Here is a 55,349-nt window from a genome sequence, read left to right on the forward strand (position 1 = left end):
ATTGAGTGGCTGACCGACAACGGCCCGGCCTACACAGCCCATGAGACGCGCGAATTTGGGAGCAGCCTGGGCCTGCTCATCCGCACCACGCCGGCCTACTCCCCCGAGAGCAATGGCATGGCGGAGTCCTTCGTGAAGAGCTTCAAGCGCGACTACGTGTACCTGGCCCGACTGGACAGCGCCGAGGCAGTCCTCCAGCAGCTCCCCGCCTGGTTTCACGACTACAACACCGTGCACCCTCACAAGGCGCTGAAGATGCGCTCCCCGAGAGAGTTTCGACTCGCCGCTTCACCCCTCTGACCATGTCCGATTTGACGGGGGCAACTCCACTTCCGCTACTACATGCCTACGGGCGAGGTGGAGATTCGCTACGGCACCACTGGCTCAGGGGCTCTGCTCTTCAGTGCGGCGTCGCAGAACACGTGGATTGCCAATCTGGCCATGGTGCCTGGTGACTTCAACGGGGATGGGTACACGGACATCTTCCGGTACAACACGTCCACTGGCGAGGTGGAGACCCGCTTCGGTGTTGCCGGCATGGGGCCGCTGCATTTCAGTGCTTCGACCTTGGAGACGTGGGTTGCGAATCTGAAGTTCGCGCCTGGTGACTTCAACGGCGACGGTCGCACGGACCTCTTCCGCTACTACACCCCGACCGGTGAGGCTGAGATTCGCTACGGCAGCCCAGGCACGGCGCCCTTTGTCTTCAGCGCGGCGTCCCAGAACCTCTGGATTCCCGGTTTGGAGACCATCAGCGGCTACGTGCCCAGCCACTGATTCTGGGCGAGTCGTCCTCCGCGTGCGCGGATGACGGAGCGCGGGCTGGAGCGGCGCACCACCGCTTCAGCCCGCGTCGTTGATTGGCTTGGCGGACGTGGCGCTCCCACCTCAATCCGGCGTCATCGCCACGACCGCCACCCCGACAATCCCTCACGGCACGTCGTTGGTCGGACGGTTATCACACGCGGATGGGAGGCTCGATGAGTACGGGCGCGGTGGCCTTCGGGTCATCCGGGTCGAACGCGGGCGCGTAGGGACCGGCGTGGGTCTCCTTCCACTTGCGGGGCACGCGCTCGATGCCCACGGGAAAGACGGTGAGCCGTCCGTCTTCACCGATGCGCATGCGGAGGAAGTTCTTCCAGTCCGGAAGCGCCAGCGAGATGAAGGCCTCGTTGGAGTGCGCGCCGAAGCGATTCACGCTCAGCCACAGGTACAAGCCCATGACGAAGGGCCCCACCAGGAAGCCGCCCAGGAAGGTGAAGCCCGAGGACAGCAGGAACTTGCCCGCCAGGTGCCACCAGCCCGCCTCGCAGTGGATGCCGTCCGCGGCGAGCTCGGGGCACACGCCCAGGCCGCTCACCGTGAAGTAGGTGGCGCCCCAGGCCACGAAGAAGGCCGCGGCGATGTGTCCAAGCCCGTGGAGCGTGCCCGCCAGCGTGCGCCACTTGCCGAAGGCCGAGTCCGCCAGCCCGATGAGCCCGCCGATGGTGGCCATGCCCAGCACCAGCGTCCACGGCCGGGCCACCATGCTGTTGGCCACCGCCAGGATGACGTCCGAAAGCTGCGATATTCCGAACGAGCCCACCTCCGCGTAGGCCGCCAGCGCCAGCAGCAGGTACAGCATGCCGGTCATCAACCCGAACAGCGGACTGTGGCGGATGAGGAGCAGGTTCTGCCGCGCCAGCTTCCGAGACGTCCATTCGTCCGGGAAGCTCTTCTGCAGCGTGTAGCCGTCCCGCAGGACAGGGGCGGAGGGCGCGTGCGTGGGGTGGAGGAAGGCCCCGCCACCGCCCGCGGTGATTTTCTGCCGCCCGCCGGCGTCCTCGTGCCGCCGGTAGTGGTGCAGGTCCCCGGCGAGGAAGACGTTGATGCGCCGGCCGAACACCTTCTCCTGGAGGTACTCCAGGTTGTTCTCCAGGTAGCTGCCCTTGCGCCGCTCGGTGGCGGCCAGAATCCACGCGGGCTCCGCGTTGCAGAGGATGATGCGGTCGTCGGGGCCCATGTGGCTGGCCACTTCGCGGAAGTACTCCACCTGTGGCACGTCGATGTCGCTGTTGAGCTGCACGTCCGTGCCGATGAGCCACCAGCGCTGGGGCAGCTTCAGCGCGAAGTAGCTGCGGCTCTGCCGCGTGCGCCGGCCAGCAATCCACCGGTTCGCGCAGAACAGCCGCAGGAAGGCGCCGAGCCCGTCGTACCAGTCATGGTTGCCCGGAATCACGAACAGGTCCGGGCTGGGCGCATGCGAGCGCCGCATGGCCGCCTCATAGGGCTGGACGAGCCGCTCGTCGTACACCTCTCGGCTGGCGCCGGGGTACACGCCGTCACCGCCATGGACGAGCAGCCGTCCTCGCTGTGTGGCATGGGACTCCGCGTGGGGCTGGCCCTGCACGGACAGCGTCAGCTCCGGCAGCGCCAGCAGCCGCGCCACCGCGTAGGTGGAGTTCCAGCCATCGCCGGTGTCCGACACATAGTCCAGCCAGAAGCCGCCCTCCGGCATCGGCTCCTGCGAGTAGTCGAAATAGGGCACCTGCGGCCGCACCACCGCTTCGATGAGCCGCTGGTCCGCGCGCGCGCCGAAGACGGCCGCCACCACCGCGTCCAAGCCCGTGCGCAGCAGTTGTGTGGGATGAAGCCAGCGCACCATGTCCGCCCGCTTCCGGGGATGCGCCGCCATGCTCTGGTCCGACACCGGCAGGCCCTCGCGCGGAGACAAAGCGTAGGGACGCAGGTCCTCGGTAGGGATGTCCTCACGTGGCGGCTTCAGCGGCTCCAGCGGCTCGCGCTCAGCGGCCATGTGCGGGCTGCTCCAGGAAGAGGCCGGAAAGGACGGTGAAGCCGAGCCCGGGGGCCGCGGGCGAGGACGTGTGGAATCGTGAACGCATGGCTGTCCTGGATTACCACGGCGATGGCCCTCGCCTGGAGGCCAGGCGGGCGCGGTTCACGGTTCCCTGGGACCGCCGGGTGGGGCACCCTGGGGACATGCCGGACTCGCCGCTCAAGGATTTCCCGGTGGTCGTCTCCTTCCCTCTCCACTGGGGGGAGATGGACGCCTTCGGCCACGCCAACAACACGCGCACGTTCACCTGGTTCGAGACCGCCCGCATCCACTACTTCGCGCGCATCGGTCTGACGGGGCCGTCTGGCGCGGGGGACGAGCGGACGAACCGCGACGGCGTGGGGCCCATCCTGAAGGCCACCAACGCGGAGTACCTGCGTCCCGTCCTCTTCCCCACGCGCCTGGTGGCCGGTTGCCGCGCCACCCGCATCGGAACGTCGTCCATAACCCTGGAGCACGCGGTGGCCGGAGAGGACGACGGCGTCCTCTACACCCGGGGGAGCTGCGTCATCGTCACCCTGCGCTACGCCACCCACGAGAAGGTCCCCGTGCCGGCGGAGCTCCGCGCGGCCATCGAGGCGCTCGAAGGGCGCTCCTTCAGCTCGTGAGTGAACAGCGGTTTCTGGGCATCGCGCCGTCCACGAGCGACCTGGCGCTGGGGTTCTACGAGGGCATGGCGGAGGAGTACCACCTGCTCTTCGCCAACTGGCCGCAGGTGGTGGAGCGGCAGGGCGCCATGCTGGACGCGCTGCTGCGCCGCTGCGAGGCGCCGCCGCCCCGGCGGGTGCTGGACTGCGCGTGTGGCATTGGCACCCAGGCGCTGGGACTGGCGGGCCGTGGCTACACCGTCCACGCCACCGATTTGAGCCCGGCCGCCGTGGCACGTGCCGAGCGCGAGGCTCGCGCGATGAACGTGCACCTCACCACGGGCGTGGCGGACATGCGCACGCTGGACGCGCAGGTGGAGGGCACCTTCCCGGTGGTGCTGGCGCTGGACAACGCGGTGACGCACCTGCTGACGGACGAGGACCTGGACGCGGCGGCGCGCGCCATGGCGTCGAAGCTGGCTCCCGGTGGGCTGGTGGTGTTGAGCGTGCGCGACGCCGACGCGCTGGTGCAGAGCCAGCCCCGCTTCACCTCGGAGCGGCTCTTGGATGCACCCGAGGGCCGCCGCATCCTCTTTCAAATCTGGGACTGGGCCGCGGACGGACGGACGTACACGGTGCACCAGTTCATCCTCCGCCCCGAGGGCAAGGGCTGGCACACCACCGAGCACACGGGCGTGTACCGCGCGCTTCAGCGCGTGGACCTGGAGCGGGCGCTCACGCGCGCGGGGCTGATGGATACGCGCTGGCACACGCCGGAGGAGACGGGCTTCCATCAGCCCATCCTCACGGCGCGGCGGGCCTGAGGTGCGCGGGATGGCGGGCCGCTACTCGATGCGGCACGCCTCGCTGAAGTCCAGGCGCGGGTTGCGCGGGAAGAGCTTCTCCGCGTCGCCGTAGCCGAGGTTGATGAGGAAGTTGGACTTCCACTTCCCCTCCGGGAAGAACGCCGCGTCCACCTTCGCGTTGTCGAAGCCCGCCATGGGGCCGCAGTCCAGGCCCAGCGCCCGCGCGGCGAGGATGAAGTAGCCCCCCTGCAGCGAGCTGTTCATGTAGGCCGTCTTCTCGCGGGCCTCCGCGGGCATGGCGAGGAAGCCCGCCTTCATGTCGCGCGCGGGGAAGAGCTGGGGAAACTTTTCGTAGAACGCGGTGTCGTACGCGATGATGGCCGTCACCGGCGCGTTCATCGTCTTGTCCACGTTGCCAGGGGACAGGGTGGGCTTGAGCCGCTCCTTCGCCTCGCGGCTCTTCACGAAGACGATGCGCACCGGCTGCGAGTTGGCCGCCGTGGGCGCCATCCGGGTGAGCGCGTAGAGCTGCTGGAGGACGTCGTCCGCCACCGGCTTGTCGAGCCACGCGTTGTGGGTGCGGGCGTCGAGAAAGAGCTGGTTGAGGGCGTTGGCGTCGAGGCCGGCCTGCTGCGTTGCCATGGGCGAGTCCCTTCCTGGAGTGATCCGGCGCGTGACCTTCATGAGCCACCGCCACGGTTCTTCAGGTAATGGGTTCACTTTTGATTCGCAAGTAGCTTCCAAAAAGTAAGTAGCTTGGGACTTCCGTGCCGGTGGCAGGGCGGCTCGCTATATTCGGGGGAGGAGGCGCCAATGGAGCATCCGCTGACACGGTGTGCGCGGTACGAGAAGGCCAGCGAGCTGATGGGGAAGCGCTGGACGGGCCTCATCCTGCGCATCCTGCTCGCGGGGCCCCGGCGCTTCGGCGAGCTGACGGCCGAGATTGGCAGCATCAGCGAGCGCGTCCTGTCGGAGCGGCTCAAGGAGCTGGAGGCGGAGGGCGTGGTGTCGCGTCACGTGGACGCGGGGCCTCCCATCCGCGTGGCGTACCAGCTCACGGAGAAGGGACAGGCGCTGTGGAAGGTCGTGGATGAGCTGGGGCGGTGGGCGGAGCGCTGGGTGGACGTGAAGCCCGCCTCTGCCGCTCGCAAGCGCAAGTCCGCGTGAGGTTCAGGCGCCGCCGCGCTTCGCGTCCGCTGGGGCGTTGGGGTGGCGGGCCAGCAGCATGCGCAGCTGGGGCTGACGCCGCACCGCTTCCTGCTTCAGCAAGTGCGCGATGAGGGCCGGCGGGGCCGCGCTCCAGCGGGCGATGTTCTGGATGAGCATGGGCGAGCGGTAGGTGCGTCCGCACAGCAGCGACGCCGTCTTCCCATCCACCGGCAGGCCGATGAGCGCCGCCAGCGCGCGGCCTTCCGTGTTGAGGATGAGCTCCACCTTCTCCTCCGCGGGGCCGCTGGCGAAGCGCTGGCGGAGCACCTCGCGCGCTGCGCGCCGTGTGGATTCCGGCACGTCGCGGTCATTGCCCACCTTGTGCAGCTCCATGAGCCGGCGTGCACTCCACAGTCGCCGGAAGAGGCTGGCGGGGAGCTGCGGGTTGCGCACGAGCCAGCGCCGCACCCCGGTGTCCGCCGCGAAGGCCGCCCGGGCGCACAGGGCCTCCAGGCCGACGGGGTTGCGGTGGTAGCGCGCCACGAGTCGCGCATGGGGCAGACCCGTGCGCGCGTTTTCGAACACGGCCTTGATGACGGCGGGCACCGGGTCGAAGCACAGCGCGGAGAGGATGGGGTCCTCCGCCGCGTGGGCATGGGCGATGCGCTGGTCCTCGGGGAGCGGGTGCAGCCGCAGTTCAAAGAGCTGGCGGTAGTTGCCCAGGGCGGCTTCGGGCTCGTCTTCGGAGGTCGGCTCGGTGTCCGGTGCGGTGTCAGGGGCGGGCGCGGCCTCCAGCGGTGTCAGTTCGAGCACGGGGAGGTCTGCTTCGGGCGCGGCATCCAGCGGCGTCAGGTCGAGCACGGGGAGGTCTGCTTCGGGCTCGGGGGCCGCGGGGGACGTCTGTCGCTGGGGCTCGAAGGCCACAGGTGGAGCGGCGACAGGTGCCGCCGGGCTCGCGGCGGGCGTGGGCAGCAGCGCGCCCTGGGTGACGAGCCGGGAGAGGATGGTCCGCAGCCGCTCGGGGGGCAGGCCCGTCAGCGCGGGCAGGTTCCGGGCCAGGGTGGCGCCGTCCAGGCGGGAGAGCACGAAGCCCTCTTCTGGGCTGAGGGCCAGCGTCCGCAGGTCGACTGCGGGGTTCGGCTTGGGCATCCACTCCGTCATGGCTCCAGAGTCTTTCATGACCTGGAGGCGTCCGGCAGGCCCGGGCCAAGGCGGGCGGCACCGGACTGGAAAACATGACGGATGCTGGACGGCCTGCCCGGCTGGTGGGCGTGCGGGGAGTACCCTTGCCTGTCCATGCCTACACGCTCTGCGTCGAGCCGGGTTGACGGGAGGGCGCCCTGGGGCCCTAACTTCCCACCATGTCCGACCGCATCGAGACCTATGCCGAGTTCTGGCCGTTCTACCTGCGGGAGCACGCGCTGCCGTCCACGCGCTGGCTTCACTTCACGGGCACCTCCCTGGGACTGGGGCTGGGCGTGACGGCCGTCGCGACGGGCCGCGCCGCGCTGGTGCCGGCCGCGCTCGTCGCCGCCTACGGCTTCGCGTGGTTCAGCCACTTCGTCATCGAGCGGAACAAGCCGGCGTCGTTCAAGTACCCGCTCTGGTCGTTCATCTCCGACTTCCGCATGGCGGGGCTGATGGCCATTGGACGGCTGGCCCCGCACCTGGAACGTGCTCGGGCGGGCGGTGTGGGCTCGGGTGAAGTGGCCCGCGCGGTGCCCGCGACGCAGCAGGTCCGCTAGCGAGCAGGCTCGCTGGCACGGAGGGAAGGAGGCTTCAGGCCGCATTGACGCATCCGGGGCCCTCTCCCAGAATCCCCACTCGTTTCGGGCATCCGCCCGGGGGATCTCCGTGAACCTGCTGACCCGCGTGAAGAAGAGTGTCCGGCACCGCGCCGCCTACAAGGCGTCGGAGCCGTTGTCGAAGCTGCTCAGCCTGACGGGCTTCGGCCGTTATGGCCCGGGTCCTCAGCTCAAGCAGCCCGAGCCGCTGCGCCAGGCCGGCATCCCCGTCGAAACCTATCGCTTCGATGTGGCGGAGCTGGAGCGCTTCTGGGACGAACTCCAGGCGCAGAACGCCGTGATCCGGCACTTCTGCGGCTTCCAACCGTATTGGGAGAAGCGGCCGCAGTACCACTTCACCTGGAAGCAGATTGAACCGTTGGTGGCGCGCGAGGACGCCGTCTACGTGGACATCGCCTCCACCCCGAGCAGCCCGTACCTGGACGTGGTCCGGATGCTGGGGCGGACGCGGAACATCTACGCGCAGGACCTGGTCTTCCCGCCGGGCATCCACGGCCACCAGATTGGCGGCTCCGCGGCGGAGCTTCCGCTCGAGGACGGCTCCGTGGACGCGATGACGCTGCACTGCTCCTTCGAGCACTTCGAGGGGACCGCGGACACGGGCTTCATCCGGGAGGCGGGGCGCGTGCTCCGGCCCGGCGGCAAGGTCTGCATCGTCCCGCTGTACCTGGGCGAGTACGCCTTCACCATGTGTGACCCCGCATGGGGTTACGACATCCGCCGCGACGCGGAGCCCATCATCCACCTCTTCCCCCGCTGGGGAGAGCGGCACGGCCGCTTCTACGACGCCGTCACCCTGAAGGAGCGCGTCCTGGCGCCCGCGCATGCGGCGGGACTTCAGTCTCGCGTCTTCCACTTCGAGAACATCATGGACCTGCACCCGACCTGCTACACGCACTTCGGGCTCGTCCTGGAGAAGCCCGCGAAGGTGTGACGCGCGGGGCGCTGGGGGGGACAGGCCGGCGACCGTGCGGCCTGTCCTGGTCAACATCCGCGCTCCGGGGGGCTACAGGGAGTAGCCACGCGGAATGCGGCCGACCTATACATCCCTCCCATGGGACGCATTTTCGAGACACGCAAGGCCACGATGATGGCCCGCTGGAACAAGATGGCGAAGGTGTTCACGCGGATCAGCAAGGACATCGCCATCGCGGTGAAGGCGGGTGGGCCCAATCCCGATTCGAACTCCACGCTGCGCCGGGTGCTCCAGAACGCCCGCGCCGCGAACATGCCGAAGGACAAGGTCGACGCGGCCATCAAGCGCGCGAGCGGCCAGTCGGCGACCGACTACGAAATCGTGCTCTATGAGGGCTACGCGCCCCACGGCATCGCGCTGCTGGTGGAGACGGCGACGGACAACGTCGTGCGCACCGTGGCCAACGTGCGCATGCACTTCAACAAGCACAGCGGGAACCTGGGCACCACGGGCAGCGTGGCCTTCATGTTCCAGCGCATGGGCGTGTTCCGGTTGAACCCGGAGGGGTTGGACCTGGACTCGCTGGAGCTGGAGCTCATCGACCATGGCCTCCAGGAGATGGGCGAGGGCGTGGGAGAGAAGGGCGAGAAGCAGATCATCATCCGCTCCGCCTTCGCCGACTTCGGCCAGCTCCAGGCCGCCATCGAGGCCAAGGGCCTGGTGCCTGTCTCGGCGGACTCCGAGTACGTGGCGCTGAACCCCATCGAGCTGCCCGAGGACAAGGCCACCGAGGTGCTGGAGCTCGTGGACGCGCTGGAGCAGGACGACGACGTCCAGCGCGTGTTCCACAACCTGGCGTGAGGCAGGAGGCCGGGCCGGCCCTCGAGTCAGGGCCGGTCCAGCCGGGGTCTCAGGCGGGCGTCAGCCGAGCCTGGCGCGGAAGCCAGTCGAGGTTGGTGTGTTTGTCTTTGTTTGCGTCCAACGCCGGTGTCTGGTTTCAGGCGTTGACGCCCACGCCCACCGGGCAGCTCACGCCGGTGCCGCCCAGCCCGCAGTAGCCGCCTGGGTTCTTCTCCAGGTACTGCTGGTGGTAGTCCTCGGCGAAATAGAAGGGCGGGGCGGGGAGCAACTCGGTGGTGATGGCATCGAAGCCCCGGGCCGCCAGCGCCTTCTGGTACGCGTCACGGCTCGCCACGGCGGCGCGCTGCTGGGCTTCGCTGGTGAAGTAGATGCCGGAGCGGTACTGCGTGCCCACGTCGTTGCCCTGGCGCATGCCCTGCGTCGGGTCATGGCTCTCCCAGAAGATGCGCAGGAGCTGCTCGAAGGATACCTTCTTCGGGTCGAAGACGACGCGGACGACCTCGTTGTGTCCGGTGAGACCGCTGCACACCTCGCGGTAGGTGGGGTTGGGCGTCAGGCCCCCGGCGTATCCCACCGCCGTGCTGTACACGCCAGGCGTCTGGTAGAACTTCCGCTCCGCGCCCCAGAAACACCCCAGGCCGAAGTAGACCTCCTCCAAACCTTCCGGCACGGGGCCCTTGATGGGCGTGCCCAGCACCTCGTGCTTCTCCGGGACGGGCATCACGTCCGAGCGGCCCGGCAGTGCTTCTTCCGGGGTCGGAATCCTCAGCTTCTTGGTCGGATTGAAGAACATGCCCCAGGCATAGCGGCCTGGCGTTCGCGATTCACCCCCAGAAGGGGCTGGCGTGCGGGCAGCGGGTGGCCGGCCGTCCCGCCTGCCGCGCTGCTTCACGCGCCCCCGAGCGTCGTGAGGGTGCGGGGCCAGTGGACGGTGAAGGTGGTGCCCTGGTCCCGGTTGGAGCGGACCTCCACGCGGCCCCCGTGTGCGCCGACAATCTGGCTGACGATGTAGAGGCCCAGGCCCAGGCTGCGTTTCTTCCTCGCGACGTCCTGCGGTGGCGCCGTTGCGGGCATGTTCTTGAACGGGTCGAACAGGCGCGGCATCAGCTCGGGCGCAATCGGCTCGCCGGTGTTGTGGACCTTCAGCACCACCTCATCCGCCTCTCCGCGCACCGTGACACACACCGGTCTGTCTTCCTGGCCATGCTGGAGGGCGTTGGCCACCAGGTTGCCCAGCACCTGTGACACGCGGTCCGGGTCCCAGTTCCCTCGGGTGTCTCCGCTCGCCTCGAACACCAGCGAGCGCTCCGGGGCGCTGACCCGGAGCTCTTCCAGCGTCGCCTGGCATACCTCCGCGAAGTCCATGGGCTGGCGGGCCACCGGAAGCCCCCCGCCCAGGCGGGTGCGGGCGAAGTCGAGGATGTCCGTAATCATGCGCCCCATGCGCGCGGTGGCCTTGCGGATGCGGTCCACGGCGCGACGCTCGGGGGGAGTCAGGTCCTCGGACCGCGTCAGCTGGAAGGCCGAGGCGTTGATGGCGTTGAGCGGGTTGCGCAGGTCGTGTCCCAACACCGCCATGAGTTGTTCCCGGAAGTCCACCGCCCGCTGGAGCACGGCCTCGGCCCGCTTGTGGTGGGAGACATCCACCACCGTGCAGCTCAAGCCCAGCACCCCTTGGTCGGGCGTGCGGACCGGGTGGAAGCTGGCCTGGAAGGTCCGGGCATCTCCAGGGATGGTGAACTCGACGGCGTCCACGGGTTCACCTGTCTCAATCGTGCGGCGGAACAGGGGCTCGAACGTGCCCACGGCCGTCACGGGAGCCATCTCCCGGAAGCGGCGGCCCAGGTGGGCTTCCGGCGAGTGGCCATCGATGTCCGCCATGGCCTGGTTGATGCGCACGAAGCGCAACTCCCGGTCCAGCTGGGCGATGCCCAGAGGTGTGGAGGCCAGCAGCGCGTCCAGCTGCGCCAGCGAGCGCTGGGCGTCCGCGTGGGCCTGGCGCTCGCGGGCCCGGAGCCGGGCCTGCACCAGGTGCGCGGTGGCTCGCTGCGCCATGGTCCGGAACAAGAGGGCGTCCGGCTCGGAGAAGACGAAGGCGGTGCGCGAGCACATGTACGCCATGCCCAGGAGTTGGTCGCCATCCAGCAGGGGCACGCCGTACACGGCGCGCAGCCCTTCCTGCTTCAGCGTGGGCAGCACCACGCGAGGGTCCGTGGACGCTGAGCGCAGCGTCAGGGGCTGACGCTGGCGGAGCACCTCGCCCACGAATCCTTCCTCCCGCTCCAGCGACACGCCGAGCGCCTCGTCCGCGCCCAGGCCCACCGCGGCGCGCACCACCAGCGCGTCGCCTTCCACCAGCACGAACGCCGCCGAGTCGACCGAGAGCGCGGACTCCACCAGGACGGTGAGCAGCCGCGAGGGGAGGCTGGCCATGGAAGGGCTGTCCAGCGCGGCCTGCGTCATCCGGTCCAGGGCCTGGAGGATGCGCTGCCGCCCCTGGGAGAAGGACGTCACCGTCCGGGTGACAATCCGGTCCAGCGCGTCCTCCATCCGCTCCAACTCGCCCGGCGCGGGGCAGGCCGCTTCGGCTTCCATCCTGTGGAGGATGCACTTGCGCAGGAGCGCGTACTCGGACGCCACTTGGCCCAGGTCGAAGCCGGCGTCCAGCCGGGACATCGCGTGCTCGTCCGGCACCGTGGTGAGGATTTCGTCCGGGCCGTGGTCGATGATGTCCGCGAGCATGTTGAGCAACTGGGGCATGTGGTCCAGCAGCCACGAAGGCTGCGCCGCGTGTCCCACGTGAAACGCTCGCATGGCCCGCTGCCAGTCCTCCAGCACCTCCTCCTGGTGAGCGCGCAGGAACGCCGCCGCCTTGAGCGTCCGAGCCCCGGAGGCCTCCTTGTCACCCGCTGTGCGTGACTCTGTCTCCAGCATCACCGGCCTCCCGAGGCCCTGGGGCCGCCCACCCCGCCGTTCACTTCCATTCTGGGGATGATGGCGCCTGCGTGCCTCGTCCCACCGTCGCTGGAGGCGGGCCCGGTGGATGCCACCCCGGGCGGCACGGCGGCGCACTGTCCGCTCGGACGTCCAACTTCGGGCGCTTGCCACCGTGGCCGTGTGCTGGGAGCTGTGGGCCCGCACGGGCTCGGTTAGGGTGTCTGCAAGATGCGCACGCTCCTGCTGACCCGCTCCGACGTCTCCCGCAACCTGCAGGCTCCTCTCTTGCTGGAGGACATGCGAGAGGCCTTCCGCACCGACGCCCTGGCACGCACCGTGGCACCGCAGCGCGCTCGGGCCCCCCTCCATGCCGAGGGCACCGCCCTGGTGCTGTTCCCTGGCAGCCTGCCATCCATCCCCGCCTACTCCGTGAAGGTGCACGCGAAGTTCCCCGGCCAGTCGCCGGCGATTCGAGGCGTGATGCACCTGCACGACGTTGCTACCGGCCAGGTGATGGCGGTGATGGACGCCGGCCACCTGACGGCGGTGCGTACGGGCGTGGTGGGCGCGCTGTCGGCGGACGTGCTGGCGCGGCCGGACGCGGGCCGGGTGGCGCTCATCGGCGCGGGCCGGCAGGCGGTGTTGCAGCTCAAGTCGTTGCGGCTGGTGCGCTCGCTGACGCACGTGCGGGTGTTCGACACGGCGCCGGAGCGCTCGCTCGCCTTCGCCACGCGCATGTACCAGGAGTTGAACCTGCCGGTGCGGATGGCGGAGTCCATGGAGGAGGCCGTCTCCGACGCGGACATCATCGTGACGGCGACGTGGAGCCGTCACCCCTTCCTGCACCCCGGCATGGTGCGGCCAGGCACGCACATCATCGCGCTGGGCGCGGACGAGCCGGGCAAGGCCGAGCTGTCCGCGGAGCTGCTCCGTCAGTCGCGGTTCGTCGTCGACCACCGGGGCCTGTCGGTGTCCACCGGCGCCGCGGGCGCGGTGGGGCTGGGTGAGGAGGCCATCCACGCGGAGCTGGGTGAGGTGCTGGCTGGCCTGAAGCCCGGGCGCACGTCCGAGGACGACGTCACCGTCTTCGCGGCGGTGGGGCTGCCCTTCCAGGACCTGGCGGCGGCCTGGCACGTCTACCAGTCGGCCCAGGGCGACGACGCCGTGAGCGGGGTGGACTTCGACGCATGAGGCGCAGGGTGCTGGGGCTCCTGTCGCGCATCGGCCTGACGCGGCCCGCGCTGCGTGCGTGGGCGATGTACGACTGGGCGAACTCGGCCTTCATCACCACCGTCGTCACGGTGGTGTTCCCGCTCTACTACGCCTCCGTGGCGGCGGAGGGACTTCCGCGCGAGGTGGCCACCAGTCGCTTCGCCACCGCCACCGCGGTGGCGCTGAGCGTGGTGGCGGTGTTGTCACCGGTCCTGGGCGCGCTGAGCGACCGGGCCGGACGCATCAAGCACATGCTGGGCATCTTCGCGGGCCTGGGCATCGTGTCCACGCTGGCGCTGGCCACGGTGGGCCCGGGTGATTGGGAATGGGGCCTGCTGCTCTTCGGCCTGGGCAACGTGGGCGTGACGGGCAGCATCGTGTTCGCGGACGCGCTCTTGCGGCACATCGCCCGGGACGACGAACTGGACCGTGTGTCCACCGCGGGCTACGCGCTGGGCTACCTGGGCGGCGGTCTGCTGCTGGCCGCGCAGTTGGTGCTGCTGATGAGGCCCCATTGGTTCGGACTGGCGGACGCGGGGGCCGCCTCGCGCGTGGCCTTCGCCTCCGTGGCGGTGTGGTGGGCCCTCTTCTCGGTGCCCCTCTTCCGGCGCATCCCCGAGCCGAAACCGGACGTGTCCATCCAACGTCCTCCGCTGTCCCTGCGCGGCATCTTCACGCAGCTGGCGGGCACGCTGGGCGGGCTGCGCCAGCACCGTCAGGCCTTCCTGCTGCTGGTGGCCTATCTGCTCTACAGCGACGGCATCGGCACCATCATCCGCTTGTCCACGCTGTACGGGACGGAGCTGGGCATTGGCCGGGGCGCGCTGATTGGTGCGTTGCTGCTGACGCAGGTGGTGGGTGTGCCGTGCGCGGTGCTGTTCGGCCGGGCCGCGGGGCGGGTGGGGGTGAAGCGCGCGCTGATGTTCGCCCTGTCGGTGTACGTGGGGGTGACGTTCCTGGGCTACTTCATGCGCACGCCGGTGCACTTCTTCGCGCTCGCGTTGCTGGTGGGCATGGTGCAGGGCGGCAGTCAGGCCTTGAGCCGTTCGCTCTTCGCGCAGATGGTGCCCCGGGACAGGGCGGCGGAGTTCTTCGGCCTCTTCAGCGTCTTCGAGAAAGTCACAGCGGTGGCGGGCCCGCTGGTGTTCGCGGCCACGGTGGAGCTGACGGGCTCCAGCCGGCAGGCGGTGCTGTCCCTGCTCTTCTTCTTCGTGTCGGGCGCGGCGGTGCTGTCCCGGGTGGACGTGGCCGCGGGGCGACGCGCGGCCCGCGAGGCGGAGGCGCGTGCCGGATGGCGCGGCGACGGTGCACCGGAGGCCACCGCTGCCCCGGAGGGCGCGCCGGACGCGAGCCGCGGCGTCTGAGTCGTCAGTGCTTCGTGGGCGGGACTTCCCGGGGCGCGGAGAAGAGGCTGTCCCGCCCGTGATTGAGCACGACTTCTCCGCCCACGACTTCACGCACGTCCGCCAGGGCCACCGCGAAGTCATGCCGGCGGATGAGGCCCTTCTCCACGATGAGCTCATCCCCCTTCATCTCGATGATGCGTCCGAGAACGTGCCCGTCGTTGCCGCGCACCTTCATCCCCTTGTGGATTTCCGAACGACTGAACATGGTTGCCTCCCCCAGGGCGGTCCGTGGAGCCCCGTGCGCGAAAGCTGGCTTTCACCCCGCAAGCTGGCAGCGGACAGGCGGGGCGCCGCACCGGCGAAGCCCGCGTGAGATGCACGGCGAGCAGGCGCCCGGTCAGGGCGCCCGTGGGTGCCTGCCTGGCTGCCCGGCGTTCCACCCGTGCGGGGCTCTGGCCCGGGTGGCCGCCCGCCAGGACGTGGCCATCTTCGCCCCTGGGAGGTGCACATGGTCGTTGGTTTCTTGGCGTCGCGGCCGGGGCGGTGGCTCCGCATCGTGACGGGCGCTGGGATGGTGGTGGGCGGTCTGGCGGCAGGGACGTCGCGAGGCGCGGCGGTGGCGCTCGTGGGCCTGGGGCCCCTGGTGGCCGCGGCCCTGGACTGGGTGCCCACGGCGGCGCTCTTCGGTCTGCCCATGGACGGCCCGACGCTGCGGCGCGAGCTGGGGGTGTCCGACGAGGCGTCGTTGTTGGAGGGCTTCCCTCGCGCGTCCATGCGGGACGTCTCGCCGACGCTTCACTGAAGGACGGCCCGCCGCGCCGGGCCTTGGGGGCTCATGGGGAGACGGGCTCCGCGGCGGCATGGGGCCACGCGGGAGAAGTCAGGGCGCTCCAGTCCTGTCCGCGCGCCCAGTCCTCGAAGGTGTGCCAGCGGACCTCCGGGAAGCGGTGCCGCAGCGTGAGGACGTCCGCCTGGTAGCCCTTGCGGTCCAGCCACTCGTACATGGCGGCCAGGTCCTCGCTGCGCTCGCGGATGTAGTCCAGGGGAAGCTGCTCGTAGTGGATGCGGTGGCCGCTCACCATGGACAGCAGCCCGGCGGCCTGCTGGCCCGTCACCTCGTCGGAGGCCACCTCGATGCGTTGTTCCTCGAAGCGCTCCGGCTCCTCCATGACGCGGACGGAGAAGGCCGCGAGGTCCTCCAGGGCCACCATCTGCAGGCCGCGCGTGGGCCACAGGCCCATGGCGAGCACGCCCGCCTTCAGCCCCTCTTCGAACATGCCGCTGGTGAAGTTCTCCATGAAGAAGGTGGGGCCGAGGATGGTGTAGGGCAGGCCGCTGCCGCGCACGTGCATCTCGATGCGGTGCTTGCTGTCGAAGTGGGGGATGCCCGTCAGGCGGTCCGCTCCGGCCACCGACGAGTAGACGTAGTGCTGTACGCGCGCGAGCCGGGCCGCGTCCGCCAGGTTCTTCCCGTGGCGGACCTCCGCCTGCACGCCGCCCGGGCCAAAGGGCGTGGCGGTGGCGAACATGGTGTCCATGTCCTGGGCCGCTTGGGCGATGGCGTCCAGGTCGTCGTAGTCCCCGACGACCAGCTCGGCGCCGAGCGACTCGAGCTCGCGGGCGGTGGGGGAGTCCGCGTGGTGGATGAAGGCGGTGACGCGGTGGCCGCGCTGCAAGAGCTTCCGTGCGACGGCACCCCCCTGCTGGCCAGTGGCGCCGGTAACGAGCACGGAGCGTGAGAAACCCATGGGCATGTGTGCACCTCGTGACGTCAGATGTCCGGAAGTTGGGGATGACGGACGCCGCTGGCGAGCACACCGTGGGCGCATCGAGCCTCACGGCCAGGGGTTGCCGGGCGGCCGGGCCAGCAGGCGACCTGGGGCGCCTGCTTCCTTCGCGCGCTACCACGTCGTTCCGAAGACGCTTGGGGGCGCTCGGTGCTTGCTTGGGTGCGGCGTCTTCTCTTGGGAAATGCCATGGTCCCGACCACGATGAGCAAGCGTGACAAGCTTCAGGACTCCGAGCTGGTGGTTGCCGCCCGGGCACTCGACGCGGAGTTGGCGCGCTTTGAGTCCCAGGCCGAGCAGCTCGAGAAGGCGCCACTTCAATCCGAGAAGCACCTGGAGCGCGCGTCGGCGATGCTGCAGGGGCTGGCGGACCTGGACGAGCAGCTCCGGGGGCGGGTGACGGCGCTGGTGGGGGCCATCTCGAAGGTGAGAGATCGGCAGCAGGCGCAGGCCGAGGCCATCCACCTGCGTGCGCAGGAGCTCCAGCGGCGCACCGAGGTCTTCAAGGACCTGCTCGTGCGCTACGGCGCCCTGGGACAGAACGCGGGCGAGCTGAACGTGCAGATGCAGCAGTTCGCGCAGCAGCGGCAGGCGGCGAAGACGCCGGAGGAGAACGCCGCGCTGGCGGGGACCTTCCAGGCGCTCCAGGAGCGGATGTCCCTGGTGGCGGACGAGGCCCATTCGCTGGCACAGGCCGCGGAGGAGCAGGCGTTCCTCGACGTGGCGCGGCAGGCGGACTCCCTGCGTCAGCAGCTGTTGTCGGCGCGGAACAAGATGTCGCTGTTGCAGAAGAGCTTCGGCGGCGGGGCGGCTAGCTGAGGTACGTGGGGGCGAAGTCGTCCGGGCTTTCGATGGGACGCCGTCCCGCGAAACCTTCGAGCAGGGCGTGCCAGTGGGAGACGGCGGGGTCTCCGAAGCGCCAGCACAGGTAGACCTGCTCTCCGCCCCGGTTCGCGCGGAAGTCCACGAGGCCGTCCGCGCCCTTGATTTCCAGGCCCATCTCCTGGAGCTGGAGGAGCTCGCCGCGGATGCGCTCGAGGAGGGTGTCACGCTCGTCGCGCAGGGAGGCCAGGCTGGGGTCGTTGGGCCTGGGCGCGGCGCCCAGCTCGTCCGCGAGCTGCTGGGCACGCTCCACCCATGGGCGGACCCGCTCGAAGGTGCGCGTCAACAGCGGCACCAGCCGGTTGGCTTCTTCCACGCTGAAGTAACGCATTCCCCGAGCATGCATCGGCAAGGCCCATCGCCGCTACTGTTCCGGCGCACGGGGGGGGGACGTCAGCCTGTCGCCCATTCAGCGCTGGGCTGTGTCACGCGGGGACAGGCCTGCGCTATCTATGGGCGTCATATGTGTATGGGAATGCGGTCGAGGTTCATAGGGTCGCAGATTGAATGTTGGCTATTCGTTCCGCTCTGCTTGGCGTTGCTTCCAGGCTGTGCGTTGTTTCGGCCCGCGCCTCGGCCCGTGAAGATGCCGCCTGAAGAAGCCGCGCGGTACCGATTTCCCGTTGTGCTTCCCACCGATGGGCAGCACGTCCTGCCAGGCGCGATTGCCGCTGCCATCGCATTCGCAATGGAGGACTTTCTTCCGTTGGGGGCGAAGCCGCGTCGAGGCGCTACGCCCACGGAGGTTTGTGCCTCCCAGCGCCAGACCTACGACGTGACGGCTGTTCCTGGGGCGAATGCCGTGGTCTTCGTCAGCTTCTTGGCCCGGCCGGACGCATGCCGCGACATGGAAGGGCCATCTCTCTCGGACGTTCCCGTCGTGTACGCCGTGGATACGGCTACGTGGGTCATTCTCTCCGTGCAGAAGTAGCGCGGCCCGTGCCAGCCGCCTCCTCGCTATCGGCCGCGCAGCAGGGAGGCGTGATTGTCGCCCAGCCAGCGCTGGGCTGTGTCACGCAGCGGGAACAGGGCTTCGCGCTCGCGGAAGGCCGACGTGTGCTCGGGTGCGCAGCGGCCCTCGTTGCCCGTTCCGTCGTCGAGGTCCGCGTGCAGCATCGCGTGGAAGACGAGGTAGTCCACCACGAAGGCGGGCACATGCGGCCGGTCCAGCGCCGGGTGGATTCGAATCTCGCGTAGCCGCGCGTCATAGCCGCCCACGTGGATGCTGCGACGCTTCGTGCCCGCCGGCTTGCGCGCCCAGCCCACGTCCACCTGCACCCGGCCGTCGAACCAGCTCGCGTTGAGCCGCGTGAAGATGGCCTGCAGGTCGAAGCAGCGGCCCCGCGTGCGTAGCGGCTTTCCCGGCCGTCGCTCCCTGCGGACGCGCTCGTTGTGCGCGTGCGCGTAGGACTCCAGCACCTCGCCCGCCTGCGCATCCGCCCGGCCCGCATAGGCCGCCATGGCCTGCACCACCGCGTCCGGTGCTCCCAGGAAGAGGTGGTGGATGCGCAGCCGCAGCCCCTCCTCACCCCGGCGGAAGCTCACCAGAGTGGCCCGGTTATCCGTCAGCCGTAGGTGAACCGGCAAGCCAAGAATCGAAGACAACCGCCGTGCCAGGTCCGCCGCCAGCGGCAGGGCTTCCTCGCGCGCGGGGAGTCGGCTTTCCGGCACGCCGCTCGCGCGCTGCTCCGTCGCCAGTGGCAACGCTTCATCACGCTCGTGCACGGGACGCCGGTCCTCCACGCCGGTGGTCGCGCGCCGCTCCGTCGCCAGTGGCAACGCTTCATCACCCGAGGGATGTCGGCGCTGCACGCCAGTGCTTACAGGCCGCTCCGCTGCCAGTGGCCGCGCTTCCTCACGCGCCGGAAGCCGACGCTGCACGCTGGTGCCCACGCGCAGCTCCGCCTCCACGTCCGCGCGCTCGGGCGCCGCCGTGTCGAACAAGCCCAGCTGTGAGGTCGGGTGCGAGGACATCCACTGTCAAAGGTAAGCCCCCTGGCGCAAGGATTCCAGGAGGATGGTTGCTCCCCGGGCGGAGAGGCGACAGTCGCTGTTCGGAAATGTCGGGGGTTTGGCTTCGCCGCCCCGCTCAGGACATGCGGCAGAGCCGGTCCACCCGGTTCAACATCGTGGGCGTGCGAGATGCCCCATGCATTCGCCGGATGTGCTCCGCCGCTGTGGCCGCGTCCATACCCGCTGCTCCGACGAACAACGGCCGCAGGCTCTTCCCCCTCAGCACGGGCACAGAGGGCCCGGTGGTGACATAGGCCGTCTTCGCCACGCCGATGACGGGCACCTCCCGGTTGAGCGCTTCGTACAGGTGCGCCCCCAGGCCGGGCCGGTCCTCGCCGAGCCACACATAGCCATCCACGATGATGGCCTCCAGTGGCACCTCCACCCGCGCTAGCACCCGGAGCAGGTGTGGCAACTCGCGGCGGTAGAACTGCCCGGGCTCGTAAGGCGCGGCGGCTGGCCCATGCTCCACCAGGTGCGAGGCTTCGTTCGCATCCGCCCAATTTCGGAACAGCACGCACGCGGCCACGGTGAGTTCGGGGCGGTAGTCCACGTCCACGCAAGCGAGCATCGTGCGGTCCTCCGACTCAGGGTGCCTGGTAATCCTCGAAGGTGACCTGCGCGGCGCGAAGTTGCTTCACCATCTCCGGGGATGGTTGCTCCGTGGTGCGGTAGCGCGGCGGCCACAGCTCCGGCACCGGCGTGAGACAACGGCCCGCGATGCGCTGCACCTCCCGCCACGGCACGGTGAAGAACTCATCACCTTCCGCCGCGGGGCGCACGGCGACCATGTCCGCCTCCGGCAGCAGGGTGTCCACGTCGTGCGACCAGACACACCAGGAGATGGGGAACTCGTCCCGCTTGCGCGCCGTCGCGCTGTAGCTGGCGACGAACAGGTCCACCTCCTGTTCCGCATGGAGCGCGTCGAGCTCCTCCTTCTGGGCGCTGTACTCCGCCAGCGCCAGTCGGACGTGGGCCAGCCGCACCCGGTTCGCCAGCACGTCCTGACCGGGGTGCACGTAGGGCACCACGCGTCCCGCGTCGTCCACCGTGTACAGGGCGGGCGTCAGGCATCGGGACGCGGCCGCGTACTCCCGCTCTGCGCTCTCGGTCAGCCGTGCCACCAGCTCCGGACGCGCGTCGCCACCGATGAGCAGGGTGGAGCGCTCCGGGAGGATGGCGATGGGCCGGCCCTCCACGCGACTGGCGAAGGACGCGAGGAACCCCGGGCGCAGCAGCCGGGACGTCTCATAGGTATCGCGCGTCTCCACCGTCCATAGCGGGCCGTGCTCCTCGTCGTAGAGCTCCACGCCTTCGTCCGGGAGCCGGGCCAGGTTCGCGTGGGCCGCCGTGAAGGCTTCGTCCTCGGTGACGCCCCAGGTCTCCAGGTGCCGGCGCTGGACGAACATGGCGGACTCCGGCAGGTCCATCACCAGCAGCTCGCGCAGGAAGGGCAGTGTCCGCCGCCCCACCATCTCCCGGTCCGCCTCCGCCGGCTTCTGCAGCGACATGCCGAAGGTGGACGCGCGCAGCACGGGCAGGAGCAGCTCGCGGGCCTGCTCCCAGTGGAGCGAATCCGGCGACTCCTGCCACAGCGCGCGCAGGTAGCGCTGGATGAGCTGGACGCGTTGCTCGGGCGGCAGCTCGCGCGTGTCCGCGAAGAGGTTGTCCAGGAAGAAGGTGCCGTCACTTCCGGCGCGGGTGATGTCCAGGCCGTAGTCCTGCGTGCGCCGCTCCACCTTCTCCACCGCCGGGTCGGCGCGCAGCAGGGCCTCCACCTGCCGCATCAGCGCTTCGCGCGGCTCCACCGCCCAGGCCTTGGAGGAGCCGGGAGGAACCTCGCCGGCCGCTGGTGTCTTCCTCCCGAAAAGCCTGCCCCAGAACCCCATTCTCGCTCCCACGTGTGTGTCCGCGGCGAGGTTATGTCCGGTGGCCCGTGGGCTCCACCGGAACACGCAGGTCCCGTCACAAAGCCAGGAATGCCAGCAATGCACCCAGGTCCTCGTCAGACAGGGACTCCAGGCTGTAGAGCGGCATGTTGCCCCCGACACCGAAGAACTGGCCGTGCCTCACCTTCTCGATGACGACCAGTGACTTGGGCACGCCGGGGAACAGCGCGTCGTAGTCGTTCGTCACCTCCGGCAGAATCGACGCCAGCTCGGTCAGCCGGCCCGCGCCGGTGTGGGGCTCGCCGTGGCAGCTCTGGCAGGCCTCCACGTAGACCTGCTGTCCGCGCGTCACGTCACCGCGCGTGACTTCGACGATGTCCTTCACCACCGTGAGGGGACGGGCCGGCGCGGACGGGCTCGGGCTGATGCTCACCAGGTATTCGTACAGCGCCCGGCTCTGCGGCGAGTCCTTCGGAAGCGGCGTCACACCCCGCATGAAGTTGACGTAGCAGAAGTTCACCGCGTCCAGCAGGCGCGTCTCGAAGCCGCCCCACCAGCTCTCCCGGAACGCCGAGTCATACAGCGTGTAGCCGGAGTCCATCCGCCCCGCTGGCGCAGTGGGCGTCGTCGCGTGGCATGTCGCGCACGAGAAGCTGTTGAAGCCGCTCTCCGACAGCCGTGAGTCGTTGAACAGCACCTCGCCGTACTCCGCCGCCGGCACGCGGCCATCGCCGCTGTCGTCGCAGCCGGTCAGCGCCAGGGCCAGCAGCGCCACCACACTCCATGTCGCGCGCTTCATGGCTGCCCTCGCAGGATGCTCACCGAGTCCGGGAAGATGCCCACCTCCACCGTGCCCACCACCGTGCCTTCCGTCAGGTCCACCGCGTGCAACGTGCCCGGCGCCACGTGGTCGCCTTCGCAGACGACCAGGCCGATGCGCTCGTCGGGCGTCAGCGCGATTTGATGCACGTTGAGACAGCCGGCGTCCGCCAGCTGCACCTCGCGCAGCACGGTGCCTGTCTCCGGGTCGATGACGGCCAGCGCGTCCACCAACTGGTAGGGCATGTACAGCGTGCGCCCGTCCGCGGTGAACGCGCCGAACATCGGCGGCCCGCGCAGCGGCACGGCGCGCTCGTGCATCATGGTGCGCGTCTGGGGATTGAGCACGTGCACCTGCCGGCTGGCCGTGGAGCTGACCCAGACCTCGCCCGTGGTGGGGGACTGCGTCAGCGCGTAGGGCTGGTGCCGGGGCGCCACCGCGCCGCCCGAGCCCGCTGCCACCACCTTCACCCGCGTCACCGGCGTGTTCGCCTCCGCGAGGTCGACGATGGCCACCTCGTCCGACCAGCAGGCGATGTAGGCCGTGCGCTCGTCGGCGGACAGACGCACCGCGTGCGGCGCGGGGCACACCTCCACCATGGCCTTTCGGGTCATGGTCCTCGCGTCGATGATGGCCAGGTTCGCGTTCATGTCCGACTCGGGGCGGCCCTGGCGCGCCATCTCGGCAATCTTCAGCGTGTCGAAGTGCGTCTGGTACAGCGTGCTCCCATCCGCGCTGATGATGACGTCACCAGGATTGGGATTCACCCGCACCGAGCCCACGATCCGGTTGTCGCGCGCGTCCAGCTTCAGGCAGTAGCCGTCATCCGCGCCCGTGCCGTGGGCACCATGCGGCCCCGAGCCACCCCCTGGCACGTAGTTGGAGATGCCGACGTAATAGAAGTCCCCCGCGGGCGACACGGCGGTGTGGTGCGGCCCCTCCAGCTCCACCGGGTTGAGCCCCACTGGCACGCGCGCCAGCTCACGGAAGTCCGGCGTGCCCACGGTGGCCAGCTCCACCAGGCTGAGGGTGTCATCCAGGCTGTTGGTGACCAGGATGCGTCCGCCGGGGCCCGGCGGCGGAATGAACGTTCCTTCCCGCCAGGGCTCCTCGTGCGCGTAGTCCAGCCCGTCCGGTGGCGCCACGCCCACCACCCGCGCCGAGTTCTCATCACAGCCGGCCATCAGCAGCGCCAGCGCGGGCATCCACCACGGTGTCCGGTGGCTCATCGCGAATCCTCCACGCGGATGGTGCGTGGTGACTCCAGTCGGTACGGACCTTCACGCAGCCGGTTCTGGACCAGGTAGGCGCTGGTCACCTGGACGCGGAGGTCCTGACCCGGGGCGGCACGCAGCACGTCCCAGGTCGCCGCGTCGAGCTGCCACTCCATGTTCGACGTCAGCAGCTCCACCGGACATCGCCGCCCGGGCACGGTGACCTGCACCCAGTAGAAGTCGCCGGTGACGGGCGGCAGATGTGCCTGGGCGGACGGCAGCAGCAGGTTGCCCAGCCACGCCAGCATGGAGCGGGGCGTCTCGCGCGAAGGAAGCCGGGAGGCCAGCGGAGACGTCCAACGCCACGTGGGCGGCGCCGCGTCCATCGCATAGGTCTGGCCCGGGACGGGGGACTCCAGCGTCACCGCCTGGGAGCTGTCCGTGGGCCGGCCTTGCGCGTCGACGAAGGTGCGCCACGCCTCGTCGGTGGCCTCGCCGCCGTAGAGGGGTTCGCCGCACGCTTCGTCCCGTGGTGCGTCCTCGCCGTCGCAGGCGGTGCCCAGCATCAGCAGCACGGCCGCGCAGGGGGCCCACCGCCGCTTTCGAATCGGGAGTGTCATCAGAAGCCTATCGATGTGGACGCCGTGGGCCACGGCGCCTCGGGAGGAGGGAGGACAGCAACAACAGCAGGGGCAGGGTGGGGCCCGTTGCGGCGGCGCAGCCACCGGACTTCGGCTCGGGTGGGCGCTGCTCGGGCGGCTGTTGCCCCGCGTCGGGCGTGCCCGCGTCCGGGGTCCCCGCATCCGGCGGCGGTGGCGGCTCCTCGACGCCACCATCCGGGTAGAGCGGAGCGCCCAGTTGCTCCGCGAGCTGCGGCCAGCGGGCCGGGCAGAGGTCCCGCACAGGGGTTCCGCGTGGGCACAGCTGCGTGCCCTGGATTTCGTACAGCGCGAAGATGTGCTCCCACGTGCGCCCCTGGTCCGTGCTGCGCGCCAGGGCCCAGTCGTGCAGCCAGGTGGAGCCGCAGCCGTAGAGCGTCTCGCCGTCGCGCAGCACGCACGCGTTGCCGGTGGGCAGGGGCTGCTTCTCCAGCGGGCCGGTGCTGGAGCCCATGAAGAAGTAGTTGAGGGTGCCCACCCAGGCGGTGCCGCCGTCGGAGGACAGGTCCATGTTGATGAACGTGTCATCCAGCACCGTCACCTGCGTCAGCGTGCGGCCCCCGTCATCGCTGCGCAGCAGGTGCGTGTAGCCCTGCGCGGAGACGCGCACCCACACGACATCCACGGCGACGGGGTCCACCGCCACCACGGTCAGCGCGTAGGGCCGCAGCAGCTCTGGGAGCGCGTGGGGGAACTCCTGCCAGGTGTCGCCCGCGTCGTCGCTGCGCAGCACCACCATCTGGTTGTTGGAGACGCCTGACACGTAGAGGCGGCGGGGGTCCACCGGGGACACGCGGACCGCGTTCAGCTCCAGCCCCGTGCGCAGCAGCGGCGAGGCGGTCCACGTCTCTCCGCCGTCGTCGGAGAGGTACAGGCCGTTGGCGATGCCGGGCCGTCCGGTGACGGCATGGAAGACACGGTCATCGGTGGGGTGGGCCGCCAGCCCCGTCACCCAGGTCGACTTGAAGAAGGGATGCGTGCGCCAGGAGCAGCCTTCATCCGGGGAGTGCAGCAGGGCGCTGCCGGTGGCGGCGAGGATGTCGCCGGTCTCCCGCCAGAGGTAGGCCTCCGGGCGCCATCCGCCATACCCCATGGCATCCGGACACACCCAGCGCCAGGTCTTGCCGCTGTCACGGGAGATGACCGCGCCGAACGTCGTCCCGGAGAAGAAGTCCTGGGGGTGGCCTCGGCGGAGGGTGATGTTGGACGTCTCCGGGAGGCCGGCGTGGGCATGCGCCGCCGCTCCAGGCAGCACGGCCAGGAGGGACGCGACGGTGCTCCAGGCAACCGTGATGCGCGACTTCATTCCAATGGACTCCGGGAGAACGTGCCGGCCCCCACGTTAACGTTCACTGCGTTGGAACATAGCGGGGGGAATCGCGCCCCGGGTCGCGCATTCCGATTGAGCCCCTGGGGCGCGCCCGTTACCAGGAGGCCCCTCTATGGGAATGGAATATCGGCAGCTCGGTGGCTCTGGCTTCAAGGTCCCGGTGTTGACGCTCGGGACAGGGACCTTTGGAGGCCAGGGGGACTTCTTCAAGGTGTGGGGCAGCAGCGGGGTCGAGGAGGCCACGCGCCTGGTCGACATCAGCCTGGAGGCCGGGCTGAACATGTTCGACAGCGCGGACAACTACTCGGGCGGCCTGGCGGAGGAGATTCTCGGCAAGGCCATCTCCGGTCGCCGGGAGAAGGTCATCCTCTCCACGAAGGGCACCTTCCGCTCGGGTGAGGGGCCGAACGACGTGGGCTCCTCGCGCTTCCACATCACCCGCGCGGTGGAGGCCAGCCTGAAGCGGCTGGGCACCGACTACATCGACCTCTACCAACTGCACGCCTTCGACGCGCTCACGCCCGTCGAGGAGGTGCTGCGGGCGCTCGACGACCTCGTGCGCGCCGGGAAGATTCGCTACATCGGCGCGTCGAACTTCTCCGGCTGGCACCTGATGAAGTCGCTCGCCACCTCGGAGAAATACGGCCTCGCGCGGCACGTGGCGCATCAGGCCTACTATTCGCTGGTGAGCCGGGAGTTCGAATGGGAGCTGATGCCCCTCGCCCTGGACCAGAAGGTGGGCACCGTCGTGTGGAGCCCGCTCGGCTGGGCGCGGCTGACGGGGAAGATTCGCCGGGGACAGCCCCGGCCCGAGGGCTCCCGCATGCAGTCCTCGCTCAACGCCCAGGGGGCGCCGCCTCTCTCCGAGGAGTACCTCTTCCGTGTGGTGGACGCGCTCGATGCCGTCGCAGCGGAGACGGGGAAGACGGTGCCCCAGGTCGCCATCAACTGGCTGCTCCAGCGCCCCTCCGTGTCCACCATCGTCATCGGCGCGCGCAACGAGGAGCAGCTCAGGCAGAACCTGGGCGCGGTGGGGTGGAACCTCACCCCGGACCAGGTGGCCCGGCTCGACGCGGCCAGCGCGGTGACGCCCACCTACCCGTACTGGCACCAGCGCGGCTTCGCCGAGCGCAACCCGTTCCCGACGAAGGTGGACTGAACGAGGCTTGGGGCGGCGTCTTCCATGTGGAAGACGCCTGCCTCGCGAGGACGCTCGCCTCCCTTCATGGGGTCTGCTACGCACGGCGCCAATCCGGCACGTGGAGAGCCCAGGGGGTGGGCCCAGGGGTGCCTGGGGGAGTTCACGGCATGGCGCGTTCCACGGTGGAGCCGGGGCACGGTGACGAGCTGCCCGCCAGCATGGGCACGCGGCCCTTCTGGGAGGCGGTGGCGCAGGGGACGGTGGACGTGGCCGTCCGCATCTACGAGGCCCTGGCGGCGTCGCAGCGGGACGTCGTGCTGGAGGAGTCCTCGCGCGCGTCCGCGTCCGCTCGCGTCACCCTGGTGTCGGTGCTGCGGCGGGCGCGTGACTTCGCTGGCGCCGCGCGGGTGCTGGAGGTGGATGGCGCCGCGGCCGAAGTCGCACAGCTCCACGAGCAGGCGGGCGCGCTGCTCCCGGCCGCGGAGGCGTGGCTGCGCGCGGGTGAACCGGCCCGGGCGGCGGCGGCCTTCGAGCGCGGCGGCGCGCTGGAGCGGGCGCTGTCGCTGTACGAGTCGCTGCAGGCGCGCGAGGCCATGGCCCGCTGTCTCACCCGGCTGCGCCGTCCCATGGAGGCCGCCGCGGTGTACCGCGAGCTGGGCAACCCGCACGCGGAGCTGGAGTCCCTGCGTGCCGTGTCTCCGGACATCGCGGTGGCGCGGCGTGAGGCGGTGCTGCGGATGAGCGCGCTGCTGGACGCGCAGGGGGAGTCGTGGCGGGCGCTGGTGCTGCTGGCGGATGCGCTCCAGGAGCCGGAGCTTCGGGGGGACATCGCGCTCCAGGCGGAGCACACGCGCCTGCTGCGTCACCTGAACCTGAATGGCGGTCCGTCGGTGGAGCCCGCCCGCGCGCCGCCACCGCCGCCGCCGGACGGCTACGAATACCTCAAGGCCATTCCCCTCTTCGGCGAATTGTCCCTGGTGGACATGAAGGACCTCTACCAACTGGCGCGGCCGGTGCAGTTCGCGCAGGGGGCCACGGTGCTGGAGAAGGGCGCGCCCGGCTCGGGGCTGCTGGTGCTGTTGGAGGGGACGGTGGACGTGCTCGCCGGTCCGGGGCCCGGCGCCCGGTTGCTCAACACGCTGGGGCCTGGAGCCTTCATCGGCGAAGTCTCCCTCATCCTGGACGGAGACACGTCCGCGCAGGTGTGCGCGCGCACGGACGTGCGGGCCCTGCGGGTGACGCGCGTGGACTTCCAGCACTACCTGGACACGCACGAGGCAGCCGCGCTGCGCATCCTCCGCCTCTTCACGGAAAAGCTCGCGGAGCGCGTGCGCGCGCTCAGCGCGTAGCAGGGGAGACGGCCATGGCGCACGTGCACGGCGCGGACAGGCAGCGGGCCGTCCAGCTCGCCAGCGAGGGCCGGTTGGAGGAGGCCCTGGCGGAATACCAGGGCGTGGTGAAGGACGCCCCGGACGACGCGGAGGTGCGTCAGAAGGTGGCGGAGCTGCTGGAGTGGCTCGGCCGTCCCGCGGACGCTGTCGCCGCGTACCAGGAGGCCGCGCTGGCTTGGACGAAGGCGGGCCAGCCCCTGCGCGCGGTGGCCGCGTGTGTGGCCTTGCCTCGACTGGGCGCGTCCCAGGCCGCGCTCGTGCGCACCGCGCGCGTGCTGGCGGAGCGCTTCGCCCTGCCGCCGAGCGCGGCGGTGCCCGTGGAGGCCACCCGGGCGCATGTCGCGGAGGAGGGCGCCACCGGGCTGCCCATCCTCTCGCAGGTGAGCCGGGAGACCTTCGTCGCGCTGCTCGAGGTGCTCCAGGTGCGCGCCTTCTTTCCGGGGCACACGGTGGTGGAGGAGGGGATGCCGGGCGCCTCCATGTTCGCCCTGGTAGAGGGCCGCGCGGATGTGGTGCGCGCGCTGGAGGACGGCCAACGGCGGAGCGTGGGCACCGTGACGCCCGGGGACTTCTTCGGAGAGCTGGCGCTCATCTCCGAGGGGCCCAGGCTCGCCACCGTGGTGGCCACCGAGCGCGCGGTGCTGCTGGAACTCACGCGTCAGCACATGGAGGCGGTGGCGGCGCGGCACCCGGACGTGACGGCGGTGGTGGACGCCTTCTACCGGCGGCGGATGGTGGAGAACCTGCTGCGCAGCAACCCGCTCTTCAATCAGCTATCGCCCGCGCAGAAGGCCGCGGTGTCGCGCGACTTCGAGCTGCGCTCCGTTGCCGCGGGCGAGGCGCTGATGACGCAGGGACAGCCGGGAGACGCCTTCTACGTGCTGCTGCGTGGGCGCTGCACGCCGTGGCTGGAGCAACCGCATGGACGGCGCGTGGCGCTGTCCGCGCTGCGCGAGGGCGACGTCTTCGGTGAAATCTCCCTGCTGCTGGACAAGCCGGTGTCCGCCACGGTGCGCGCGGACGTGGCGGGTGTGGTCCTGCGGCTGGAGCGCGACGCCTTCCAGAAGCACCTGCTCAGTCAGCCAGGTCTCAAGGGCCAGTTGATGCGCATGGGCACGGAGCGGCTCCAGCGCACGGCGCAGGCGCTGGCCTCCGGGCGGGTGTTGCACGACGGAGACCTGCGCGTCTGATGCGAAGGGCTGGCGCTGGAAACACAACGCCCGGGCCTCCGTGAGGAGACCCGGGCGCGGTGAGGTCCGGACGGTGCCGGAAGACTACATGGAGTAGCCGAGCGTCAGGCCGAACACCTGGGCCGTGCCGTTGTAGGTACCCGTCATGCCCGGCGCGGTGCTGTTCTTGTCGGACAGGGTGACGAACTGGTAGGCCGCGTCGACGCGCACGGCGCCGAAGCTGTAGCCCACGCCCGCCGACACGCCGAAGCGGTCCGCGTCCGGCAGGTCCGGCGTCAGCGTGTCATCCGGGCTGGGCGCCGGGTCCAGCAGCACGCCGGCGCGCACCTGCAGCGCGTCGGTGATGCCGTACTCACCGCCCAGGTGGAAGTTCCACGTCGAGCGCCAGTTCTTCGGCAGCGGGTTGTTGATGGCCGGGTTGTCCGGGAACTCGATGGCGAGCTCCGGGAAGCTGGACCAGCCCACCCAGTTGGCGTCGAACGCAATCGTCAGGCGGTCCAGCGGCGTGACGGCGATGCCCGCCACCACCGACTGCGGCAGCTTGACGTCACCCTCCACGCGGGTGTCCGGCAGGCGGCCCTGGAAGGCCGGCGGCACGTTCTGGAAGTCCGCGTCGCCCTTGAACGTCATGCTGATGGGGCTGCGGTACTGCACGCCCAACGTGACGAGCTTCGGGACCACCACGGCCTGGACGCCGGCGTTGAAGCCAAAGCCCCAGCCCGCGCCGCCCAGGTGCACCTGGCCCTCGCTGGTGACGAAGCCCAGGGCGCGCTTCAGCTCCAGCGTGCCGCGGGTGATGTTCAGGCCCGCGCCCACGCGGAAGCGGTCGTGCAGCTGGTACGCCACCGTGGGGTTGATGTTGTAGATGGACAGCGCGGACTCCTGGGCGCGGAAGCGGCCCACGAACCCGTCTTTCCACCGGCTGCTCGCGCCGAACGGCGTGTAGAAGCCCACGCCGGCCGCCAGCGAGTCCGTGATTTTGTACACGGCGAACACGTGCGGCGGCGGGGACAGCGTCGTCTTCTGCCCCTGCACCAGGCCATCCGTGGGGGTGAACTGCAGGCTGGGGAGGATGCCGGTGACGCCCGCGGTGACGTCCAGCTTCTCCACGCCCAGGATGTTGGCCGCGTTGGAGTAGATGGCGGACGAGTCATCCAGCCACGCCGCCGCCGCGTTGGCCATGCCCGAGGAGCGTGCGCTCTGGGTGTTGACCTGGAAGCCCGCGGCCTGGGTCGTCCCGGCGGCGAGCAACGTGATGAGGGAGAGTGTCTTCTTCATGTTGGTTCGTTCTCTCTCTGGAGGCCGTTACGGGGTGGGCGACGCGACGCCCGTGTTCAGGAACTGGATGACCTGGTTCTGCGCGGTGTTGCGCACGGACCGGAGGAACTGGCTGGCCGCCGAGCTGGGGTCCAGCGACGGGTCCACGATGCCGAAGAACGCGTGACGCACGTCCGTCGGCAGGCCCATCCCGTCCTTCGCCAGGTACGTCTGCACCGTGGGGGGCTCGGAGACGCCGACCAGCGGGCGGTTGGCCGCGCTGATGAGGCCTTCGGTCACCGCGTTGGGGATGACCATGTCACCCGCGATGTACTGGATGAACGCATTGCGGTTTTCGGGGAGCGACGGCTTGGAATCGTCCTTGGGCCAGTGCTCCAGGTACTTGCCGTAGTTGCGGGGCGAGGCCGGGTCCAGGATGGTGCGCGCCAGGGTGATGAACTCATAGAACTCCGGCGTGCCCGGGGCGCGGCCGATGCCTTCCAGGGTTTGGAAGAAGCCTGAGCGGTACCGCACGAACGCCGGGTCCGTGGCCGTCAGGAGGATGTCCACCAGGTCACCGCCCACCGTGTTGAGCGCCGTGCGGCCCACGACAGGGGACACGGAGGCGGACAGGACGCCCTGGATGCCGCCCAGGCTCTGGCCCACGTAGCTGAACTGGCTGGTGTTCAGCGTACCGGCGCCCGCGGCAACCAGGCGGCCGTTGAGGGTGTCGGTGTCCAGCGCGCGCACCAGCTGGGCAAAGTCCACCACGTGGTGGCGGAAGTTGTCGCGGGTGGCGAACAGGTTGACCAGGTTCAGGAAGCCCGCGCCGGAGACGTACGGCGGCTGATTGGTACCCGGGCGGGCGAAGTCGCCGCCCTCGCAGGTGCCGGTGGGGCTATTCGGCGCGGCCACGCAGCGGCCCAGGCCCTGGCTGGAGCAGAACAGGTCACCGTGCGGCGACGCGGTCGGCCCCACGTTGCAGGCCGGCTGGTTGTTCGACACGCAGCGGCCGAAGGTGAGGCTGCCCGCCGTCACGTCGCAGGTGTCGCCGTCGTCACAGGCCGCGTCCGGCGTGGTGATGGTGAGCTCGGGGACGCCATCACGGTTCGCGTCGATGATGACCGGGGCGTTCTCGCTGATGCCGGCGCAGCTGGCGCGCTCACCGTGGAACACGGTGTCGATGGCCGCCACGGCGTAGCCCGCCGCGTTGAAGTTGTTGGCCACCGTCATGATGTTGGTGCGGTTGCCCGTCAGCCCATGGCCGTAGATGACCACCGGGTAGCCGTCCGCGGGCACCGTGCCCGCGGGCGTGAAGAGCATGAACGGGACGCGGTCGATGCGCGCCGTGGCGCGGTTGAGCGTGCCCTGTGCGTCATCCAGGAGGAAGGGAGAGTGGTACGCGCCGATGAAGACACGGCCCACCGCGTTGTTCTCCAGCGTCAGGGCGTCCATCGTGCCCTTGATGGTGGCCGTCTGGTCCACCAGGTAGACGGGGTCGGCGGGCACCGGCGTGGGGGCCACGTTCAGCCGCTCGAGGATGGAGCGGGTGCTCTGGGTGGTGAAGGCCCACGCCAGGTTGATGTCCTTGCGCGGAATGCCCGCGGCCTCCAGGCTGTCGAACAGCGGCTTCATGCCCTCACGCACCGGCTCCAGGTCCTGGGCGAGCGTGTCAGGAACGGCGGCCACCTGGCTCTTGCCGTTGGCGTCCACCAGCGGGTTGGCCATGCGCATCAGCGCCTGCGCGGCGGTGGGCGCCACGGTGCGGCCCATCGTGTCCTTCATGCCGCGCAGCATCACCACGCCATACCGGGTGGCCTCGTCCAGCGGCACCTCCGGGACAATCTGGAGCTGCTGCGGCGAGTTCGGCGTCGGCGTCAGGCCCTCCACGACGGGCTCGCAGTTGAAGCACACCTTCACCTGGGGGTTGGTGCCCGAGGTGGGGTTGGTCAGCTTGACGAAGCGCAGCGTGGTCTTCGGCTCCGTCTCGTCGTCCGGCGTGAAGCCGATCTTCAGGCGCACGGTGTTCGCGTCCAGCAGGGAGCCCGTGTCGATGGCGCCGCGTTTCGCGCCGTTCTCCGACACGATGGGCGCGGTGGTGGACCAGCCGTCCAGGGTGTTGAGACCCAGGATGAGGTTCTGCGCAGGGCCGGCCTCGGGGGGCACCGGCAGGGCCAGCTGCCCGGTTGCGGGGTTGCGCAGCAGGTCATTGGGGAAGGGGACGACGCCGTTGCCCGGATCGAAGGTGGCCTCCGGGTGGTCCATGATGGAGAAGGTCCACAGGAGGACGATGTCCTCGCGCTTCACGCTGAACTGCTCGGACACCTCCTTCAGGATGGGCGCGTAGCCGCGGCGCAGCTGCTCCAGCCGCAGGGCGCTGGCCGTCTGGTCCGCCAGGCGGGCGGCGGGCTCCGTCTCCGTGGAGGGGATGAGCTCGGTGGCCGTCTGGCAGTTGGGCGCATCCAGGTCGTCGCAGGTGACCAGCGGCTCGGTGGAGCTGGCGAAGGCCCACGTGGCGGACGGGATGACCGGCTTGCCATCCGTCGTCTTCACGCCGTTCTCACCGCCGATGATGGCCACGGCGTAGCGGCCACCCTTGGGCCAGCCTCCGGGCAGCGGGGGGATGATGGTGACGAGGTTGGTTTCCTCGTTGTACCCGATGTAGCTGGGCGTCGCCGGCTTCGCCAGCGGCGTACCCGCGTACACGTCGATGACCTTCACCGTGTTCGCGTTGACCGTTCCCGCCTCCAGGCCCCGGATGCGGGTGGTCGCGGTGACCGTGGTCGGGAAGCCGTTGAGCGTGTTCACGTAGTCGCGCGTGAACTCCTGCTCCGCGGGAGAGGCCTGAGGGTTGATGGGCGCGTTGACCAGACCGTTGACGATGGCCAGGTCGTTGGGAGACGGGACGACGGGCGGAGACCCGGTCGGATCGAACTCCGCGACGACGGAGTCTTCGGGGCTCCGCGGCGGATCCTGGGCGATATCGGGAGTACAGGCCGAGGCGCCCAGGGCAAAGGCCCCGAGGAACAACACCTTTCTCATGGGTACAACCCCCTCCAAGTCCTGGGTTGGGATGACTGGACTGGAAACGTCCGTGGCGTACCACGTCCATGGGTTGGCAGGAAGACAAGGGACTTGACGCGTCGTGTCACTTGTGATGGCGCGTGCGAGGTTGTGAGACGGGCGGTCGTTGACACGCTGCGCAGTGGGCCCCGGGCGGTTACGCTGCCGCGCATGAACCGACTATTGGGTGTGCTGGTGGTGGCCGTTGCCGTGGTGGCGCATGCGGAGGAGGCGGGGGGCCTGAAGTGGACGGCGCCCGCGGACTGGGCGGTGCAGGGGGCTCGGCCGATGCGCGCGGCGACGTACAAGATTCCCGCGGCGAAGGGCGACACGGAGGGCGCGGAGCTGGCCGTCTTCTACTTCGGCCAGGGCCAGGGCGGCGCGGTGGACGCCAACGTGAAGCGCTGGGTGGGCCAGTTCCAGACGGCGGACGGCAAGCCCATTCCCCAGGAGAAGTCGAAGACGAAGGCGGAGAAGGTCAACGGCATGCCGTTGACGACGGTGGACGTGAAGGGCACGTACACGGGCGGCGGGCCGATGATGGGCCCCTCGACGCCCAAGCCCGGCTTCCGGCTGCTGGGCGCCATCGTCGAGGGCGCCCAGGGCGCCGTCTTCTTCAAGCTGACGGGCCCGGAGAAGACGGTGGCCGCTTCGGAGAAGGCCTTCCGCAAGCTGCTGGAGTCGGTGGAGAAGCAGTAGCGGAAAGGCGAGGCCTGCGGCGCGCGGCTACTTCGCCCCGCGCGCGGGCTTCGCCTGGGCCTTGGCCGCGGTGCCACCTGCGACCGCGCGCTGGACGGCGGCGGCCGGCGTGCGCTTGGAGGGCAGGTCCGGCATGAGGAGCACCTCGATGCGCCGGTTGCGCGCGCGGCCCTGCGGGGTCGCGTTGGTGGACACCGGCCGCATCTGCCCGTAGCCCGCCGCCACCAGCCGACGCGCGGGCACGCCGCCAGTGTCCTGGAGGAAGCGCACCACGTTCACCGCGCGCGCCACGGACAGCTCCCAGTTGGACGGGAAGGTGCTCTGCAGCTTCTGCGACGGGGGCGAGTCATCCGTGTGGCCCGACACCTGGATGGACTTGTCCTCCACCTTGGCCAGCACGCTGCCCAGCCGCGTCAGCACCTCCTGGCCGCGCGCGCTGATGCTCGCGTCGCCGGAGTCGAACAGCACCTTGTCCACCAGGTCCACCTGGATGCGGCCCTCGGCCTGGGACAGGCGGATGGCGCCATCGGCGATCTCCGCCTTCATCTTGTCCTGCAGGTCGTCGTAGGTGGCCTTCAGCTTCGCCAGCTCCGCCTCCTGCTCCTGCACCGTCTGGCTGAGCTGTTCCTTCTCCGAGCTGAGCTGCTCTTTCTCCGTGGCGAGCTGGGTGCGCTCGGCTTCCAGCGCCGCCAACTTCTGCTCCAGCTGCAGCCGCGCGGCCTCCGCGTCACGCGCCCGCGTGGCGGCCTCCACCGCGGACTGGCGGGACTGCTCCGCCAATGCCTCGGCCTGGCTCGTTCCGCGGTGCGCCAGATACATCACGCCGCCCGACATCAGCACCACCAACGCCGTCACCAGCCAGGGCACCCAGGGTCGTCCGTGCTGTGCCTGGCCGTGTTGCGTGGACTCCGTCATGTCGCGACCTCCCGAGTGGCTGAACGGAGGGCACCGTAGCCAGACGCCCAGGGTGTGCCTCAAGGCGCCCCAGTGTGCGCAGGTGTCTGGCGGTGCAAGGTTGCAGCGGTGTCAGAAGGGCGCGCTCCGCTTCGCACGCCGCGTCCGGAGGACACGGCCTGGGAGCGGAAGTCCGCGCCGGAGCTGGTGCACCTGGCGGCGAGGATGGCCACGTTGAGCGCGGGGAGGCATCCGCCATGGCGCTCCAGGGCGACCCCGGTTCCGTCCCGGAGCCCTTCTGCGGCTTCGAAATTCCTGCGGGAGCCCCACGACAGGGCACGGCGTTTCGGATGACGGATAGGGGACGGAGCGCCTGGCTGGATGCTCATCCAGCGAACACCCGTCCGGAGTGACTGGCGTCTGGCTGACGGCTGGGACCCAGGGGTGGGCTGCAATCCCACGCGGACGCCACAGCCTTTGAGAGGAGGCCCCCGGGCCTGCGGCGTTCATTCATGGGGGCGGAGGAGGCTGGCATGAAGGCAGTGGCGATCATCCTCGCTGCGGGTGAGGCCCGGCGGATGGGCCACCCCAAGGCGCTTATCGAGCACGAGGGAGGCAAGAGCTTCCTCCAGTCCCTGGCATCCACCTTTGGCAAGGCGGGTTCCATGGTGCTTGGCGTGGTGGGGAAGGACTCCGAGGCGGTGCGCGAGCAGCATCCGGGGATGGAGCTGGTGGAAGCGGAGCGGTGGCAGGAAGGGCCCCTCCTGTCGATAAAGGCGGGGCTGGACGCCGCGCTGGAGGCGGGCGCGGACGTGGTGTTGCTGCATCCGGTGGACATGCCGGCGCTGCGCGCGTCCACGCTCAAGTCGCTCCTGAAGATGGCGGGGGACGCGGATGAGCTGCTGCGCCCGGAGTTCGAGGGCGCGCCCGGCTGGCCACTGGTGCTCTCACGGAGTGGGGCGGAGCGGCTGCGCGCCGCGGAGGGCCAGCAGCTGGAGCCCGCGCTGGCGACGATGAAGGTGCGCCGCGTGCCGGTGAAGGACCCGGGCGTGGTGGTGAACATCAACACGCCGGAGACGTACGAGCGCCTGTTCGGCACGCAGCCGCGGCTGGCGCCTCCGCCCAAGCGGCGCGGCGCCAAGCGTGGCACCGCGCCTGCGACGTCCAACGTGGCGGAGCTGGGCGGTGGTTCGGCGCCCATGGCCGCGGCGTCCGAGGAGTAGCGCGCGACGGGCGGCTGGCTGGGGCCCGTGAGAGAGGGGGCTCCGGCCAGCACCACCCGAGGCGTCAGAACGTGAGGCCCAGCCCCAGGTACGGGCCGGTGAGCCGTTCGATTTGCTTCTCCCCGGTCGTGTGCCCGGCGTCGTTGAGGTAGAGGGCCCGCCAGCCGCCGCGCAGGTGGAGCGAACCCACGTGCACGGCCAGGCCGGCCTGGGCATCCACCTGACGGTGCGGGAAGGGCACCGCCTGGATGCGGGCCTCGAGGTCCACCGGCGAGGAGCCGATGCAGGCCTCCACGGACGCGGCGAAGCTGGGGCCCACGAAGAGGATGTCCGGCGCATGCGCGCTGGCGACGCCGCCCTCCAGTCGCAGCCGGCCCCGCTCCCCCGCCCACAGCGCCGCGGAGGCGTGCGCGCTCAGCAGGGTGATGCGGTCGGTGGCATCCGAGCCATCCATCGCGGGCAGCGACATGCCGGTGATGCGCGCGTCCAGGCCCAGATGGCGGCCATCCATGGCCATGAAGAGCCCCATGGCCCCGGCGTCGCCCAGCAAGTCTCCCTGCACGCCCATGCGCACCAGCAGCGGCACCGTGTCCTCGGGCTCGCGCACCACCCGCTGGGCGGGCCGCGCGGCGGCAAAGCCCGGGTGGGTTGCGCCGATGACGGCCCCCGCGACGATGGCGGCCGGTGGTGGCCGGCGCACGCGCATGGCGCGCCGCCGGGGCGCGTCGTCACCCCGGGGCGTGCGCTCGCGGCCAACGGCGGAGGCCGGGTGCGTGCGGCGGTTGCCATGCGAGCCCTCGTGGGGCTGGCCAATGGCGGACGCGGGATGGGCTCGGGCGCCGCGTGACTCCTGGGATGAAGAGGCCTGGCGGGACGTGCTCCGTGACGAGGACGAAGACGAGGCGGTGTCTCGCTTGCCGAAGCGCGCCTGCGCGGGGAAGGTGCCCAGCAGGGCACAGACCGCGAGCGCGGCGCACAGCACGGCCTTGGATGCGGGCAAGGTCCACTCCTCGTGGGGATTTCGGGGGCGGGCGGATTCAACCGACTTCCCTCCCCAGGGACCATGGGCCTCCAGGCGCGAGGAGTCGTCCACCAGCGTGTGCTGTGTGGCGCCCGACACCGCGCTGGTTCGTCGTCGCTGCGAATGCCACCCGGTGGAAGCTCGCGCCGCGCGCCTGTGCAGGGGGCTGTTTGGCTCGCGGGCCCGGAGGGGCCGCGGCGGCCTTTGGCGTGCTGTAATATCTGCATGCGCGGGCCCGGCAGATGCTCATGCTTTGACAGTGAGCGGAATGCGGCGAAGTCGCTCGTGCCTGGGCGCGAAGGAGGGACTAGGGTGCCGGGTGTGACTCATCCCGTGGTGCAGCCGCAGGTCCTGATTGTGGAGGATGACCCGGACGTTCGGGGGGCCATGGCGGAAGCGCTGCATGACGAGGGCTTCGAGGTGTCCATGGCCATCAACGCCGTGGAGGCGCTTCGCGTGCTCGCGGCGCTGGAGTCCGCCTGTCTGGTGCTGCTCGACTGGGAGATTCCGCGCGTGGACGGGCGAGGTCTGCTCGAGCGGCTGCGGTCCGATGAGCGCTTCGCCGGGACGCGGGTGGTGGTGATGACGGCGGAGGCCGGGCCGTTGCCGTCTGGCGCGGTGGGGGTGTTGCGCAAGCCCGTGAGACTGGAGATGCTGCTGGAGGCGACGCGGCGGCACTGCCCGGTGGCCAGCGGCGCGGTGAAGACGCCCGCGTGAGCGCGGGCTGCGCGCGGACGCGGGCGTGAGGACTTCCGCGGACGTCAGTAGGTGAGGCCCAGGCCCAGGAAGGGGCCGTGGAAGGTGTCGACGTGGGAGACGCCATCCACGTAGCCGGCGTCGTCCAGCACCATGCCGCGGTAGCCGCCGCGCAGCACCACCGCGCCCAGCTTCAACGCCAGTGCGGCGTTCGCGTCCACCTGCCGGTAGGGGAAGGGCGTCACCTGCAGGCGCGCCTCCAGGTCCAGGGGGCCGGCGATGCAGGCCTCCAGGGAGGCGCCGAAGCTGGGGCCGACGAAGGTGATGTCCGGCGCGTGGGCCGTGCTGACACCGGCCTCCGCGCGCAGGCGGGCACGCTCGTGGGAGATGAGCGCCCAGGTGAGGTGCGACTGCGTCAGGGTGATGGAATCCGAACCGCTCGTCCCGTCATCCGTAGGCAGGCCCAGGCCCGTCAGCCGCAGGTCCACGCCGAAGCGCCGGCCTTCCAGCCCGAGGAACAGGTCGGCGCCGCCGCCCCCTTCGTTGAGCGGCCCTCCCTGGATGCCCACGCGGAAGGACAGCGCCGCCGCGTGGCGCTCTCCGCGCAGCTCCGGCGACACGCCCATCCGGTGGTTGCCGGTGATGAAGAGGTAGGAGAGCCAGCTCACCGTCGCCGTGCTCGAGCCGCCACTCACGTGCCGCCGGTTGCTCGAGGAGCGCCGCCGGGAGGAGCGGCGGGGCGCGTCGTCGTCATCGTCGTCGTCCGAGCCGATGGCGGAGGCCCCGTGCTCCTTGTCATCCCTGTCCCGGTTCGAGTCGCTCTGGGACGGCCGCGAGCGCTTGCCGAAGCGGGCCTCCGCCGCCGTGGGACCCAGGCCCAGCGCGAGCGCGAGAAGGGCACACAGCAGGGTCCGGATTGGGAACACGGGTCAGCTCCTGACGATGGGCCGGGGATGCGGCCGCCGGAGACCTGGACGCCTGGCGGCCTGCTTTATTCAATTCGCCTCACTGTTGCGGTGGTGCCGGGCAGTACTTGGGGTTGTTCAGGCACGCGTCCGTCTGGAGGCACTGGCCCGGGGACTTCTTGAGCTTGCACGTGTCCGAGCACTTGGGAGGGAGCTCGGAGTAGTCACACGTCACCCCGCAGGTGGTCTGCTCCTTGGGGGAAGTCGCTTCGCAGGGCGAGCGCAGGTACACGGTGATGGGCTCGGGGTGCTGGACGCCGGCCTCGTCCATGCAACCCTCGAAGTCGCCGTCCCCCCACACCGCGGTGCCGTCGTTCACCTTGCAGCGGGCGGGGCGGGGGTTGTAGCTGCCCGGCTCGCATGGGCCCGCCGCGCGGGCCATGCAGCCGGCGATGCGCTCACCGCCGATGTCGGCGTTGGCGCAGATGCGCGAGCGCAGGTGGCTGTCGCCGTCCACCCAGTCCCGGCCGTGGCAGGCGTGGACGTTGTCATGGACCACGCCCTTGAAGCGCAGGTTGACGAGCTTGGGCTGGAGGGTGTCCTGATTGAGGACGACCTCCACCGTCAGGCCGCGCGAGTCGAACATGTTCCCGTAGAAGGCGCCCTCCCGGAACGTGTACGCGCCGAAGGGCCCGGCCGGGTAGGTGCCGGAGGTGGCCACCGGGGCCACCCACGAGCCCGGAATCGCGGCGCGGCTGTAGGGCGCGGACATGACGCTGTATCGGCCGCTCGCGGGGCACTTGAACTCGACGCTGGGCTCGATTCCGCCGCAGGGGTTGCCGAGCGTGTCCGCCAGACGGTCCTCCCAGGCGCAGCCCCGCGGGTCCTCGCACACGCGCAGCACCCGGTCTCCGAAGATGCGGCCCAGCTGGCCCGTGCACGTGGCCGGGTGGGGCGCGCCCGCGGCCACCGTCACCTTGTCGCCCGGGTTGCAGGTGCCCACGTTCTCCCCCAGCCAGCCGCACTCGGCATGGAGCCCCGCCTCACCCGACGCGCAGGGCAGGAACATGGGGCTCCACTCCTGGCGGGCGCCCGAGGGGTTGAAGCGCCGGGGCTCGCTCGGGTCCTCGCCGCGCATGGACACCATCACGCGGCGGCCGAAGGCGTTGTTGCGCGCCAGGAGACAGGCCGTCACGTAGCCCAGGCAGGCCTGGCTCGGCTTGTCCTTCTCCCACTCGGGGCACAGCCCCACCTCGCCCTTGAAGGTGTACGTGTCGCCGGCGCGGCTGGTCCACTCCACGGCGGCGCCGGGCGGCAGCGCGCACTCGGTGAGGTACGCCATCACGTTCCGGGCAGGGGGGTGCTCCAGCGCGTGCTTGAGCCGGCCGTCGAAGACGAACGTCTCCGAGTGCAGCGGCATCTCGGTGAGGGCGTCCAGTGCGGCCCGGTTGCTGGTGAGCGCGTTGAAGGCCAGCTCCTCGGCGCGGAGCGAGTTCAGGATGCGGATGCCGGGCTCCGCCCGGGCCGGGGCTTGGGGAAGCAGCAGCGCGGTCAGGAACAGGAGCGCGGCCCGCAGGGAGCGCGAGGAGGGGCGAAGCGCGAAGGGCGACATGGAGCGTGGACCTCGGAGCGAAAAGGGACTCGGTGGCTCCGGCGGTAGCACGTCGCGGGCCGGACACTCTGGCCCGCGGTTTCGCGGGGTTGGCGGTGGGCCCTGTTGCCTGGGGGGCCACACCCTCTCAGGGGGTGTGGACGTGGGGGCCACGCGCCGTCAGCGCCGGCCCTGCTTCTTGGCCTTGGCCAGGCGCCGGGGTTCGGGCTTGCCCGGCGCGGGCGGCGGCTGGAGCGCCGTGGTGCACGCGGCGGTGGCCGTCACCGCGGCGGCATAGGCGGCGTGGTGCTGCTGCTCCAGCGTGCGCAGCCGGCGCGACATGGCCTCGCGCAGGGCCTGGAGCTCGGCCACGCGGGCCTCGGACTCGGCCGCCTCGCGTGTCAGCGCGTCGTTGCGTTCCACCAGGGCGGAGATGGAGCGCGAACCCGCCCAGGCCCCTGTCGTGGCGAGCAGCACCGCGCTCACCAGCAGGCCCCATGGCAGCCACGCCCGGCGCGGGGGCGCCGACTCGTTTCGCTGCATCGCTTCCATGCCCGTGAGGTTAGCGGCCTGGGCGGGGTAGGCTTCAAGGGGAGGACGTGGGAGCCCGCGGCACCTGGGCCATGGGCAGGCGCAGCATGAAGCGCGCGCCGGGGCCCACGGGAGGCGCTTCCACCGTCAGCTCGCCGCCGTGGGCGCGGGCCAATCTGGCGGACCTGGGCGGACAGGCCACGGGTGTGGCCTGGGCTGTGCGTTGGGCCGTTCCGTGGCGGGATGACAACCCGGGGTGCAGGGGGAACATCCGCGGGGTGATGCTCATGGGGGCGGTGGCTGCCCGTTGATGCGGGCGGGCTTGATTCGAGGCCCGTGGGTGAGGCCTCATCCGGCCCCTTTCTTCATCTTCGGGAGCTGGTGGTCTGATGGCGATTGCGTGCGTGGTGCTGGACTTCGACGGAACCTTCACGGACGTGGCGGCGGAGAGCGCCCCCTTCCTCCGGCATTTCCGGCAGGGCCTGGCGGCGGCGCTTGGCGAGGATTTGGAGGCCGCGTGGGAGGAGGAGGTCGCCGCGTTGCGCGCGGGCGCGGACGCGCTGGGCTGGGATTTGGGCGGCCGGGTGGTGGCGCCCGCCACGGCGGACCCGTACCTGACGGCCACCTGCGCGGCCCACCGTCTCATGCAGCGCTTCGGGCAGGGCCAGGACGAGGCCCGCCGCTCCGACGTGGTGCAGAAGCTCTACCGCGAGGCCTACGCGCACTCGGCCACGGCCTTCAAGCCGGAGGCGAAGGAGGTGCTGGAGGCGCTGGTGGCCACGGGCCTGCCGGTGACGGTGGTGACCAACGCGCACACCGACCTGGTGGAGAAGAAGCTGGACCAGCTGGCGCCCAAGGGGCGCGAGAAGCTGACGGTGTCCGGGGACGCGCGCAAGTTCCTCCTGGACCCGCCGGACGCGGCGGATGCCCGCTTCTCCGCGGTGCCGGAGACGCAGACGCTGGACGGCGTGCTGCGCCGTCCCGTCTACCTGCGCCGGGGCCGGTACTTCGAGGCCCTCAAGCGCGTCTGGGAGTCCACGGGCACCACGCCGGAGCAGACGCTGGTGGCCGGTGACATCTACGAGCTGGACCTGGCGCTGCCCGCCGCGCTGGGCGCGCATGTGCAGCTGGTGGCCCGTGACAACGTGCTGCCCTACGAGCTGAAGGCCATGGAGCTGCTGGGCGCGCGCGGCGGCGTGGACCGCAGCCTGCACGGCGTGCTGCCCCGCCTTCGCTGAAGGCCGGGCCCGCAAGCACGAAGCCCCGCCTCCCGGTGAAGGGAGCGCGGGGCTCGTGGGCTGCCACCGGCGAGGGCGTTAGACCTTGGCGCCCGGCGTCGGCTGGAAGACCTCGTTGAACTCGGTGATGGCCTTGCTCAGCGCCGTCTTGATGTCGGCGGTCAGCTCGCGCTTCGACGCCAGGTCCTTGGCGACGTTCGGGTGCTTGCCGTCGGCGAACTCCAGGAACTCACGCATCCAGCGCACCACGTCGGCCACCGGGATGTCGCGAATCCAGCCGCGCTTCTTGGGGTCGTCGCGGTTGGTGGCGGCGTAGATCTGCATGACCTGCTTCTCGACGGGCATGGGCTCGTACTGGCCCTGCTTGAGCAGCTCCACCATGCGGGCGCCGCGCGCCAGCGTCTCCTGGGTGGCCTTGTCGAGGTCGGAGCCGAACTGGGCGAAGGCGGCCAGCTCGCGGTACTGCGCGAGCTCCAGCTTCATGGTGCCGGCGACCTGCTTCATGGCCTTGATCTGCGCGGCCGAACCGACGCGGGACACGGAGAGGCCCACGTTGATGGCCGGGCGGACGCCGGCGAAGAAGAGGTCCGTCTCGAGGAAGATCTGCCCGTCGGTGATGGAGATGACGTTCGTCGGGATGTACGCCGACACGTCACCGGCCTGCGTCTCGATGATGGGGAGCGCGGTGAGCGAACCGGCGCCCTCCTCGTCGGACAGCTTGGCGGCGCGCTCCAGCAGGCGGCTGTGCACGTAGAACACGTCGCCGGGGTAGGCCTCGCGACCCGGCGGGCGGCGGAGCAGCAGCGACAGCTGGCGGTACGCCACGGCCTGCTTGGACAGGTCGTCGTACACGATGAGCGCGTGCATCTTGTTGTCGCGGAAGTACTCGCCCATGGCCACGCCGGCGTACGGCGCGAAGAACTGCATGGGGGCCGGGTCGGAGGCGTTGGACGCCACCACCGTGGTGTACTCCATGGCGCCGTAGCGGTTCAGCTTCTCCACCACCTGGGCCACCGTCGACTGCTTCTGGCCGATGGCCACGTAGATGCAGTAAACGTTCAGGCCCTTCTGGTTGATGATGGTGTCGATGGCGACGGCCGTCTTGCCCGTCTGGCGGTCACCGATGATGAGCTCGCGCTGACCACGACCCACCGGCACCAGCGCGTCCAGCGCCTTGATGCCCGTCTGCAGGGGCTCGTGCACGCTCTTGCGGGACACGATGCCGGGCGCCTTCACTTCCAGGCGGCGCGTCTCGGTGGCGGCGATGGGGCCCTTGCCGTCCAGCGGCTTGCCGAGCGGGTCCACCACGCGGCCGAGCAGCCCCTTGCCCACCGGCACGGAGGCAATCTGCTGGGTGCGCTTGACCGTGTCACCCTCGCGGATGGCCTGGAAGTCACCCATGATGGCGACGCCGACGTTGTCCTCTTCCAGGTTGAGGACGAGGCCCTGCACGCCGTTGGCGAACTCCACGAGCTCACCGGCGAGCGCGCCCTCGAGGCCGTAGATGCGCGCGATACCGTCACCGACGGACAGCACGGTACCCGTCTCCGCGACGGTGACCTTCTTCCCGTAGTCCTTGATCTGCTCCCGGATGATTCTGCTGATCTCGTCGGCGCGGATTTCCATGAGCGTATGCGTCCTTGCGCAGGGGCGGCCGACGTGGAGCAGGCCGCCGAAACCTTGAAGTCGGGGCCCCTTACCACGCACACCCACCCGCTGCAATGCGGTCCGCGCCACCCGCCACGGGGTGGGAGAGGACGCCCGTTCAGGGGTGGGACAGGCGGCTGCGCAAAGGCGCTCCAGGCGTGGGCCAGAATCGCGCCCGGCTACTCTGGCGCATCAGCCGCCGTTGAGGCGGCGCCAGGCACGGAGGCCTTCAGTGCCCCGGCCCCTCGCGGGGCAGCCAGGCGGTGAAGCTCATGCCGCCCTCGGAGCAGGACTCCACCGCCAGCTTTCCGCCGTGGGCCACGGCGATCTGCCTGGCGATGTAGAGCCCCAGACCCAGGCCCTCTGGCGTGGCGCCGCGCTCCCTGCGGAAGGGCTCGAAGAGGGAGGAGCGCTCCTCCGCCGCCACCGTGAGTCCGGGGCTCCTCACACATAACGTGACGCCGCCCACCGCGCCCACCGCGCGCAGGGTGACTGGCGAATCCTCGGCCCCTTGATGGAGCACGCTGCTCAGGAGGTTGTCGGCCAGCTGTGCCAGCCGGTGGGTGTCCCAGTGGCCGCGCAGGTCGCCTTCCGCCTCCAGGTGGAGGGTTCGCTCGGGATGCTCACGGCGGCGCTCCTCCACGACGCGCGCCACCACCGCGTCCAGCACGGCGGGCTCTGGCCGCAGCGCCAGGCCGCCCGCCAGCCGCGTGCGGGTGAAGTCCATCAACTCCTGGAGCATCCGCTCCATGCGCCGGGCGGACCGGGCCACCTGGCTCACCAGGGTGCGCTGCGGCTCCTCCAGTCCGTCCAGCCGCTGCAGGGAGCGCGTGCCCTCCCGCAGCGATTGCAGGGGCGCTCGCAGCTCCGCGTCTACGGCGCCCAGCATCTGGTGCCGGAACTGCTCGGTGTTCGCGGAGAGCTCCTCCGCGGCCTTGCGGCTGCTGATGTCCCAGACGGCGACCAACCGCACCTGCCGGCCTTCCCACGTCACGTAGCGCCCCAGCACCTCCAGGGGCAGCCGCTGACCATCCCGGCGGAGGACGACCACCTCATAGGGAGCCTCCAGCCCGCGGCTGAGCACCAGCCCCACCTGCGAGCGGAACTCCGGGGCGACGTAGTCCGCCAGGTGCCGGCCGATCATCTCTGAGGGTGACGCGTAGCCCAGCAGCTGCGACATCGCGCGGTTGGCGTCCATCACGATGCCGTTGTCATGCAGGAAGTGCCCGTCACAGGCCACGTCCGCCAGGCTGCGCATGTGAGACTCCCGCGCGCGCAGCCGCTGCTCCTCGAGGAAGCGCTCCGTCTCGTCGCGCACCCACAACGCCACCCCCGCCAGCGCGCCGCCCTGCAGCGCCGGGGACAGGCCCACCCGCAGGTGTCGCTCACCCGCGGCGGGGGCCAGCACGCCCCGCACGGGGGCATCCGTGACGTCCTCTCCGGAGAGTGCCCGGGCCAGCAGCGGTGACAGTGCCTGCGCCACCTGCGGCCACAGCTCCGCGAGAGGACGGCCCACGTGCGCGCGCGGCTCCAGGCCGGACAGCGCCGCCAGCGTGGCATTCACCCACACGGGACGCAGCTCCCGGTCCAGCAGGGCCACCCCACAACCCGCCGCACTCAGGAGGGCCCCCAGAAAGGGCCGAGCCTCCTCGGGCGCCGCCAGCGTGGACGGACCTTCGGAATACCGGTGGAGTAGGGACTGCGACATGTTCAGGTCATCCAGGCGGCGCGGGGCTGTCCCGCACCACCTGAGAGTATACCGCTGTCAGGGTCCGCTGGAAATACCGGTTAGCCCTGGACTGCGGGGTGATAAAGACGACCTGGAACGTTGGTTGCCCGGCGAGCGGGCGGGTTTCAGCGCTGCTTCAGTTCGCGGCGCATCTCTTCGAGCTGGGTCCGGATGCTGCCGTCGTAGAGGATGCTGCCCACCTGGGCGGAGACACCACCCAGCAGGCTGGGGTCCACGCGCGTCTCCAGAAGGACGTTGCGCTGGGTCAGCTGCTGCAGGGTCTGCTGGAGCTGGGCCAGGGCGTCGGCCGGAAGCGGCGCGGCGCTGGTGACGTGGCCCCGGACGCGGCCGGCACGGGCGTCCGCCATGTCGCGGAAGAGGCGGGCGATGTCCGCCAGGTAGCCCAGGCGGTTGCGGTCCACCAGCAGGCGGAGGGTGTTGGCCAGCGTGGCCTCCACGCCGCCGGGGATGGCCTGCATCACCGACTCCACCACCCGCAGGCGCTGCTCACGGGTGTAGGCGGGGTTGACGAGCACATCCGTCAGCTCGGCGTTCTTCGCGATGACGTCGGCGAAGGCGCTGAGCTGCTCGGCGACGGCGTCAGTGCGGCCCGCCTCCGAAGCGACATCGAGGAGGGCGCGGGCGTAGCGGCGGGCGATCGACACGTTCACCATGGCGGTCGCGCCCTTAGCACGGGGATTTCCCCCGGGCAACGTCCCTGGCATCGCGAAGCCCTGTCACCGGGGGCACGCTTGCTGGCCCGGGTCGTGGCGTGGGAAAGCGGCGCTTATTGGCACGCCGGCGAGGGAAGGGGGCTTGGCGAGCTGGCGCGAACACCCGTAGGGTGGTGTCCTCTCGGCCCCCCATGCATGACCCCGTCATCGGCATCGACCTGGGTACTACCAACAGCGCCGTGGCGACCGTGGAAGACGGACGCCCGCGCATGATTCCCCCGCGCGCGGGTGGCCGGTTGACGCCGTCCACGCTGGGCGTGAACAAAGCTGGCGAGCGCGTGGTGGGCGCCGCGGCACAAGCACTGGGCGAGGAGCATCCAGACGCCGTGGTGTGGGCCACCAAGCGCTTCCTGGGGCGCCGCTACACGCCGGAGCTGGTGCAGGAGGCGAAGGCGCTGGTGCCGTATCCGCTGGTGGCCGGGCCCTCTGGCGACGTGCGCGTGCGGCTCGCAGGGCGGGTGATGCCCGTCACGCAGGTGTCCGCGATGATTCTGGGCGAGCTGGCCCTGGACGCGCAGGCGCACTTCGGCCGCCCCGTCACCAAGTGTGTCATCACGGTTCCGGCCAACTTCGACGACAACCAGCGGCAGGCCACGCGCGAGGCGGCCAGCATCGCCGGGCTGGACGTGGTGCGGCTGGTGAACGAGCCCACCGCCGCGGCGCTGGCGTATGGCCTGTCACGCGGCTTCGAAGGCAACGCGCTGGTGTTCGACCTGGGCGGTGGCACCTTCGATGTGTCCATCCTCGAGGTGAAGTCCGGTGTCTTCGAGGTGCGCGCCACCGGCGGCGATCCGCGGCTGGGTGGCGAGGACTTCGACCAGCGCATCGTCCAGTGGCTCCTGGCGCAGGTGGACGATGAGCTGCGGCACGTGGTGTCGCAGGACGCGCAGAGCCTGCGCCGGCTGAAGGTGGCCGCCGAGTCCGCCAAGCGCGAGCTCACCGAGAAGGAAGAGGCGTCCATCTACGTCGCCGGGTTGGGCGACCATTCGGCGCCCGGCAAGCGGATGGCGGAGCTGGAGACGGTGCTGACGCGCTCCTTCTTCGAAACGCTGTCCGAGCCGCTGTCGCGCCGCTGCCTCGATGTCTGCGAGTCGGTGATGCGCGAGGCGAAGATGGACCCCCGCGCGGTGGACGTGGTGCTGCTGGTGGGCGGCATGACGCGCGTGCCGCTGGTGCGGCGGTTGGTGGCGGACTTCTTCGGCCGCGCGCCCTCCACGGACGTGCACCCGGAGGAGGCCGTCGCGCTGGGCGCCGCGGTGCAGGCCGACGAGCTCGTCCGTCAGTCCGGTCAGGCGCTGCTGCTGGACGTCGCCGCCCAGAGCCTGGGCGTGGGCGTCATGGGTGGGCGCGTGAAGCGGCTCATCCCGAAGAACACCGGCGTGCCGGTGGTGGCGCGGGACATCTTCTATCCGGGCAGCTCCGGCCAGCAGGAAGCGCGCATCCCCGTGTACCAGGGCGAGAGCGAGTTCCAGGACGAGAACTACAAGCTGGGCGAGGTGGTGCTGAAGCGCCTCCACGTCGCCGCGCGCGGAGAGGTGCCGCTGGAGGTCGTCTTCGAGCTGTCCAGCGAGGCCATCCTGTCCGTCAAGGCCACGGACCTGACCTCCGGCAACATGGAGGCCGTGCGGCTGGAGGCCCGTGCGGGGCTGCCGCAGGGCGAGGCGGAGAAGCTGGGCGCGGAGCAGGCCCACTACGCGCGCTCGCAGGGCGTGGTGGACGCGAAGCGCGCGGAGGAGCTGTTCCGCAAGCTGCTGGAGCGCGGGGAGAAGCTGGCGCGGCTGCTCCAGCGCAGCGCGCAGGAGAACCCCAGCCCGGAGGCGCAGGCCACCCTGGGCACGGTGCAGCGTCTGTTGGATGGTGGCCGCTCTGCCCTCGACAGCGGCAACGCGGCGCAGTGCGCCACCATTGCCAAGCAGCTCACGCGGCTGTTGTCCGGTCGCCAGGAGCCTCGCGCCTGAGCGTCCATCCCCGAACGGTGGCCCCGGGCGCCGGTGGCCTTGGCACCCCTTTCCACCTATCCGTGAACGTATGAGCCCTCCTCCCAACGCGCGTGACACCGTGTTCGTGGTGGATGACTCCCGTACCGCCCGGGAGGTGGTGCGCCTGCACCTGACACGGCTGGGCTGCGAGGCGGTGGCGCTGGAGGGCGGCGAGGCGTGCATGGCCGAGCTGGCCCGGCGCACCCCGGCGCTCATCCTGTTGGACCTGCGCATGGAGCGCATGCAGGGCGACGAGGTGTGCCGGCTGGTGAAGGCACACGCCGCGGGGCGCAACGTGCCCGTCATCATGTTCACCTCCGGCGGCGAGCCCCACGAGGTGATGCACTGCTGGCGCGCGGGCGCCGACGACTTCCTGCCCAAGCCGGTGGCGCTGGGCGCCCTGGAGGCGAAGCTGGCCGCGGTGCGCCAGGCCCGGGAGCGTGTCCGCGAGGGCCTGCCGCGTGGGCGCCGGGTGCTGCTGGTGGAGGGCGGGCGTTTCCTGCACACCTTCCTGGGCGGCTCGTTGGAGCAGGAGGGCCTCCACGTCCTCTACGCGCGGGACATGGGGGACGCGGCGAACCTGGCGGCGGAGCACGGCGCGCAGTTGGATGGCTTCGTGGTGGACGTGTCGCGCACGCCGCGCGAGGCGCTGGCCCTGGCCACGAAGCTCCACGACGCGCACCCGCGCAAGCCGCTGGTGCTGCTGTCGCGCGCGGAGGAGTCGCAGGAGGTGCTCGCCCGGGCGCAGGCGCTGGGGGGCGCGCCGCTCCTGGAGAAGCGTCACATGGGCGCGGACGAGCTGCTCGGCTGCGTCCTGGGGCGACTGCTTCCGGGCCACGCCCCGCTGCGTGCCGCGGAGCGCGTGCCCTTCTTCACGGTGGTGGAGTTCACCACGCCCCACGGGGCGACGCTGTCGGGCTTCAGCCATGACGCGGGGCCGGGCGCGCTCTTCGTGCGCACCCTGACGCCGGCGCGCGAGGGCACCCGGCTGACGCTGAAGGTGTTGCTCGCGGGCCAGCGCGCGCCCTGCACCGCCGAGGCGACGGTGGCGTGGTCCAACCCGCCCCTGCCGCAGGGCGTCTTCCGGTCCTCGGTGGGCATGGGGCTGCGGCTGGAGCACATGGACCCGGTGCTCACCCAGCAGTTCGTCCGCTTCGTGCCCCGGGGCCTCGGTTTTCCGGCTCCAGGTTCGCCGCGCGCCTCAGGTTTCTGAGAGGCGAGGACGCCCGCACCGGGTGGCGGGGCCGGGGTTTCCCAGGGGCCAGTGCCCTGGCACGCCGGTGGCAGATGTCCCGGCCGCCGCTGGCGTGGCACCGGGGAGGCCCGGGGGGCCGTCAGTGGGGCCGAAGTGCAACGGGAGGGTCGAATGCGGCAGTGGAAACGCTGGAGCTGGGCCGGAGTGGTGGCTGTCGTCGCGGTGGGGTGTGACGAGGGCAACAAGCCGTTGTCCCCGGTCGACAACGAGCCCGTGCAGCAGGAGGCCCGGCTGGAGAGCTTCCCTGGCTGTGAGGCCCTGGAGCAGCACATCGAGGACACGGCGACGAAGCAGATGCGCGCGTCGCTGGAGGTCTACAAGCAGTACGCCTACGGCGGTGGCCGTGGGGGCGAGGCGCCGCCCATGACGGGCGCGCCGCAGGAGGACAACTCCGGAGGCGGCGACAGGCCCAACGACTACACGGGCACGAACAACCAGGTCGCCGGCGTGCACGAGGCCGACTTCGTGCAGAACGACGGCACGCGCATCTTCGTGCTGTCGGGCCCCCGGCTCTACATCCACCGTTCGTGGCCCGCGGAGCAGCTCACGCGGACGGCCGCGCTGGAGGTGGAGGGCTGGCCACAGGAGATGTTGCTCGACGCCGAGCGCAACCGGCTGGTCATCACCTCGGCGGTGGCCGAGGACCGGCCCGGGACGGTGGCGGGGGGCCGCGGCACGGACGACATGCCGGTTGTTGACTGCGCCAGCTTTGGTTGTGGCCCTGCGTACAGCAACACCGTGAAGGTGACGGTGGTGGACGTGGCGGACCTGGAGGCGCCTCGGGTGCTGGAGCAGGTCTACCTGCCCGGCGGCTACATCAACGCCCGGCGCGTGGACAGCGCGGTGCGGCTGGTGTTCTCGGACGGGTTCCGCTGGCCGGCGGACGTGCGCTTCTATCCCGAATACTCGCCGGGGTTCTTCGATGACCGCTCCCGGCTGGTCGCGTCCATCGACGCGCTCATCAAGCAGAACGAGCAGCGCATCCGCGCGCAGTCGCTGGAGGATTGGCTACCGAAGGGCCGGCGCGTGACGGCGGACGGCGAGGTGAAGCCGCTCGCGTATGACTGCACGTCGTTCTACCGCGCCAACGGGCCCACCGGGCTGGGCCTGATGTCGGTGCTGTCGCTGAACCTGGACGCGGAGGATGCGTCGCCCAGCCGGACCAGCGTGGTGGGCACGCCCGGCGAGGTGTACGCGTCCCATGAGGCGCTCTACGTGGCGTCTCGCCACTGGTGGTGGTGGCCGGAGCCCGGCCAGACGCCGCACACGTACCTCCACAAGTTCGACATCCGCGACCCGGACCAGGCCACCTACGTGGGCAGCGGCACGGTGGAGGGATACATCGTCAACCAGTTCGCCATGGACGAGCGCGAGGGCGTGCTGCGGGTGGCCACCACCGTGGAGCTCCCACCGGAGAACCCGGGGACCGGGAACGGCGGGGACACCGTGTGGACGCCTCCGGAGACGGTCAACCGCGTGGTGACGTTCCACGAGGAGGGCGGACACCTGAAGGAGCTGGGCCGCAGCGAGGACCTGGCCCGCGGCGAGCGCATCTTCAGCGCGCGCTTCATGGGCACGCGTGGCTACGTCGTCACCTTCCGGCAGGTGGACCCGCTCTTCACCTTCGACCTGAGCGACCCGGCGAACCCGCGCAAGGTGGGCGAGCTGAAGATTCCGGGCTTCTCCACGTACATCCACCCGCTGGGTGACACGCACCTGCTCACCTTCGGCGAGCACCGCAACGAGGACGGCACCTGGCAGGACCGCGCCCTCAAGCTGTCGCTCTTCGACGTGAGTGACCTGGCGCAGCCCCGGGAGACCTTCACGCAGCAGCTGGGCTCGATGGGCAGCCACAGCGAGGCGCTCTACGAGCACAAGGCCTTCACCTACTTCCCCGCTAAGGGGTTGCTGGCCCTGCCCTTCACGGACTGGGACTACAACGCCTCCGACTACTGGTCCGGCTTCCGCAGCGAGCTGCGCGTCTTCCGCGTGGACACGGCCACGGGCTTCTCGCCGGTGGGCACCGTCTCCGTGCGGGACATGTACCAGTCGTTCAACTTCCGGAACTGGAGCTGGTACTGGCAGCCCACGGTGCGCCGAAGCATCATGGCGGACGACTACGTCTACACCATCTCTGACGCGGGGCTGCGCGTGTCCCACGTGGACAGCCTCCAGACGCCGCTGGTCACCGCGCCCTTCCATCCGCCCATGCTGCCGTGACGTGGGCTTGCCCCCTGGGACGCCGGGTGTCCCAGGGGGGACGTCATCCCGGGTGTGTGGCCGGGCCTCCCTGTCAGGCGAGGGGGCGTGGCGCGTCGGACGTGGACAGCGCATTCCCTGCCGGAAGGCGCTATAGGCGCACTCCCCATGTCCACCGCCGTGTTGCCAACGTCCTCCGTGAATTCTCCCCGCACCGAGCTCCGTGAGCTGGCTCGGCTGGCGGTTCCCATCGCCATCGCCCAGGGCGGGCAGGCGCTCATGGGGTTGGTGGATACGCTGGTGGTGGGCCGCGCGGGGACGTCCGCGCTGGCGGCGGTGGGCCTGGGCAACGGCCTCTACTTCGCGGTCAGCTCCTTCGGCATGGGCTTGATGATGGGGTTCGACCCCATGATTTCCCAGGCCATTGGCGCACGGCAGTTCACCCGGGCGCGGGCGCTGTTGTGGCAGGGCGCGTGGATGGCGTTCTGCGCGGGGGTGATGCTGGCCACGCTGATGTCGCTGTCGCCGCGGCTGCTGCCGCTGGCGGGCATCAGTGAGGCGGAGGCCGCGGGCGCCAGCCAGTACCTGATGTGGCGCGCACCCGGCATGCCGATGATGCTGATGTTCCTCACCATGCGCTCCTATCTCCAGGCCACCGCCTTCACGCGGCCGCTGGTGATTGCGACGGTGGTGGCCAACATCTTCAACCTGCTGGGCAACCTGCTGCTCGTCTTCGGTGGCGCCAATCTGCCGGCGTGGCTCGGCCCGCTGCGGTCGGTGCCGGCCCTGGGTGTGGCGGGCTCCGCGATGGCGACATCGGCGAGCATCGGCATCGAGCTCGTCATCGCGGTGCTGTTCATTCGCAGCCGCAAGGTGGAAGGGGCGCCCGCGCGGCGTCTGCCGGTGTGGGCGGACCTCTCGCGAGCCATCCGGCTGGGCCTCCCCATTGGTCTTCACATCTGCGCGGAGGTCGGCGTGTTCGCGCTGGCGGGCGTGCTGGCGGCGGGGCTGGGGCCGGCGAGCGTGGGCGCGCACCAGATTGCCATCTCCTTCGCGAGCGTCTCCTTCACCGTGGCCATGGGCATTGGTAACGCGGGCAGCGTGCGGGTGGGCTGGGCGGTGGGCGCGCACAACACGCCGCAGGCGCGGCTCAGCGGCTTCATGGCGCTGGCGGGTGGCGCGGGCTTCATGGCGCTGAGTGGCCTGGTGTTCGCGCTGTTCCCTCACACGCTGGCGAAGCTGGCGGGGGCGCCCGCGGACGTGCTGCCGCTGCTGATTCCGCTGCTGATGGTGAGCGCCATCTTCCAGGTGTTCGACGGGGCGCAGGGTGTGGGCGCGGGCGTGCTGCGCGGCGCGGGCGACACGCGCTTCACCTTCCTGGCGAACATGGTGGGGCACTACGCCATTGGTCTGCCGGTGACGCTGCTGCTGGCCTTCAAGCTGGGCCTGGGTGTGGTGGGCATCTGGTGGGGGCTGTGCGCGGGCCTCATCAGCGTGGCGGTGGCGCTGGTGTGGCGCTTCAACCGGATGAGCGCGGGCACGCTGCGTCCGGTCGAAGCGTAGCGGCGCGCGGCGGCTACCAGGGCAGGTACTGCTGAATCATCTGCCGCCACACGGGCCAGTCGTGCGTGCCGCCCTGCCACACGGCCAGGTGGTTGCCGATGTCCTTCTTCCACAGCAGGTTGGAGAGGTGCTCGTTGGAGGGGCGGCAGAAGTCGTGCTCCCCCACCGCCAGCACCATCTCCACACGCTGGAGGGCGGAGAGCTGCGCGGGGTCCGTGAGGTTCGGCAGCCACTCCGTGCACGAATGGAAGTAGACGTCCGAGTCGTGGTGTCCGTCGAGGAACTCGTTCGTCTCGAACTTGCCGCCCATGGACAGCAGGCGCCGGAAGACGTGCGGGTGGCGCAGGCCGACGTTGTACGCGTGGAAGCCGCCGAAGCTGCACCCGGCCAGGGTGAGGCGCCCGCCGGTGCTGCGGCTCTTGAGCAGGGGCACCACCTCGTGGAGGAGGTACTCCTCCCACTGCTGGTGGCGCTTGATGCGGTCGGCCGGGTGGATGGCGGTGTTGAACCAGGACTCCTCGTCCACGGAGTCCGGGCACACCACGATGTACCGGCCGGACTGGACGCGGTCGGCGATGGCGCCGATGAGGCCGAAGTCCTCGGCTTGGAAGAAGCGGCCCTTGCTCGTCGGCAGCAGGAGGACCGGTTCGCCCGAGTGGCCGAAGATGAGCAGCTCCATGTCGCGGTGCAGCCGCTCGCTGTACCAGCGGTGGTATTCGCGGTTCATGGCGCGCAACTTAATCGCAATGCGTCAAAGGCTGCGACTGGAGTGCGATGGCCGCCCGCCGGAGTGCCGAGAGTGAACACCTGGGCGGATGTCTGACTTTGCCGAGTCGGCGGTTACCCGCCTGGGTGTTCGTTGCGGCTCCCACGGGTGGTGTCGAGCTTTGAACGCGAGGCTTCCAGGCCATTCGCGCGCGTGCATGGCCAGGGGAGGAGAGGCCGCCAGGCCAAGGTGATGGCGCAGCGGCGCTGAGCGCTGCATCGGTTGGCCCGTCGCGGCGGATTCAGCCGTCTGGCACGCATGGGTTGCCGCCTGTGTGGCCAGAAGCCTGCCCGCATTGCTCGCTCTTGGGCATACCACCCCAGGGGGAGCGCGCGTCCCGGGCTTTCGTAGGACAAGTCATCTTGTGCCGGTCACCAGACGGAAACGAGAATGCAGACGCACGTGCTCGCTGGTGCGGCCAGACACGTGGGTGGTGGGGGGAGTGCCATGAAGAAGGACCTCGGGCTTCCGGAGCAGCCCGCCGTGCCACGCGTGGTCACGGCGGAGCCATTGGCTCACGTTGCAGAAGACGGCCGGGCTCATCTGTTGCGCGAGCACTTGGAGGCCGTGGGGCAGTGGGCTGCGATGCTGGCGCCGCGAGAGGATTTGCGTGCGCCGGCCCTGGCCACCGGGCGCTGGCATGACCTGGGCAAGTACACACAGGACTTCTGGTATCGCATCCGCGCGGAGAATGGCTTCGAGGCGCACCTGGAGAAAGAGGGCGCGCTGGAGCGAGACCACTCGACGGCCGGGGCGCTCTGGGCGCTGAGCCGGGATGCCCGCTTGCTCCCGCTGGCCCTGGCGATCGCCGGGCACCACGCGGGGCTGCCGGACCTGGCGGCGTTCAAGGAGCGCCTAAGGCGCGAAGGGAAGCAGGCGTTGCTCTCGGATGCGAGGGCTCGCTGTGATGTCCCCGCCCTGCTGGACGGTCCACTCGGCTTTGAGCCGGGCGCGCTGCTGCGGCTCGAGCCGCTCCGGTTGGAGCTTTGGACACGGATGCTCTTCTCGCTCCTGTGCGACGCGGACTTCCTGGACACGGAAGCCTTCTTCGATGCGAGCCGGGGCGCGAAGCGCGAGGTACCGGTGACGCTGTCCCAGCTCGCCGAACGCCTCCGTGGTTTCTTGGATGAGAAACAGCGCGTGGCCCCGGACACGGAGGTCAACCGGGTGCGGCGCGAGGTGCTCTCGGCCGCGGTGGAGGCGGCGTCCCTGCATCCGGGCGTCTTCAGCCTCACTGTGCCCACGGGCGGGGGCAAGACGCTGACGTCCATGGCCTTCGCGCTCGAGCACGCGCGGCGGCATGGGCTCCAGCGCGTCATCGTCGCCATTCCCTATACGTCCATCATCGAGCAGAGCGCGGATGTGTACCGCCAGGCTTTCCAGGGGCTGGAGCACGCCGTCATCGAACATCACTCCGCCGTCGACCCGGAGAAGGAGACGGCGCTCAACCGCGTCGCCAGTGAGAACTGGGATGCGCCCGTCATCGTCACGACCACGGTGCAGCTCCTGGAGAGCCTCTTCGCCCGCCGACCGTCGGCGTGCCGCAAGCTGCATCGGGTGGCCCGGAGCGTCATCGTGCTCGACGAGG

At 70.4% G+C, this 55,349-nt stretch carries 51 protein-coding genes (1 of these 51 running past the window's edge); 24 read left to right on the forward strand and 27 right to left on the reverse strand.

Translation table 11 applies throughout. The features are described from left to right. Both BLU09_RS35905 and BLU09_RS35910 read left to right on the forward strand, forming a co-directional pair. A partial coding sequence (locus tag BLU09_RS35905; protein WP_143043257.1) for an integrase core domain-containing protein occupies positions 1-300 on the forward strand: 300 nt, incomplete at its 5' end. Between the two features lie 42 nt (positions 301-342). Continuing rightward, positions 343-777: an FG-GAP repeat domain-containing protein gene (locus BLU09_RS35910; protein ID WP_090495659.1), complete on the forward strand. Its 435-nt coding sequence runs from the start codon at positions 343-345 to the stop codon at positions 775-777. 181 nt (positions 778-958) lie between these two features. Here the strand turns inward: BLU09_RS35910 and BLU09_RS35915 are convergent, their stop codons facing one another. Next, a complete protein-coding gene (locus BLU09_RS35915; RefSeq protein ID WP_090495660.1) occupies positions 959-2,794 on the reverse strand; it encodes a metallophosphoesterase in 1,836 nt (611 codons plus the stop codon). Between the two features lie 185 nt (positions 2,795-2,979). Between BLU09_RS35915 and BLU09_RS35920 the strand changes: the two genes are divergently transcribed. Both BLU09_RS35920 and BLU09_RS35925 read left to right on the forward strand, forming a co-directional pair. Continuing rightward, entirely contained in the window at positions 2,980-3,444 is a 465-nt protein-coding gene (locus BLU09_RS35920; RefSeq protein ID WP_140869255.1) for an acyl-CoA thioesterase, read from the forward strand. Beyond that, positions 3,441-4,247: a class I SAM-dependent methyltransferase gene (locus BLU09_RS35925; RefSeq protein ID WP_090495662.1), complete on the forward strand. Its 807-nt coding sequence runs from the start codon at positions 3,441-3,443 to the stop codon at positions 4,245-4,247. The genes BLU09_RS35920 and BLU09_RS35925 overlap by 4 nt, the downstream gene beginning before the upstream one ends. A gap of 21 nt (positions 4,248-4,268) precedes the next feature. Here BLU09_RS35925 and BLU09_RS35930 read toward each other — a convergent pair whose 3' ends face one another. Then, complete coding sequence (locus BLU09_RS35930) at positions 4,269-4,871, reverse strand: malonic semialdehyde reductase (protein ID WP_090495663.1); 603 nt, start codon at positions 4,869-4,871, stop codon at positions 4,269-4,271. A 171-nt stretch (positions 4,872-5,042) separates the two neighbouring features. Between BLU09_RS35930 and BLU09_RS35935 the strand changes: the two genes are divergently transcribed. Further along, the gene (locus BLU09_RS35935) at positions 5,043-5,396 is read left to right on the forward strand and encodes a winged helix-turn-helix transcriptional regulator (RefSeq protein WP_090495664.1); all 354 of its coding nucleotides are present in this window, start codon (positions 5,043-5,045) and stop codon (positions 5,394-5,396) included. A gap of 3 nt (positions 5,397-5,399) precedes the next feature. Here BLU09_RS35935 and BLU09_RS35940 read toward each other — a convergent pair whose 3' ends face one another. Beyond that, positions 5,400-6,539 carry a hypothetical protein gene (locus BLU09_RS35940; RefSeq protein ID WP_186818003.1) on the reverse strand — a complete coding sequence of 380 codons (1,140 nt, stop codon included), beginning with the start codon at positions 6,537-6,539 and terminating at the stop codon, positions 5,400-5,402. 200 nt (positions 6,540-6,739) lie between these two features. Between BLU09_RS35940 and BLU09_RS35945 the strand changes: the two genes are divergently transcribed. The 3 genes from BLU09_RS35945 to BLU09_RS35955 all read left to right on the forward strand — a co-directional run bounded on the left by BLU09_RS35945 (position 6,740) and on the right by BLU09_RS35955 (position 8,960). Continuing rightward, a complete protein-coding gene (locus tag BLU09_RS35945) occupies positions 6,740-7,123 on the forward strand; it encodes an Mpo1-like protein (protein WP_090495666.1) in 384 nt (127 codons plus the stop codon). A gap of 109 nt (positions 7,124-7,232) precedes the next feature. Further along, on the forward strand, positions 7,233-8,117 hold the full coding sequence (locus tag BLU09_RS35950; RefSeq protein WP_090495667.1) for a methyltransferase domain-containing protein: 885 nt from the start codon (positions 7,233-7,235) through the stop codon (positions 8,115-8,117). A gap of 120 nt (positions 8,118-8,237) precedes the next feature. Further along, complete coding sequence (locus BLU09_RS35955; protein ID WP_090495668.1) at positions 8,238-8,960, forward strand: YebC/PmpR family DNA-binding transcriptional regulator; 723 nt, start codon at positions 8,238-8,240, stop codon at positions 8,958-8,960. Positions 8,961-9,096: 136 nt separating this feature from the next. Here the strand turns inward: BLU09_RS35955 and msrA are convergent, their stop codons facing one another. Both msrA and BLU09_RS35965 read right to left on the reverse strand, forming a co-directional pair. Then, positions 9,097-9,753: a peptide-methionine (S)-S-oxide reductase MsrA gene (gene msrA, locus BLU09_RS35960; protein WP_090495669.1), complete on the reverse strand. Its 657-nt coding sequence runs from the start codon at positions 9,751-9,753 to the stop codon at positions 9,097-9,099. Between the two features lie 95 nt (positions 9,754-9,848). After that, positions 9,849-11,894 (reverse strand): ATP-binding protein, encoded by a 2,046-nt coding sequence (locus BLU09_RS35965; protein WP_244172320.1) that lies wholly within the window; start codon positions 11,892-11,894, stop codon positions 9,849-9,851. 231 nt (positions 11,895-12,125) lie between these two features. Between BLU09_RS35965 and BLU09_RS35970 the strand changes: the two genes are divergently transcribed. Both BLU09_RS35970 and BLU09_RS35975 read left to right on the forward strand, forming a co-directional pair. After that, positions 12,126-13,088 (forward strand): ornithine cyclodeaminase family protein, encoded by a 963-nt coding sequence (locus BLU09_RS35970; protein ID WP_090495670.1) that lies wholly within the window; start codon positions 12,126-12,128, stop codon positions 13,086-13,088. Further along, entirely contained in the window at positions 13,085-14,473 is a 1,389-nt protein-coding gene (locus tag BLU09_RS35975) for an MFS transporter (protein ID WP_244172322.1), read from the forward strand. Before BLU09_RS35970 ends, BLU09_RS35975 begins: the two co-directional genes overlap by 4 nt. A 4-nt stretch (positions 14,474-14,477) precedes the next feature. On the opposite strand, the gene BLU09_RS35980 is transcribed toward BLU09_RS35975, so the two are convergent. After that, on the reverse strand, positions 14,478-14,720 hold the full coding sequence (locus tag BLU09_RS35980; RefSeq protein ID WP_090495672.1) for a DUF2171 domain-containing protein: 243 nt from the start codon (positions 14,718-14,720) through the stop codon (positions 14,478-14,480). Positions 14,721-14,963: 243 nt separating this feature from the next. On the opposite strand from BLU09_RS35980, the gene BLU09_RS35985 reads away from it, so the two are divergent. Further along, positions 14,964-15,257, forward strand: a complete 294-nt coding sequence (locus BLU09_RS35985; protein WP_228559447.1) for a YgaP-like transmembrane domain — start codon at positions 14,964-14,966, stop codon at positions 15,255-15,257. Between the two features lie 31 nt (positions 15,258-15,288). Here BLU09_RS35985 and BLU09_RS35990 read toward each other — a convergent pair whose 3' ends face one another. Then, positions 15,289-16,209 (reverse strand): NmrA/HSCARG family protein, encoded by a 921-nt coding sequence (locus BLU09_RS35990; protein WP_090495673.1) that lies wholly within the window; start codon positions 16,207-16,209, stop codon positions 15,289-15,291. A 222-nt stretch (positions 16,210-16,431) separates the two neighbouring features. Here BLU09_RS35990 and BLU09_RS35995 point away from each other — a divergent pair, with 222 nt between their 5' ends. Next, positions 16,432-17,061 (forward strand): hypothetical protein, encoded by a 630-nt coding sequence (locus BLU09_RS35995; RefSeq protein ID WP_244172324.1) that lies wholly within the window; start codon positions 16,432-16,434, stop codon positions 17,059-17,061. Here BLU09_RS35995 and BLU09_RS36000 read toward each other — a convergent pair. The 8 genes from BLU09_RS36000 to BLU09_RS36040 all read right to left on the reverse strand — a co-directional run bounded on the left by BLU09_RS36000 (position 17,054) and on the right by BLU09_RS36040 (position 25,025). Then, positions 17,054-17,455 carry a DUF2203 domain-containing protein gene (locus tag BLU09_RS36000; RefSeq protein ID WP_167371227.1) on the reverse strand — a complete coding sequence of 134 codons (402 nt, stop codon included), beginning with the start codon at positions 17,453-17,455 and terminating at the stop codon, positions 17,054-17,056. The genes BLU09_RS35995 and BLU09_RS36000 overlap by 8 nt on opposite strands. Before the next feature lie 626 nt (positions 17,456-18,081). Then, the gene (locus BLU09_RS36010) at positions 18,082-19,098 is read right to left on the reverse strand and encodes a hypothetical protein (RefSeq protein ID WP_090495674.1); all 1,017 of its coding nucleotides are present in this window, start codon (positions 19,096-19,098) and stop codon (positions 18,082-18,084) included. A 115-nt stretch (positions 19,099-19,213) separates the two neighbouring features. After that, on the reverse strand, positions 19,214-19,708 hold the full coding sequence (locus BLU09_RS36015) for an endonuclease V (RefSeq protein ID WP_090495675.1): 495 nt from the start codon (positions 19,706-19,708) through the stop codon (positions 19,214-19,216). A gap of 16 nt (positions 19,709-19,724) precedes the next feature. Further along, positions 19,725-21,026 (reverse strand): DUF1444 family protein, encoded by a 1,302-nt coding sequence (locus BLU09_RS36020; RefSeq protein WP_244172326.1) that lies wholly within the window; start codon positions 21,024-21,026, stop codon positions 19,725-19,727. Between the two features lie 76 nt (positions 21,027-21,102). Next, the gene (locus tag BLU09_RS36025) at positions 21,103-21,825 is read right to left on the reverse strand and encodes a c-type cytochrome (RefSeq protein ID WP_090495677.1); all 723 of its coding nucleotides are present in this window, start codon (positions 21,823-21,825) and stop codon (positions 21,103-21,105) included. Beyond that, positions 21,822-23,075 (reverse strand): YncE family protein, encoded by a 1,254-nt coding sequence (locus BLU09_RS36030; protein WP_090495678.1) that lies wholly within the window; start codon positions 23,073-23,075, stop codon positions 21,822-21,824. The genes BLU09_RS36025 and BLU09_RS36030 overlap by 4 nt, the downstream gene beginning before the upstream one ends. Next, on the reverse strand, positions 23,072-23,680 hold the full coding sequence (locus BLU09_RS36035) for a hypothetical protein (RefSeq protein WP_244172328.1): 609 nt from the start codon (positions 23,678-23,680) through the stop codon (positions 23,072-23,074). Before BLU09_RS36035 ends, BLU09_RS36030 begins: the two co-directional genes overlap by 4 nt. 7 nt (positions 23,681-23,687) lie before the next feature. Then, entirely contained in the window at positions 23,688-25,025 is a 1,338-nt protein-coding gene (locus tag BLU09_RS36040; RefSeq protein WP_090495680.1) for a WD40/YVTN/BNR-like repeat-containing protein, read from the reverse strand. A 142-nt stretch (positions 25,026-25,167) separates the two neighbouring features. On the opposite strand from BLU09_RS36040, the gene BLU09_RS36045 reads away from it, so the two are divergent. The 3 genes from BLU09_RS36045 (at position 25,168) to BLU09_RS36055 (ending at position 28,771) form a co-directional block, all read left to right on the forward strand. Beyond that, complete coding sequence (locus BLU09_RS36045; RefSeq protein ID WP_090495709.1) at positions 25,168-26,208, forward strand: aldo/keto reductase; 1,041 nt, start codon at positions 25,168-25,170, stop codon at positions 26,206-26,208. A 149-nt stretch (positions 26,209-26,357) separates the two neighbouring features. After that, positions 26,358-27,539 carry a cyclic nucleotide-binding domain-containing protein gene (locus BLU09_RS36050; protein ID WP_090495681.1) on the forward strand — a complete coding sequence of 394 codons (1,182 nt, stop codon included), beginning with the start codon at positions 26,358-26,360 and terminating at the stop codon, positions 27,537-27,539. 14 nt (positions 27,540-27,553) lie between these two features. Then, complete coding sequence (locus BLU09_RS36055) at positions 27,554-28,771, forward strand: cyclic nucleotide-binding domain-containing protein (protein ID WP_090495682.1); 1,218 nt, start codon at positions 27,554-27,556, stop codon at positions 28,769-28,771. Between the two features lie 84 nt (positions 28,772-28,855). Here the strand turns inward: BLU09_RS36055 and BLU09_RS36060 are convergent, their stop codons facing one another. Both BLU09_RS36060 and BLU09_RS36065 read right to left on the reverse strand, forming a co-directional pair. After that, on the reverse strand, positions 28,856-30,049 hold the full coding sequence (locus BLU09_RS36060; protein ID WP_090495683.1) for an OmpP1/FadL family transporter: 1,194 nt from the start codon (positions 30,047-30,049) through the stop codon (positions 28,856-28,858). 27 nt (positions 30,050-30,076) lie between these two features. Further along, positions 30,077-33,070 carry a hypothetical protein gene (locus BLU09_RS36065; RefSeq protein WP_090495684.1) on the reverse strand — a complete coding sequence of 998 codons (2,994 nt, stop codon included), beginning with the start codon at positions 33,068-33,070 and terminating at the stop codon, positions 30,077-30,079. A 192-nt stretch (positions 33,071-33,262) separates the two neighbouring features. Between BLU09_RS36065 and BLU09_RS36070 the strand changes: the two genes are divergently transcribed. Beyond that, positions 33,263-33,790 carry a hypothetical protein gene (locus BLU09_RS36070; RefSeq protein ID WP_244172330.1) on the forward strand — a complete coding sequence of 176 codons (528 nt, stop codon included), beginning with the start codon at positions 33,263-33,265 and terminating at the stop codon, positions 33,788-33,790. Positions 33,791-33,817: 27 nt separating this feature from the next. Here the strand turns inward: BLU09_RS36070 and BLU09_RS36075 are convergent, their stop codons facing one another. Beyond that, positions 33,818-34,705, reverse strand: a complete 888-nt coding sequence (locus BLU09_RS36075) for an OmpA/MotB family protein (protein WP_090495685.1) — start codon at positions 34,703-34,705, stop codon at positions 33,818-33,820. 512 nt (positions 34,706-35,217) lie between these two features. Between BLU09_RS36075 and BLU09_RS36080 the strand changes: the two genes are divergently transcribed. Then, the gene (locus tag BLU09_RS36080; protein ID WP_163884419.1) at positions 35,218-35,907 is read left to right on the forward strand and encodes a nucleotidyltransferase family protein; all 690 of its coding nucleotides are present in this window, start codon (positions 35,218-35,220) and stop codon (positions 35,905-35,907) included. 64 nt (positions 35,908-35,971) lie between these two features. Here the strand turns inward: BLU09_RS36080 and BLU09_RS36085 are convergent, their stop codons facing one another. Next, positions 35,972-36,907, reverse strand: coding sequence for a hypothetical protein (locus BLU09_RS36085; protein WP_244172332.1), 936 nt, complete (start codon positions 36,905-36,907; stop codon positions 35,972-35,974). A 333-nt stretch (positions 36,908-37,240) separates the two neighbouring features. Between BLU09_RS36085 and BLU09_RS36090 the strand changes: the two genes are divergently transcribed. Beyond that, positions 37,241-37,645 carry a response regulator gene (locus BLU09_RS36090; RefSeq protein WP_090495688.1) on the forward strand — a complete coding sequence of 135 codons (405 nt, stop codon included), beginning with the start codon at positions 37,241-37,243 and terminating at the stop codon, positions 37,643-37,645. Between the two features lie 44 nt (positions 37,646-37,689). Here BLU09_RS36090 and BLU09_RS36095 read toward each other — a convergent pair whose 3' ends face one another. The 4 genes from BLU09_RS36095 to BLU09_RS38535 all read right to left on the reverse strand — a co-directional run bounded on the left by BLU09_RS36095 (position 37,690) and on the right by BLU09_RS38535 (position 40,826). After that, complete coding sequence (locus BLU09_RS36095) at positions 37,690-38,550, reverse strand: hypothetical protein (RefSeq protein WP_090495689.1); 861 nt, start codon at positions 38,548-38,550, stop codon at positions 37,690-37,692. Between the two features lie 79 nt (positions 38,551-38,629). Further along, positions 38,630-40,141, reverse strand: a complete 1,512-nt coding sequence (locus tag BLU09_RS36100; RefSeq protein ID WP_244172333.1) for a hypothetical protein — start codon at positions 40,139-40,141, stop codon at positions 38,630-38,632. Positions 40,142-40,300: 159 nt separating this feature from the next. After that, a complete protein-coding gene (locus BLU09_RS36105; protein ID WP_225909612.1) occupies positions 40,301-40,663 on the reverse strand; it encodes a hypothetical protein in 363 nt (120 codons plus the stop codon). Between the two features lie 43 nt (positions 40,664-40,706). After that, on the reverse strand, positions 40,707-40,826 hold the full coding sequence (locus BLU09_RS38535; RefSeq protein ID WP_143043258.1) for a HAMP domain-containing histidine kinase: 120 nt from the start codon (positions 40,824-40,826) through the stop codon (positions 40,707-40,709). A 214-nt stretch (positions 40,827-41,040) separates the two neighbouring features. Here BLU09_RS38535 and BLU09_RS36110 point away from each other — a divergent pair, with 214 nt between their 5' ends. Continuing rightward, on the forward strand, positions 41,041-41,889 hold the full coding sequence (locus BLU09_RS36110; RefSeq protein ID WP_090495691.1) for an HAD family hydrolase: 849 nt from the start codon (positions 41,041-41,043) through the stop codon (positions 41,887-41,889). 78 nt (positions 41,890-41,967) lie between these two features. Here the strand turns inward: BLU09_RS36110 and atpA are convergent, their stop codons facing one another. The 3 genes from atpA to atpH form a co-directional block, all read right to left on the reverse strand. Then, entirely contained in the window at positions 41,968-43,515 is a 1,548-nt protein-coding gene (gene atpA / locus BLU09_RS36115) for a F0F1 ATP synthase subunit alpha (protein WP_090495692.1), read from the reverse strand. A gap of 250 nt (positions 43,516-43,765) precedes the next feature. After that, positions 43,766-45,244 carry a PAS domain-containing sensor histidine kinase gene (locus BLU09_RS36120; protein WP_090495693.1) on the reverse strand — a complete coding sequence of 493 codons (1,479 nt, stop codon included), beginning with the start codon at positions 45,242-45,244 and terminating at the stop codon, positions 43,766-43,768. A gap of 146 nt (positions 45,245-45,390) precedes the next feature. After that, positions 45,391-45,939: an ATP synthase F1 subunit delta gene (gene atpH / locus BLU09_RS36125; RefSeq protein WP_090495694.1), complete on the reverse strand. Its 549-nt coding sequence runs from the start codon at positions 45,937-45,939 to the stop codon at positions 45,391-45,393. A 191-nt stretch (positions 45,940-46,130) separates the two neighbouring features. Between atpH and BLU09_RS36130 the strand changes: the two genes are divergently transcribed. From BLU09_RS36130 to BLU09_RS36145, 4 genes are all read left to right on the forward strand, one after another. Next, positions 46,131-47,957, forward strand: a complete 1,827-nt coding sequence (locus tag BLU09_RS36130) for an Hsp70 family protein (RefSeq protein ID WP_090495695.1) — start codon at positions 46,131-46,133, stop codon at positions 47,955-47,957. A 70-nt stretch (positions 47,958-48,027) separates the two neighbouring features. Beyond that, positions 48,028-49,191: a TIGR02266 family protein gene (locus tag BLU09_RS36135; RefSeq protein WP_090495696.1), complete on the forward strand. Its 1,164-nt coding sequence runs from the start codon at positions 48,028-48,030 to the stop codon at positions 49,189-49,191. A 153-nt stretch (positions 49,192-49,344) separates the two neighbouring features. Further along, on the forward strand, positions 49,345-51,453 hold the full coding sequence (locus BLU09_RS36140; RefSeq protein WP_090495697.1) for a beta-propeller domain-containing protein: 2,109 nt from the start codon (positions 49,345-49,347) through the stop codon (positions 51,451-51,453). A gap of 147 nt (positions 51,454-51,600) precedes the next feature. Next, positions 51,601-52,995 (forward strand): MATE family efflux transporter, encoded by a 1,395-nt coding sequence (locus BLU09_RS36145; protein WP_090495698.1) that lies wholly within the window; start codon positions 51,601-51,603, stop codon positions 52,993-52,995. 13 nt (positions 52,996-53,008) lie between these two features. Here the strand turns inward: BLU09_RS36145 and BLU09_RS36150 are convergent, their stop codons facing one another. Further along, entirely contained in the window at positions 53,009-53,722 is a 714-nt protein-coding gene (locus BLU09_RS36150) for an esterase family protein (protein WP_090495699.1), read from the reverse strand. Between the two features lie 486 nt (positions 53,723-54,208). Between BLU09_RS36150 and BLU09_RS36155 the strand changes: the two genes are divergently transcribed. Further along, positions 54,209-55,349 carry the 5' portion of a CRISPR-associated endonuclease Cas3'' gene (locus BLU09_RS36155; RefSeq protein ID WP_244172335.1) on the forward strand. The gene runs 1,106 nt beyond the window's last position, so only the first 1,141 of its 2,247 coding nucleotides appear in the window; it begins with the start codon at positions 54,209-54,211; the stop codon falls past the right edge of the window.

The organism is Myxococcus virescens (assembly GCF_900101905.1).
GTDB lineage: Bacteria > Myxococcota > Myxococcia > Myxococcales > Myxococcaceae > Myxococcus > Myxococcus virescens.

What these genes read in the sequence shown, in the direction of transcription:
- BLU09_RS36040 (WP_090495680.1), bottom strand. Translation starts at nt 25,025, where the DNA reads ATGAAGTCGCGCATCACGGTTGCCTGGAGCACCGTCGCGTCCCTCCTG.
- msrA (WP_090495669.1), bottom strand. Translation starts at nt 9,753, where the DNA reads ATGTTCTTCAATCCGACCAAGAAGCTGAGGATTCCGACCCCGGAAGAA.
- atpH (WP_090495694.1), bottom strand. Translation starts at nt 45,939, where the DNA reads ATGGTGAACGTGTCGATCGCCCGCCGCTACGCCCGCGCCCTCCTCGAT.
- BLU09_RS35970 (WP_090495670.1), top strand. Translation starts at nt 12,126, where the DNA reads ATGCGCACGCTCCTGCTGACCCGCTCCGACGTCTCCCGCAACCTGCAG.
- BLU09_RS35990 (WP_090495673.1), bottom strand. Translation starts at nt 16,209, where the DNA reads ATGCCCATGGGTTTCTCACGCTCCGTGCTCGTTACCGGCGCCACTGGC.
- BLU09_RS36010 (WP_090495674.1), bottom strand. Translation starts at nt 19,098, where the DNA reads ATGTCCTCGCACCCGACCTCACAGCTGGGCTTGTTCGACACGGCGGCG.
- BLU09_RS36120 (WP_090495693.1), bottom strand. Translation starts at nt 45,244, where the DNA reads ATGTCGCAGTCCCTACTCCACCGGTATTCCGAAGGTCCGTCCACGCTG.
- BLU09_RS35945 (WP_090495666.1), top strand. Translation starts at nt 6,740, where the DNA reads ATGTCCGACCGCATCGAGACCTATGCCGAGTTCTGGCCGTTCTACCTG.
- BLU09_RS36145 (WP_090495698.1), top strand. Translation starts at nt 51,601, where the DNA reads ATGTCCACCGCCGTGTTGCCAACGTCCTCCGTGAATTCTCCCCGCACC.
- BLU09_RS36020 (WP_244172326.1), bottom strand. Translation starts at nt 21,026, where the DNA reads ATGGGGTTCTGGGGCAGGCTTTTCGGGAGGAAGACACCAGCGGCCGGC.
- BLU09_RS36045 (WP_090495709.1), top strand. Translation starts at nt 25,168, where the DNA reads ATGGAATATCGGCAGCTCGGTGGCTCTGGCTTCAAGGTCCCGGTGTTG.
- BLU09_RS36130 (WP_090495695.1), top strand. Translation starts at nt 46,131, where the DNA reads ATGCATGACCCCGTCATCGGCATCGACCTGGGTACTACCAACAGCGCC.
- BLU09_RS35940 (WP_186818003.1), bottom strand. Translation starts at nt 6,539, where the DNA reads ATGACGGAGTGGATGCCCAAGCCGAACCCCGCAGTCGACCTGCGGACG.
- BLU09_RS36105 (WP_225909612.1), bottom strand. Translation starts at nt 40,663, where the DNA reads ATGCAGCGAAACGAGTCGGCGCCCCCGCGCCGGGCGTGGCTGCCATGG.
- BLU09_RS36070 (WP_244172330.1), top strand. Translation starts at nt 33,263, where the DNA reads ATGAACCGACTATTGGGTGTGCTGGTGGTGGCCGTTGCCGTGGTGGCG.
- BLU09_RS35995 (WP_244172324.1), top strand. Translation starts at nt 16,432, where the DNA reads ATGGTCCCGACCACGATGAGCAAGCGTGACAAGCTTCAGGACTCCGAG.
- BLU09_RS35935 (WP_090495664.1), top strand. Translation starts at nt 5,043, where the DNA reads ATGGAGCATCCGCTGACACGGTGTGCGCGGTACGAGAAGGCCAGCGAG.
- BLU09_RS36140 (WP_090495697.1), top strand. Translation starts at nt 49,345, where the DNA reads ATGCGGCAGTGGAAACGCTGGAGCTGGGCCGGAGTGGTGGCTGTCGTC.
- BLU09_RS35985 (WP_228559447.1), top strand. Translation starts at nt 14,964, where the DNA reads ATGGTCGTTGGTTTCTTGGCGTCGCGGCCGGGGCGGTGGCTCCGCATC.
- BLU09_RS36000 (WP_167371227.1), bottom strand. Translation starts at nt 17,455, where the DNA reads ATGCGTTACTTCAGCGTGGAAGAAGCCAACCGGCTGGTGCCGCTGTTG.
- BLU09_RS36110 (WP_090495691.1), top strand. Translation starts at nt 41,041, where the DNA reads ATGGCGATTGCGTGCGTGGTGCTGGACTTCGACGGAACCTTCACGGAC.
- BLU09_RS35920 (WP_140869255.1), top strand. Translation starts at nt 2,980, where the DNA reads ATGCCGGACTCGCCGCTCAAGGATTTCCCGGTGGTCGTCTCCTTCCCT.
- BLU09_RS36035 (WP_244172328.1), bottom strand. Translation starts at nt 23,680, where the DNA reads ATGACACTCCCGATTCGAAAGCGGCGGTGGGCCCCCTGCGCGGCCGTG.
- BLU09_RS36060 (WP_090495683.1), bottom strand. Translation starts at nt 30,049, where the DNA reads ATGAAGAAGACACTCTCCCTCATCACGTTGCTCGCCGCCGGGACGACC.
- BLU09_RS35975 (WP_244172322.1), top strand. Translation starts at nt 13,085, where the DNA reads ATGAGGCGCAGGGTGCTGGGGCTCCTGTCGCGCATCGGCCTGACGCGG.
- BLU09_RS36150 (WP_090495699.1), bottom strand. Translation starts at nt 53,722, where the DNA reads ATGAACCGCGAATACCACCGCTGGTACAGCGAGCGGCTGCACCGCGAC.
- BLU09_RS35930 (WP_090495663.1), bottom strand. Translation starts at nt 4,871, where the DNA reads ATGGCAACGCAGCAGGCCGGCCTCGACGCCAACGCCCTCAACCAGCTC.
- BLU09_RS35915 (WP_090495660.1), bottom strand. Translation starts at nt 2,794, where the DNA reads ATGGCCGCTGAGCGCGAGCCGCTGGAGCCGCTGAAGCCGCCACGTGAG.
- BLU09_RS36075 (WP_090495685.1), bottom strand. Translation starts at nt 34,705, where the DNA reads ATGACGGAGTCCACGCAACACGGCCAGGCACAGCACGGACGACCCTGG.
- atpA (WP_090495692.1), bottom strand. Translation starts at nt 43,515, where the DNA reads ATGGAAATCCGCGCCGACGAGATCAGCAGAATCATCCGGGAGCAGATC.
- BLU09_RS36050 (WP_090495681.1), top strand. Translation starts at nt 26,358, where the DNA reads ATGGCGCGTTCCACGGTGGAGCCGGGGCACGGTGACGAGCTGCCCGCC.
- BLU09_RS36025 (WP_090495677.1), bottom strand. Translation starts at nt 21,825, where the DNA reads ATGAAGCGCGCGACATGGAGTGTGGTGGCGCTGCTGGCCCTGGCGCTG.
- BLU09_RS36030 (WP_090495678.1), bottom strand. Translation starts at nt 23,075, where the DNA reads ATGAGCCACCGGACACCGTGGTGGATGCCCGCGCTGGCGCTGCTGATG.
- BLU09_RS36065 (WP_090495684.1), bottom strand. Translation starts at nt 33,070, where the DNA reads ATGAGAAAGGTGTTGTTCCTCGGGGCCTTTGCCCTGGGCGCCTCGGCC.
- BLU09_RS36135 (WP_090495696.1), top strand. Translation starts at nt 48,028, where the DNA reads ATGAGCCCTCCTCCCAACGCGCGTGACACCGTGTTCGTGGTGGATGAC.
- BLU09_RS36100 (WP_244172333.1), bottom strand. Translation starts at nt 40,141, where the DNA reads ATGTCGCCCTTCGCGCTTCGCCCCTCCTCGCGCTCCCTGCGGGCCGCG.
- BLU09_RS36055 (WP_090495682.1), top strand. Translation starts at nt 27,554, where the DNA reads ATGGCGCACGTGCACGGCGCGGACAGGCAGCGGGCCGTCCAGCTCGCC.
- BLU09_RS35955 (WP_090495668.1), top strand. Translation starts at nt 8,238, where the DNA reads ATGGGACGCATTTTCGAGACACGCAAGGCCACGATGATGGCCCGCTGG.
- BLU09_RS35965 (WP_244172320.1), bottom strand. Translation starts at nt 11,894, where the DNA reads ATGCTGGAGACAGAGTCACGCACAGCGGGTGACAAGGAGGCCTCCGGG.
- BLU09_RS36015 (WP_090495675.1), bottom strand. Translation starts at nt 19,708, where the DNA reads ATGCTCGCTTGCGTGGACGTGGACTACCGCCCCGAACTCACCGTGGCC.
- BLU09_RS35910 (WP_090495659.1), top strand. Translation starts at nt 343, where the DNA reads ATGCCTACGGGCGAGGTGGAGATTCGCTACGGCACCACTGGCTCAGGG.
- BLU09_RS35980 (WP_090495672.1), bottom strand. Translation starts at nt 14,720, where the DNA reads ATGTTCAGTCGTTCGGAAATCCACAAGGGGATGAAGGTGCGCGGCAAC.
- BLU09_RS36080 (WP_163884419.1), top strand. Translation starts at nt 35,218, where the DNA reads ATGAAGGCAGTGGCGATCATCCTCGCTGCGGGTGAGGCCCGGCGGATG.